The organism is Cypionkella sp. (assembly GCF_028290025.1).
Classification (GTDB): Bacteria; Pseudomonadota; Alphaproteobacteria; order Rhodobacterales; family Rhodobacteraceae; genus Cypionkella.
Window position 1 is genome coordinate 1 of record NZ_JAQGKQ010000045.1, and the last position, 55,240, is coordinate 55,240.

Annotated in this window: 56 protein-coding genes and 1 tRNA gene (1 of these 57 cut by a window edge); 30 read left to right on the forward strand and 27 right to left on the reverse strand. The window is 57.4% G+C overall.

The genetic code is table 11. The features are described 5' to 3' along the window. Positions 1–112 precede the first annotated feature (112 nt). Positions 113–451, forward strand: coding sequence for a hypothetical protein (locus tag JWS10_RS05690; protein WP_299505442.1), 339 nt, complete (start codon positions 113–115; stop codon positions 449–451). Positions 452–624: 173 nt separating this feature from the next. Here the strand turns inward: JWS10_RS05690 and JWS10_RS05695 are convergent. From JWS10_RS05695 to JWS10_RS05710, 4 genes are all read right to left on the reverse strand, one after another. Next, a tRNA-Thr gene (locus JWS10_RS05695) sits at positions 625–700 on the reverse strand. Positions 701–760: 60 nt separating this feature from the next. Beyond that, on the reverse strand, positions 761–2,230 hold the full coding sequence (locus tag JWS10_RS05700; protein ID WP_299505443.1) for a heme biosynthesis HemY N-terminal domain-containing protein: 1,470 nt from the start codon (positions 2,228–2,230) through the stop codon (positions 761–763). A 9-nt stretch (positions 2,231–2,239) separates the two neighbouring features. Next, positions 2,240–3,232 (reverse strand): hypothetical protein, encoded by a 993-nt coding sequence (locus JWS10_RS05705; RefSeq protein ID WP_299505445.1) that lies wholly within the window; start codon positions 3,230–3,232, stop codon positions 2,240–2,242. 86 nt (positions 3,233–3,318) lie between these two features. Further along, positions 3,319–4,026 carry a uroporphyrinogen-III synthase gene (locus JWS10_RS05710; RefSeq protein WP_299505446.1) on the reverse strand — a complete coding sequence of 236 codons (708 nt, stop codon included), beginning with the start codon at positions 4,024–4,026 and terminating at the stop codon, positions 3,319–3,321. A gap of 45 nt (positions 4,027–4,071) precedes the next feature. On the opposite strand from JWS10_RS05710, the gene tsaD reads away from it, so the two are divergent. From tsaD to JWS10_RS05730, 4 genes are read left to right on the forward strand one after another with little or no spacing between them, the layout of a single operon-like run. Beyond that, complete coding sequence (gene tsaD / locus JWS10_RS05715) at positions 4,072–5,187, forward strand: tRNA (adenosine(37)-N6)-threonylcarbamoyltransferase complex transferase subunit TsaD (protein WP_299505447.1); 1,116 nt, start codon at positions 4,072–4,074, stop codon at positions 5,185–5,187. Continuing rightward, positions 5,184–6,134 carry an NAD(P)H-dependent glycerol-3-phosphate dehydrogenase gene (locus JWS10_RS05720; RefSeq protein WP_299505448.1) on the forward strand — a complete coding sequence of 317 codons (951 nt, stop codon included), beginning with the start codon at positions 5,184–5,186 and terminating at the stop codon, positions 6,132–6,134. Before tsaD ends, JWS10_RS05720 begins: the two co-directional genes overlap by 4 nt. 3 nt (positions 6,135–6,137) lie before the next feature. Beyond that, a complete protein-coding gene (locus JWS10_RS05725; RefSeq protein ID WP_299480476.1) occupies positions 6,138–6,407 on the forward strand; it encodes a YciI family protein in 270 nt (89 codons plus the stop codon). A gap of 10 nt (positions 6,408–6,417) precedes the next feature. Continuing rightward, positions 6,418–6,834, forward strand: coding sequence for an EVE domain-containing protein (locus JWS10_RS05730; protein WP_299480479.1), 417 nt, complete (start codon positions 6,418–6,420; stop codon positions 6,832–6,834). Positions 6,835–7,066: 232 nt separating this feature from the next. Here JWS10_RS05730 and JWS10_RS05735 read toward each other — a convergent pair whose 3' ends face one another. Beyond that, a complete protein-coding gene (locus tag JWS10_RS05735; protein WP_299480482.1) occupies positions 7,067–7,408 on the reverse strand; it encodes a DUF2853 family protein in 342 nt (113 codons plus the stop codon). Between the two features lie 194 nt (positions 7,409–7,602). Continuing rightward, a complete protein-coding gene (ahcY, locus tag JWS10_RS05740) occupies positions 7,603–8,991 on the reverse strand; it encodes an adenosylhomocysteinase (protein ID WP_299480485.1) in 1,389 nt (462 codons plus the stop codon). A 102-nt stretch (positions 8,992–9,093) separates the two neighbouring features. Here ahcY and JWS10_RS05745 point away from each other — a divergent pair, with 102 nt between their 5' ends. Then, entirely contained in the window at positions 9,094–9,687 is a 594-nt protein-coding gene (locus JWS10_RS05745) for an HD family hydrolase (RefSeq protein WP_299505449.1), read from the forward strand. Positions 9,688–10,144: 457 nt separating this feature from the next. Here JWS10_RS05745 and JWS10_RS05750 read toward each other — a convergent pair whose 3' ends face one another. From JWS10_RS05750 to JWS10_RS05760, 3 genes are all read right to left on the reverse strand, one after another. Then, the gene (locus JWS10_RS05750) at positions 10,145–10,459 is read right to left on the reverse strand and encodes an H-NS histone family protein (protein WP_299480491.1); all 315 of its coding nucleotides are present in this window, start codon (positions 10,457–10,459) and stop codon (positions 10,145–10,147) included. A 67-nt stretch (positions 10,460–10,526) separates the two neighbouring features. After that, positions 10,527–11,093, reverse strand: coding sequence for an ActR/PrrA/RegA family redox response regulator transcription factor (locus JWS10_RS05755; RefSeq protein WP_299480494.1), 567 nt, complete (start codon positions 11,091–11,093; stop codon positions 10,527–10,529). Positions 11,094–11,149: 56 nt separating this feature from the next. Then, positions 11,150–11,770, reverse strand: coding sequence for an SCO family protein (locus JWS10_RS05760; RefSeq protein ID WP_299505450.1), 621 nt, complete (start codon positions 11,768–11,770; stop codon positions 11,150–11,152). Positions 11,771–11,864: 94 nt separating this feature from the next. Between JWS10_RS05760 and regB the strand changes: the two genes are divergently transcribed. The 8 genes from regB (at position 11,865) to trxA (ending at position 23,793) form a co-directional block, all read left to right on the forward strand. Beyond that, positions 11,865–13,253, forward strand: a complete 1,389-nt coding sequence (regB, locus tag JWS10_RS05765; protein ID WP_299505452.1) for a sensor histidine kinase RegB — start codon at positions 11,865–11,867, stop codon at positions 13,251–13,253. 266 nt (positions 13,254–13,519) lie between these two features. Continuing rightward, entirely contained in the window at positions 13,520–14,926 is a 1,407-nt protein-coding gene (locus tag JWS10_RS05770; protein ID WP_299505453.1) for a PAS-domain containing protein, read from the forward strand. A gap of 45 nt (positions 14,927–14,971) precedes the next feature. Continuing rightward, entirely contained in the window at positions 14,972–15,442 is a 471-nt protein-coding gene (gene tsaE, locus JWS10_RS05775) for a tRNA (adenosine(37)-N6)-threonylcarbamoyltransferase complex ATPase subunit type 1 TsaE (RefSeq protein WP_299505454.1), read from the forward strand. Beyond that, positions 15,439–16,449 carry a phosphotransferase gene (locus JWS10_RS05780; RefSeq protein WP_299505455.1) on the forward strand — a complete coding sequence of 337 codons (1,011 nt, stop codon included), beginning with the start codon at positions 15,439–15,441 and terminating at the stop codon, positions 16,447–16,449. The genes tsaE and JWS10_RS05780 overlap by 4 nt, the downstream gene beginning before the upstream one ends. Further along, positions 16,431–17,111 (forward strand): nucleotidyltransferase family protein, encoded by a 681-nt coding sequence (locus tag JWS10_RS05785; RefSeq protein ID WP_299505456.1) that lies wholly within the window; start codon positions 16,431–16,433, stop codon positions 17,109–17,111. The genes JWS10_RS05780 and JWS10_RS05785 overlap by 19 nt, the downstream gene beginning before the upstream one ends. After that, positions 17,104–20,079: a double-strand break repair protein AddB gene (gene addB, locus JWS10_RS05790; RefSeq protein WP_299505457.1), complete on the forward strand. Its 2,976-nt coding sequence runs from the start codon at positions 17,104–17,106 to the stop codon at positions 20,077–20,079. Before JWS10_RS05785 ends, addB begins: the two co-directional genes overlap by 8 nt. Next, positions 20,076–23,408: a double-strand break repair helicase AddA gene (gene addA, locus JWS10_RS05795; RefSeq protein WP_299505458.1), complete on the forward strand. Its 3,333-nt coding sequence runs from the start codon at positions 20,076–20,078 to the stop codon at positions 23,406–23,408. Before addB ends, addA begins: the two co-directional genes overlap by 4 nt. Before the next feature lie 58 nt (positions 23,409–23,466). Next, positions 23,467–23,793 (forward strand): thioredoxin, encoded by a 327-nt coding sequence (gene trxA / locus JWS10_RS05800; protein ID WP_299505459.1) that lies wholly within the window; start codon positions 23,467–23,469, stop codon positions 23,791–23,793. A 44-nt stretch (positions 23,794–23,837) separates the two neighbouring features. Here trxA and JWS10_RS05805 read toward each other — a convergent pair whose 3' ends face one another. Then, the gene (locus JWS10_RS05805) at positions 23,838–24,695 is read right to left on the reverse strand and encodes a hypothetical protein (RefSeq protein ID WP_299505460.1); all 858 of its coding nucleotides are present in this window, start codon (positions 24,693–24,695) and stop codon (positions 23,838–23,840) included. 96 nt (positions 24,696–24,791) lie between these two features. Between JWS10_RS05805 and hslV the strand changes: the two genes are divergently transcribed. Then, complete coding sequence (gene hslV, locus JWS10_RS05810; protein ID WP_299505462.1) at positions 24,792–25,349, forward strand: ATP-dependent protease subunit HslV; 558 nt, start codon at positions 24,792–24,794, stop codon at positions 25,347–25,349. A gap of 55 nt (positions 25,350–25,404) precedes the next feature. Here the strand turns inward: hslV and JWS10_RS05815 are convergent, their stop codons facing one another. Further along, a complete protein-coding gene (locus JWS10_RS05815) occupies positions 25,405–25,887 on the reverse strand; it encodes a pyridoxamine 5'-phosphate oxidase family protein (protein ID WP_299505463.1) in 483 nt (160 codons plus the stop codon). 104 nt (positions 25,888–25,991) lie between these two features. Between JWS10_RS05815 and hslU the strand changes: the two genes are divergently transcribed. Together hslU and JWS10_RS05825 are read left to right on the forward strand one after the other, a co-directional pair. After that, on the forward strand, positions 25,992–27,287 hold the full coding sequence (gene hslU / locus JWS10_RS05820) for an ATP-dependent protease ATPase subunit HslU (protein WP_299474867.1): 1,296 nt from the start codon (positions 25,992–25,994) through the stop codon (positions 27,285–27,287). Between the two features lie 298 nt (positions 27,288–27,585). After that, entirely contained in the window at positions 27,586–28,692 is a 1,107-nt protein-coding gene (locus JWS10_RS05825) for an alpha/beta fold hydrolase (protein WP_299505464.1), read from the forward strand. Between the two features lie 91 nt (positions 28,693–28,783). On the opposite strand, the gene JWS10_RS05830 is transcribed toward JWS10_RS05825, so the two are convergent. The 3 genes from JWS10_RS05830 to JWS10_RS05840 all read right to left on the reverse strand — a co-directional run bounded on the left by JWS10_RS05830 (position 28,784) and on the right by JWS10_RS05840 (position 31,176). Continuing rightward, positions 28,784–29,374 carry a Smr/MutS family protein gene (locus JWS10_RS05830; protein ID WP_299505465.1) on the reverse strand — a complete coding sequence of 197 codons (591 nt, stop codon included), beginning with the start codon at positions 29,372–29,374 and terminating at the stop codon, positions 28,784–28,786. Between the two features lie 2 nt (positions 29,375–29,376). Further along, positions 29,377–30,399 carry a murein transglycosylase A gene (locus tag JWS10_RS05835; RefSeq protein ID WP_299474858.1) on the reverse strand — a complete coding sequence of 341 codons (1,023 nt, stop codon included), beginning with the start codon at positions 30,397–30,399 and terminating at the stop codon, positions 29,377–29,379. 117 nt (positions 30,400–30,516) lie between these two features. Further along, entirely contained in the window at positions 30,517–31,176 is a 660-nt protein-coding gene (locus tag JWS10_RS05840; protein WP_299474855.1) for a Tim44/TimA family putative adaptor protein, read from the reverse strand. Between the two features lie 115 nt (positions 31,177–31,291). Between JWS10_RS05840 and JWS10_RS05845 the strand changes: the two genes are divergently transcribed. Together JWS10_RS05845 and secB are read left to right on the forward strand one after the other, a co-directional pair. Continuing rightward, positions 31,292–31,759 (forward strand): FxsA family protein, encoded by a 468-nt coding sequence (locus tag JWS10_RS05845; protein ID WP_299505466.1) that lies wholly within the window; start codon positions 31,292–31,294, stop codon positions 31,757–31,759. 53 nt (positions 31,760–31,812) lie between these two features. Continuing rightward, positions 31,813–32,289 (forward strand): protein-export chaperone SecB, encoded by a 477-nt coding sequence (gene secB / locus JWS10_RS05850; protein WP_299505467.1) that lies wholly within the window; start codon positions 31,813–31,815, stop codon positions 32,287–32,289. Positions 32,290–32,330: 41 nt separating this feature from the next. Here secB and JWS10_RS05855 read toward each other — a convergent pair whose 3' ends face one another. From JWS10_RS05855 to JWS10_RS05875, 5 genes are read right to left on the reverse strand one after another with little or no spacing between them, the layout of a single operon-like run. Further along, positions 32,331–33,344: an NAD-dependent epimerase/dehydratase family protein gene (locus JWS10_RS05855; RefSeq protein WP_299505468.1), complete on the reverse strand. Its 1,014-nt coding sequence runs from the start codon at positions 33,342–33,344 to the stop codon at positions 32,331–32,333. A gap of 37 nt (positions 33,345–33,381) precedes the next feature. Further along, on the reverse strand, positions 33,382–34,080 hold the full coding sequence (gene dnaQ, locus JWS10_RS05860) for a DNA polymerase III subunit epsilon (RefSeq protein WP_299505470.1): 699 nt from the start codon (positions 34,078–34,080) through the stop codon (positions 33,382–33,384). Then, positions 34,073–34,660 carry a dephospho-CoA kinase gene (gene coaE, locus JWS10_RS05865; RefSeq protein WP_299505471.1) on the reverse strand — a complete coding sequence of 196 codons (588 nt, stop codon included), beginning with the start codon at positions 34,658–34,660 and terminating at the stop codon, positions 34,073–34,075. Before coaE ends, dnaQ begins: the two co-directional genes overlap by 8 nt. Next, positions 34,657–35,496, reverse strand: a complete 840-nt coding sequence (locus JWS10_RS05870) for a shikimate dehydrogenase (protein WP_299474837.1) — start codon at positions 35,494–35,496, stop codon at positions 34,657–34,659. The genes coaE and JWS10_RS05870 overlap by 4 nt, the downstream gene beginning before the upstream one ends. Next, positions 35,493–36,092 (reverse strand): Maf family nucleotide pyrophosphatase, encoded by a 600-nt coding sequence (locus JWS10_RS05875; protein WP_299505473.1) that lies wholly within the window; start codon positions 36,090–36,092, stop codon positions 35,493–35,495. The genes JWS10_RS05870 and JWS10_RS05875 overlap by 4 nt, the downstream gene beginning before the upstream one ends. 398 nt (positions 36,093–36,490) lie before the next feature. Between JWS10_RS05875 and hemJ the strand changes: the two genes are divergently transcribed. The 7 genes from hemJ (at position 36,491) to JWS10_RS05910 (ending at position 43,872) form a co-directional block, all read left to right on the forward strand. Continuing rightward, entirely contained in the window at positions 36,491–36,940 is a 450-nt protein-coding gene (gene hemJ / locus JWS10_RS05880) for a protoporphyrinogen oxidase HemJ (protein WP_299505475.1), read from the forward strand. Positions 36,941–37,066: 126 nt separating this feature from the next. Then, a complete protein-coding gene (gene rho, locus JWS10_RS05885; protein ID WP_299505476.1) occupies positions 37,067–38,338 on the forward strand; it encodes a transcription termination factor Rho in 1,272 nt (423 codons plus the stop codon). Between the two features lie 26 nt (positions 38,339–38,364). Beyond that, positions 38,365–39,648: a tRNA uridine-5-carboxymethylaminomethyl(34) synthesis GTPase MnmE gene (mnmE, locus tag JWS10_RS05890; protein WP_299505477.1), complete on the forward strand. Its 1,284-nt coding sequence runs from the start codon at positions 38,365–38,367 to the stop codon at positions 39,646–39,648. Between the two features lie 11 nt (positions 39,649–39,659). Beyond that, on the forward strand, positions 39,660–41,531 hold the full coding sequence (mnmG, locus tag JWS10_RS05895; RefSeq protein ID WP_299505479.1) for a tRNA uridine-5-carboxymethylaminomethyl(34) synthesis enzyme MnmG: 1,872 nt from the start codon (positions 39,660–39,662) through the stop codon (positions 41,529–41,531). Continuing rightward, positions 41,521–42,147, forward strand: coding sequence for a 16S rRNA (guanine(527)-N(7))-methyltransferase RsmG (gene rsmG, locus JWS10_RS05900; RefSeq protein WP_299505480.1), 627 nt, complete (start codon positions 41,521–41,523; stop codon positions 42,145–42,147). Before mnmG ends, rsmG begins: the two co-directional genes overlap by 11 nt. Continuing rightward, the gene (locus tag JWS10_RS05905) at positions 42,140–42,967 is read left to right on the forward strand and encodes a ParA family protein (RefSeq protein ID WP_299505482.1); all 828 of its coding nucleotides are present in this window, start codon (positions 42,140–42,142) and stop codon (positions 42,965–42,967) included. Before rsmG ends, JWS10_RS05905 begins: the two co-directional genes overlap by 8 nt. After that, positions 42,967–43,872: a ParB/RepB/Spo0J family partition protein gene (locus tag JWS10_RS05910; RefSeq protein WP_299473984.1), complete on the forward strand. Its 906-nt coding sequence runs from the start codon at positions 42,967–42,969 to the stop codon at positions 43,870–43,872. The genes JWS10_RS05905 and JWS10_RS05910 overlap by 1 nt, the downstream gene beginning before the upstream one ends. A gap of 14 nt (positions 43,873–43,886) precedes the next feature. Here JWS10_RS05910 and hemW read toward each other — a convergent pair whose 3' ends face one another. The 4 genes from hemW to rph are packed head-to-tail and all read right to left on the reverse strand — an operon-like array spanning position 43,887 to position 46,744. After that, the gene (gene hemW / locus JWS10_RS05915; protein ID WP_299505484.1) at positions 43,887–45,044 is read right to left on the reverse strand and encodes a radical SAM family heme chaperone HemW; all 1,158 of its coding nucleotides are present in this window, start codon (positions 45,042–45,044) and stop codon (positions 43,887–43,889) included. Between the two features lies 1 nt (position 45,045). Continuing rightward, positions 45,046–45,420 carry a RidA family protein gene (locus tag JWS10_RS05920; protein ID WP_299505485.1) on the reverse strand — a complete coding sequence of 125 codons (375 nt, stop codon included), beginning with the start codon at positions 45,418–45,420 and terminating at the stop codon, positions 45,046–45,048. Next, entirely contained in the window at positions 45,417–46,025 is a 609-nt protein-coding gene (rdgB, locus tag JWS10_RS05925; RefSeq protein WP_299505486.1) for an RdgB/HAM1 family non-canonical purine NTP pyrophosphatase, read from the reverse strand. The genes JWS10_RS05920 and rdgB overlap by 4 nt, the downstream gene beginning before the upstream one ends. Continuing rightward, on the reverse strand, positions 46,025–46,744 hold the full coding sequence (gene rph, locus JWS10_RS05930) for a ribonuclease PH (protein ID WP_299505488.1): 720 nt from the start codon (positions 46,742–46,744) through the stop codon (positions 46,025–46,027). The genes rdgB and rph overlap by 1 nt, the downstream gene beginning before the upstream one ends. Positions 46,745–46,857: 113 nt before the next feature. Between rph and hrcA the strand changes: the two genes are divergently transcribed. Next, the gene (gene hrcA, locus JWS10_RS05935) at positions 46,858–47,931 is read left to right on the forward strand and encodes a heat-inducible transcriptional repressor HrcA (protein ID WP_299473974.1); all 1,074 of its coding nucleotides are present in this window, start codon (positions 46,858–46,860) and stop codon (positions 47,929–47,931) included. Between the two features lie 36 nt (positions 47,932–47,967). Beyond that, positions 47,968–48,501 (forward strand): nucleotide exchange factor GrpE, encoded by a 534-nt coding sequence (locus JWS10_RS05940; RefSeq protein WP_299505489.1) that lies wholly within the window; start codon positions 47,968–47,970, stop codon positions 48,499–48,501. Positions 48,502–48,608: 107 nt separating this feature from the next. On the opposite strand, the gene mutS is transcribed toward JWS10_RS05940, so the two are convergent. From mutS to JWS10_RS05960, 4 genes are all read right to left on the reverse strand, one after another. Continuing rightward, positions 48,609–51,263: a DNA mismatch repair protein MutS gene (gene mutS / locus JWS10_RS05945; RefSeq protein ID WP_299505490.1), complete on the reverse strand. Its 2,655-nt coding sequence runs from the start codon at positions 51,261–51,263 to the stop codon at positions 48,609–48,611. A gap of 82 nt (positions 51,264–51,345) precedes the next feature. Further along, positions 51,346–51,756: an NUDIX hydrolase gene (locus JWS10_RS05950; protein ID WP_299505491.1), complete on the reverse strand. Its 411-nt coding sequence runs from the start codon at positions 51,754–51,756 to the stop codon at positions 51,346–51,348. A 9-nt stretch (positions 51,757–51,765) separates the two neighbouring features. Continuing rightward, on the reverse strand, positions 51,766–52,032 hold the full coding sequence (locus JWS10_RS05955) for a hypothetical protein (protein ID WP_299505493.1): 267 nt from the start codon (positions 52,030–52,032) through the stop codon (positions 51,766–51,768). Next, positions 52,033–52,914, reverse strand: a complete 882-nt coding sequence (locus JWS10_RS05960; RefSeq protein WP_299505494.1) for an SPFH domain-containing protein — start codon at positions 52,912–52,914, stop codon at positions 52,033–52,035. Between the two features lie 196 nt (positions 52,915–53,110). On the opposite strand from JWS10_RS05960, the gene JWS10_RS05965 reads away from it, so the two are divergent. Then, positions 53,111–54,004 carry an SMP-30/gluconolactonase/LRE family protein gene (locus tag JWS10_RS05965; RefSeq protein WP_299505495.1) on the forward strand — a complete coding sequence of 298 codons (894 nt, stop codon included), beginning with the start codon at positions 53,111–53,113 and terminating at the stop codon, positions 54,002–54,004. Continuing rightward, positions 54,001–55,240 carry the 5' portion of an NADP-dependent phosphogluconate dehydrogenase gene (gndA, locus tag JWS10_RS05970; protein ID WP_299505496.1) on the forward strand. 170 nt of this gene lie beyond the right edge of the window, so 1,240 of the gene's 1,410 nt are visible here — the first part of the coding sequence; it begins with the start codon at positions 54,001–54,003; the stop codon falls past the right edge of the window. Before JWS10_RS05965 ends, gndA begins: the two co-directional genes overlap by 4 nt.

Consider the following 55,240-nt stretch of genomic DNA (forward strand, 5'->3'; position numbering starts at 1 on the left):
TCCCGTTGGCTCTGCGAAGCGTCACCCAGCTCTGCTGCGGACTCGACTCTGCATCATTGGTCTCTTACAAAGAACAAAAAGGGAACACTCGGCGCTTGGGTATTGGACTGGAATGGCACGTCGTCTGATTTCAATTTGGTTTCCGAAGCTCGCGAGCGACACCAGCCGGCGCAAGCGCCCGGTTGAGGGCGCGTTTGCTTTGGTGCTGCGCGCGGGCAATGCCGAACATCTGCATTGCCTGAACCACGCCGCGGAAGCCAAAGGTCTGCGCCAAGGCATGCCGCCGACGGATGCGCGCGCGATCTGCCCGGAGCTTGCGACCCGACCAGCTGATCTGCCGGGCCTCGCCGCCCGATGCGAGACGTATCACGTATCGCGCCGTGTTTGCCAAAGGCGTCGGAGGTCGATTCGGGCTTTGGCATTGATTGCTTGCGGCTCTCCGCCACCCTAGTAGAGCTGATGCCGCCCGAGCAGGTTGGCGGTACTCAGCGCACTCTCCTGTGGGCCGACTTGCAAACTTTTGCTTCCGACTGACAATCGTCTATTTTATGGCAACTGCCAGGTGGATGCACCACAGCATATAATCCATAACTATTTGTCTTAATTGACGAAACTTATAAGAATTGGTGCCGCTGAAGAGACTCGAACTCCCGACCCCATCATTACGAATGACGTGCTCTACCAGCTGAGCTACAGCGGCACTTTCTGGTGGCTTTCTCCTATGGTGCGCCTGAATCGAAGTCAACCCCCGCAGCGCCCTTCACGCACCACTACGGGCGACTGCGGCGAGGTCGATGATTTCGTCGTCCTCCTTCGTCGCTGGCGCAGCGTCGTCACGGTCGGACGGCGGCATCGGAGCGTTCACCAGCAGCGGCAGTAGCTCTGCGCCCGTTACGCTGGGGCCATTTACCTCTACCGGCTCGCGCCAGCTGAGCGTATCGAACCCGCCGCAATTCTCACAGATCGGTTGCCACAAGCTGTGGATCGCCTGACATTTATCGCAGCACCATTGCGGCCCGCGCGGGGCCGTCAACGCCTTAGAGAGCCACCCGCGGACCACCGCGTCATCGCTGCCCTCACCGCGCTCGATCGCCGCCATGATTGCCAAGGCGCGCTGGGTTGGATGCCGGGTGATCAGATCGCCCAGTGCGCGCCGAGCATCGGGAAACTCCTCGGCGGCGATGTTCAACTCGGCCAGCAGCAGCCGGGTCTCGTCGCTATCCGGGTGGCTTGACGTCAGCGCCTTGAAGCGTTTCAGACGAGCATGCGGCGCCTCCTCGGGTTCGATCTCGGCGAAGGCTGCGGCAATTTCAGGATGCGGGATCATTTCCCACGCCTTTTTCAAAACCCGCGTGGCGGATTTCTTATCGCCTTTCTCTGTCAGTGCACGCCCCGCCATCACCGCTGCCGGGATTAAATCCGGGGATTTTCGGTTGGCCTCAATCGCGGCCTCCCGCGCCTCGACCGAGGCTGTTTCATCCATCACCCCGCGTGCCTCTTGCAAAGCCAACACTGCATCGCGGCGGCGATAGACATCCTTCGGCAAAGCTCCACCTTTCAGTTTGGCCCCCAAAGTAGCCCGCGCGCCTTTCCAGTCGGCCTTCTCGGATTGCAGCTTCAGCAAGATATCCTGCGTCTCGGCATGTTTCGGTTTTAGCGCAAACGCCTTCTCAGCCAAGGCGAGCGCCGTGTCGGTATCCCCCTCGGCCAGCTTTTGCTTCAGCAGGCCGCGAATTCCGACAAAACGCGACGAATCGCTGGCCAAAAGCGCTTTATACGCTTCGGTCGCACGCTTGGTATCGCCTGCGGCCTCAGCTGCTTGCGCGACCAACAATGTAGTCAATTCTGGCCGCTCCAAAAATTTTGCCGCCCGCTGCGCCCGCATCAAGGCTAACCGACCCTCTCCGGACGCCAGCGCCATCAGGCCATCATTCAACGCCTGATAGCCCTTACGCTCGCGATTGCGGTCGAAGTACCGTGAGATCGCGGTCTCATCTCCATTGAGGAAACGCAAGGTCGCCACGATGAATCCGACCAACTTCATCAATGCCCACAGGGCTATGACAAACAAAAGCAGCAAAATCGCCGTCTGCAATGGACCAAGCGTTAACTCCCAGCCGCCCATCGAAATGCGAATGCCTTCATCACTGTGCAACAGCATGTCGGCGCCATAAGTAATTCCCGCAATCGCGGCGATAAAAAGCAAAACTTTGACCAATGACCAAATCATTGCACGCTCCTATTCAACGGCTGCGGCGAGGTCAGCTACGGCCGCCACCGCCGCCAGCCGTTTTTGCGCCAATGCCTGCCAACTCGCCAAAGCCGCTTGAGCTTCGGGTGGCAACGTTGCGATCTCACTGAGCGTTGTGGCAATATCGCCAGTCGCCAAAGCGGCTTCGGCTCGTGACAGGATCGCGTCAGGGTCATTGCCCTCACGCGGTGTCAAAGATCGCGCCCCGGTTTGGGTCCGCAGAAAATTGGTTACACGATCCGACCAGGTTTCTCCCATGTTCGCCCGCAATGCAGCCTCTAATGCCATCCGAGAAGCCGCAGGAAACTCACTTTGCAGCGCCGCCACAGTCGGCTGCCCGATTTCTGCGTTCTCAGTCAAAACAGCGGGAACGTCGCCTAGCGCGGGAAGTGCCGAGGCATAAGCCGCGCCGCTGTCCAAAGCCGCCTGTACGCGGCCTAGTGCCGCCCGAACTTCTGCAGCTTTCGCCATAGCCTCCGCCTCTGCATTGATGCGCGCCGCGGTGTCTTCGGCCTGCTTCAGAACCGCATCTGCCGCTTCTTTTTGCGCAGCCAGCGCTGCGGGCGAAGGCGCACTCCCATTGAGAGGAGTTGCTTCCACAGCAGCCAGTCGCTGCTCTAACCCAGCAATTTGCTGCTGCAACGGTGCAAGATCCGGCGCAGCGCGGTCGGTCAAAGCCGCCACCTGCGCTTGCAGATCGGCATCCTGAGCGGCAGGTTTTGCCGCCAAGGCTGCAATCTGCGCTTTCAGGCTTTCGGTCTCTGCCTGTTGTGCATTTAGCGCCGCCTGCAAAGCCTGTGTATCCTGCAACGGCCACCCGTTCGGTACATATTGCGCAAGGCCGAAGCCCAACCCGGCCGCAATCACTCCTCCGACCATTGGCGCAATCCAGCCACGGCGGCGCACAGGTTCTGACGCTTTCGGCGGCTCCGTCACTGCTACCGGCGGTGCCTCAAGCTCGCTCGTCTCTGTCTCTGCCATCGCAGCCCCCGCATTTGTACTCTGCAAGCCATTAGTCTGGCCGCCAATCTGTCAAAGTTAGGCCGAGCCTACGATGGTTCAAGAAGTCATGCAAACCCGCGCATAACTCCGATAAGGTCCCGCATAGAGACGCCGTCGGGTCGTACCGCGACGAGCTTGCGCTGCGTTGGAAACTCAAATGCCTCGGAGATCGCGCCGCTAAGCGCTGCCAGCCATATCGGTGCTTTTGCTTTGATACGCGACAGTTCCGCTGTCAATAACTTGGCGGACCGCGGTGAGAACACTGGCACAATCACCGGTTCTTCAGCGCGCAGTAGGTCAACCGCCTCAGTGCTAAGCGGCAGGCTTTGCTGCTTATAGGCCACCACCGAAACGGTCTCAATTCCAGCTGAAAATAGATCTTCCGCCAAATTCCCTGCGCTATCCTGTGCTCGCAAAATTAGCATCGTGCCTGACGATTCAGCCCGCTGGATATACGCTGACAAATCTTTGACACTGCCTGCAGCAGAGTTTGCGTCAAAACCCGCAGAGCGCGCTGCCGCAGCCGTCCGATCACCAACGCAGAACGCGCGCGTCGGCAGCGCCATTCCCGAGACGGAAATCCTCCGTGCCGCTTCGACGCCGGTCTCTGACGTAAATATCACCGCAGCGAAATCGCCAGCAGGCCAAGCTGGCGTCAGAAATTTCGGCTGCATCAATGGCGAGATCAGCGCGCCGCCAATGTCCCGCGCGAACCGCTGGCTTTGTGCCAAGGGTCGCGTCAGCAGCACGGTGGGTTGGGATTGTCTGGCCATGCCCTTGGTGTTACCTGCGATGGGACAAGCAATCAACGGCGGACCATGACTGAGGCTTTCAGCGATCCAGGCACCCTGACTTTTCTGGGCATCGAGTCCAGCTGCGACGACACCGCTGCAGCCGTGGTCCGTCATGTTCCTGGGCAGGTTCCGCAGATCTTATCATCGGTTGTGGAAGGCCAAACCGCACTTCATGCAGCTTTCGGTGGCGTCGTTCCCGAAATTGCCGCCCGCGCCCATGCCGAACGGCTAGATCACTGCATCGAACAGGCATTGGCCGAAAGCGGCGTTAACCTAGCCGGGCTGGATGGTATCGCAGTCACGGCGGGGCCGGGCCTGATCGGTGGCGTTTTGTCGGGTGTGATGTTGGCCAAGGGGCTGGCGACAGCAACTGGGCTGCCAATGGTAGGTGTCAATCACCTCGCAGGACATGCGCTCACGCCGCGTTTGACGGATCAACTGGCATTTCCGTATCTGATGCTGCTGGTATCTGGCGGGCATTGCCAGTTCTTGGTCGTGCATTCTGCAGAACGGTTTGAGCGGCTTGGCGGCACGATAGATGATGCTCCGGGGGAAGCGTTTGACAAAACAGCCAAACTTTTAGGTTTGGCGCAACCTGGTGGTCCCGCGGTGCAAGCCGAAGCGGCGCTAGGGGATATCAAGCGTTTTTCATTTCCGCGGCCACTGCTGGATCGCCCCGGCTGCGATATGTCATTCTCGGGTTTGAAAACGGCCCTGCTGCGCGCTCGCGACGCCCTGACTGCAGAGAAAGGTGGGCTGACGGTGCAAGATCGCCGCGACCTTTGCGCGTGTTTCCAGGTTGCTGTCGCCGAAGTGCTTGCCGAGAAAACCCGCCGAGCATTGGCGATTTATGCTGACCTATGCCCCGACGAGCCGGCGCTCGCCGTCGCTGGTGGCGTGGCCGCCAATACAGCTATTCGAGCAAGATTAGAGTCTCTTTGTGCTCAATCGAATACCCGCTTCCTAGCGCCTCCGCTTTGGTTATGCACCGATAACGCGGCAATGATAGGCTGGGCCGGGATCGAGCGATATCGCGCCGGCGCGGTGGATGGCATGGATCTCGTTGCGCGACCGCGCTGGCCATTGGACCCAACCGCCGCACCGATGATCGGTTCGGGCAAAAAGGGAGCCAAGGCATGATCGGGATTGTGGGTGCAGGGGCGTTTGGCACGGCTTTGGCGGTCGCTTTGGGCCGCGAGGGTCGCGAAGTCCGGCTGTGGGCGCGCGACCCAGATCATATTGCTGAAATCGCCAGAGCCGGCACAAACGCAGCGCGCCTACCAGGAGTAGTGCTGCCGAAAACAGTTTCCGTCACAGCCGAAATTTCTGACTTGGCGGGCGCTGATGCAGTGCTGCTTTCGCTGCCGATGCAGGCATTGCGCGCATTTCTTAGCGCCAACCCCAGCCTGAACGGCTTGCCATTGGTGGCCTGCTGCAAAGGTGTTGATCTGGTGACGCTGAAAGGTCCGACCGCGTTGATCAAGGCAACCTGCCCAGCCTCAACTTTCGCCATACTGACGGGACCAAGCTTTGCAGCCGACATTGCGCGCGGTCTGCCCACCGCCTTGACCTTAGCCTGCGCCGAAGGTGAAGTTCTGCAGCATCTGCTCGCTACGCCCAGCTTGCGGCTTTATCGAACCTCTGACGTGATCGGTGCGGAACTTGGCGGTGCATTGAAGAATGTGATTGCCATTGCGACCGGTATTGTGATGGGCGCCGGTCTTGGCGATTCCGCGCGCGCCGCGCTTATGACGCGTGGCTATGCCGAGATGACGAGATTGGCGATGGCGCTCGGAGGTCGTGCGGAAACACTGGCGGGTCTGTCGGGATTCGGCGATCTGGTGCTCACCTGCACCTCGACTCAATCACGAAACTTTCGCTTCGGCCATGCCTTGGGCGCTGGCAAATTGTTCGACCCCAAGGCGACCGTTGAGGGTGCGGCGACGGCAATTGCTGTTACTAACATGGCGAATACCCTACAGATTGAGATGCCCATCACCAGCATGATCTCGGCACTGATCTCAGAGCAAATCACTCTGCCACAAGCGATCTCCGCTTTGCTGTCCCGCCCATTAAAACAGGAATAATCCATGCGCGTTGCCCTCATCTGCCACGACAAACCCGGTCACTTGCAAACTCGCCTCGACAACCGAACCGCTCATCTCGCGCATATTGAAGCTTCTGGCGTTGTTGAGATGGCCGGACCATTCTTGTCGGACGGCGCGATGACGGGTAGCCTTGTGGTGCTGACTGTCGAGACATTGAAGGAAGCGCAGGATTGGGCAGCGGCGGACCCCTACGCATTGGCAGGGCTGTTCGAAAGCGTAACGATCAGCGAATGGAAAAAGGTTATCGGTTAAGTGGGCTGCAATGAACTTTTGGCTGTTCAAGTCCGAGCCTGACACTTGGGGTTGGCCCGACCAGCTGGCGCGCGGTGCAGCGGGTGAAGAATGGCACGGCGTACGCAACTATCAGGCCCGCAACAACATGCGGGCAATGAAGATCGGCGATCAGGGCTTCTTTTATCACTCCAACATTGGCAAAGAGATTGTTGGCATCGTTGAGGTCTGTCGCGAGTCGCAACCAGATAGCACCACCGACGATCCGCGTTGGGATTGCGTCTGCCTGCGCGCTGTACGACCACTACTGCGGCCCGTATCGTTGGAAACCTGCAAGGTACAGCCGGGGCTAGAGGAAATGGTCTTAATCCACAACTCTCGTCTGTCGGTGCAACCGGTTACCCCCGAACAATGGAAGATTATCTGTGATTTGGGCGGTTTGGGCTAAAGCCGCACGGGATAGAAACGGGGGGCCCATTACCCCTAAAGAACCCCCCATCCACCCCACGTGCTCCCTCAGCACCACACGTGTTCTGTAAAGGTCCTAGGCTACTGCCTGTTCGATCAAACTACTCAAGTTATTTCGAAGGCGCAAACGCCAAGCTTCGACAATTTGAGCCGAACTTAAATTGAAAGCCCGCCGGTTTCCCGACGGGCATGTTGCAGGTACGCCGATCCGGTTAGTTATAGACCGCTTCTTTGCCAAAGTGCTTGGCGAGCATATAGTAGACCACGGCACGATACTTGTTACGCTCCGCCCGGCCATAGGTATCAACAACCGCGTTGATCGCTTCCATCAGGGCGGGCGAGTCCGCTAGGCCCAGTTTCTTGACCAAGAAGTTGCTCTTAACGGTTTCAAGCTCAGACTTGTCCGAAGCTGAGACCGTCTCGCTGTCGGCGCTGTAAATGGCAGGGCCACAACCGATGGTCACCTTGGTCAGAAACGCCATGTCCGGGTTGATCTTGCACTTGGTCTTCAGATCGTCCGCATATTTGGCGATCAGATCGTCACGCTTGCTCATGTATAAACCCCTCGATATTTTCAAATTATAATGGGCTGCCCGGCTAGGCAGAATGGCCAGACCATAGGGGATGCAGGAAATCGCTCAAAGGGAAATTTGGCTAGAGGTTCCCCCCACTGCCCGAGCTGATTGACGTGACGTCAAATGCGAATGGCCCGAGGTTTCCCTCGGGCCATTCGCTTTATCGACAGAGATCAGTACCGATAATGCTCGGCCTTGAACGGGCCTTCCACTTTCACGCCGATGTAATCGGCCTGATCCCTGCTCAACTCCGTCAGCTTCACGCCGATTTTCTTCAGGTGCAGACGCGCCACCTTCTCGTCCAGCTCTTTCGGCAGAATGTAAACGCCTGGCGCATAATCCGCGCCCTTGGTCCACAATTCAATCTGCGCAAGAACTTGGTTGGTGAACGAAGCCGACATCACGAACGACGGATGCCCGGTCGCGTTGCCAAGGTTCAACAGACGGCCTTCCGACAGCAGGATGATGCGATTGCCCGAAGGCATCTCGATCATATCGACCTGTTCTTTGATGTTGGTCCATTTGTGGTTCTTCAACGCAGCAACTTGGATTTCGTTGTCGAAGTGGCCGATATTGCCAACGATCGCCATGTCCTTCATCGCGCGCAGATGCTCGATGCGGATCACGTCTTTGTTGCCAGTTGTGGTGATGAAGATGTCAGCGTTAGCGATCTCATCCTCCAGCAGCGTCACTTCGTAACCATCCATCGCAGCTTGCAGCGCGCAGATCGGATCAACTTCGGTGACCTTCACCCGAGCGCCAGCGCCACGCAACGAGGCAGCCGAGCCTTTGCCGACGTCGCCGTAACCACAAACCACAGCCACTTTGCCAGCCATCATGGTGTCAGTCGCCCGACGAATGCCGTCAACCAGCGATTCCTTGCAGCCGTATTTGTTATCGAACTTTGACTTGGTAACGCTGTCATTGACGTTGATCGCTGGGAAAGGCAGTTGGCCCTTCTTGTGCAGATCATAAAGGCGGTGAACGCCAGTGGTGGTTTCTTCCGAAACACCCTTGATCGCGGCTTTGGTCTTGGCAAACCAGCCCGGCGATTGCTTCATGCGCTTCTGGATTTGCAGCTTGATAACTTCTTCTTCTTCAGACTGCGGCACCGCCAGCACATCTTCGCCAGCTTCCATGCGCGCGCCAAGCAGAACGTAAAGCGTCGCGTCGCCGCCATCGTCGAGGATCATGTTCGCGCCTTCGGGGAACATGAAAGAGCGATCCAGATAATCCCAATGCTCGGTCAGGCTTTGACCTTTGATTGCAAAAACCGGAACGCCAGCCGCAGCGATCGCAGCCGCCGCGTGGTCTTGAGTCGAGAAGATATTGCACGACGCCCAGCGCACATCTGCACCCAGCGCAGTCAGCGTTTCAATCAACGCAGCTGTCTGGATTGTCATATGAAGCGAGCCGACAATCCGCGCGCCTTTCAATGGCTTAGTGGTGCCAAACTCTTCGCGGCAGGCCATCAGGCCCGGCATTTCAGTTTCAGCGATCACCAGTTCTTTGCGACCGTACTCGGCCAAGTTAATATCTTTGACAATGTAATCATTCACCATTTAGCGCACTCCTTGATCCTGCATTGCGGCCAGATAACATTTTCTCGCCCTCTCGACAACACGCGCTGCGAATGCCACGAAACAGCGTCAGGAGAAGTGTCAATGAAACAACCACGCGCATGGCAGCGGATGCTTTCGGGCCGCAGGCTAGACCTGCTTGACCCGACACCGATGGACATTGAAATTGCCGATATCGCGCATGGTCTGGCATTTGTTGCGCGCTGGAATGGCCAGACCCGGGGCGATTTTGCCTACTCAGTGGCCGAGCATTCTTTGCTGGTTGAAGAGATTTACGCGCGCCAAAACCCCGCTAATCCCAAGTGGCAGCTGGCGGCTTTGCTGCACGATGCACCAGAGTATGTAATCGGCGATATGATCAGCCCCGTAAAGTCGGCGATAGGGCCGAGCTACGGTGAAATGGATTTGCGGCTGACGGCGGCGGTGCATCTGCGCTTTGGATTGCCTGCGGTGCTGCCCGTTCTGGTGAAGAAAGCGATTAAGTCAGCCGACAAAGTCTCGGCTTGGCTTGAGGCGGTGCAGATCGCGGGGTTCTCAGAGCCCGAGGCTGATCGGTTGTTTGGCCGCCCAGACACAGCGTTTTTGCGCGGTCTCGAGATAAAACTACGTCAGCCCGCACAGGTGCGAGCAGATTTTGTCGCGCGTCATTTAGCCTTGCTGGCGAGCCTCAAGACCTAAAGCCGATTGCGGGGTCTTGATCCAACGGGGTTCCGTTGGGCAGTTGGGAAAGCGATCACGCGGGCGGCGATTGGGCTCGCTTTTGCAGGGCCGCGATAGATCTACCGCAGCGGAAATCTTCGCGATGCCGTGGTTGATCGAACCTGACTGACCCGAAGCGTTGATCTGGCTGCGTAGCGATGTGCTAAAGCCGGACGCGATGAGTATCCCTATATTCCGATCGAGGAATTGGCACTATCTGTGGCCCGCCGAGGCTAGAGATCCATGTCGAAGCTCATGGCCTGATAGAGAGAATTTGGCGAACGGCAATCGTATCGCTGCGTGCGAGACTAAAGACGAAAGTCATGCCTATTATTTAATCACAAGGCCGGGTCCAAAACCCACAAATTTGAAAGTTTTATTAAATGGCTTAAGGCCGCCATTTAAGGCGGCCCAATTCCGCTAAGCTTGCGAAAGTTCAGATCGCCATGTCGTCTGGTTGTTTGCCATCTGCCAATGCTGCAACAAACCAACGCGGCTTACGGCCGCGGCCAGACCAGGTATCTTGCTCATCAGCAGGGTTTGCATATTTGGCCACAGCCGGAGAGCGTTTACGGGTAGCCGTCACGCCAGTCAGCGCAGCGAGAGTGAAACCCTTAGTGCGTGCAAATTCTTCAATCTCCGCAAGAGCTTCTTTTTTCTTGCGGTCATCAAACGAGGAAATAGCTTTTGCCACCTGTGATTGCAGATCTTTCAAATCTTTAAGCGATAGTCCACTGATATCAATATTCACGACGCACTCCCTTTTGGATTAACGTGAGGTCTTTTAGGCTGAAAGCAAATTATCATCAAGATCGGATTTATTTTGGGCTTCGTTTGGCCAAAATACGTTGCAAAGTTCTTCGGTGCATCGACAATCGGCGCGCAGTTTCCGAGACATTACGCTCACACATTTCATAAACCCGCTGAATATGTTCCCACCGCACCCGATCCGCAGACATCGGATTTTCTGGCGGCCCAGGCATTGCCGCACCTTTTGCCAGAAGCGCATTCATTACGTCATTAGCGTCCGCGGGCTTCGAAAGATAATCCGTCGCGCCGATTTTAACCGCCGCCACTGCGGTCGCAATCGCCCCATATCCCGTCAGCACCACGATGCGGCAGTCCGGTCGGCGCTCTCGCAAGGTTTCCACAACGTCGAGGCCGTTGCCATCTTCCAGCCGCAAATCAATCACGGCATAAGCAGGCGGACGCGCCAGCGCGATTGCGCGCCCCGCCGCGACACTGCCAGCGGTTTCGGGCAAAAAGCCGCGCTTTTCCATCGCTTTAGCCAACCGCTTTACAAATACTTCGTCGTCATCCACCAACAACAAACTGCGATCCGGCCCAAGCTGCGATACAAGGTCAGCGCCAAGTTCATCCGTCATGAAGTTCCCCCAATTCCTATATCTGCCTTCCCGGGCAGCCGTCGCTCGATAGTTACTTAGCTCTTCTCAATAAAACATGCTGTGCGTTTGGCCATCTGCTCTGCCGTGTCGTCCCGCGTGAAGAAATCAGCAAAGCCGATGCCGGGCAACATAAGATAGGTGAACGTCGAATGATCCATCATGTAATACTGGTCGCCCGTCTCTTGCTTCCTGTAAAATGTCTTATAAGCGCGTGACGCCACCTGCACCTGTTCTGGCGTGCCGGTCAGTCCAACCATTTCGGGATGTAGATTTTCTGTAAAATCCTTCAATACCTCGGGAGTATCGCGTTCGGGGTCGATGGTTATGAAAACCGGGGTTACGTTCAAACCTTGCGCTTTCAGCAAATCCACCGCCTCGGCATTGCGCGCGCCGTCAAGCGGGCAAACATCCGGGCAAAAACTGTAGCCGAAATAGACCAGCGAGGGTTTGCTCAGCACCTCTTGATCTGTGACGGTCTTGTTGTTCTCATCGACCAGCGTGAACGGCCCGCCAATGTCGCCACCGCCTCCAGCAACAGCCGAGCTTCGGCAATCAGCGAAAGGGTCATTGCTGCGCTGCTGCCAAGCGACAAGAGCCGTCCCGCCCAAAAGCCCCGCAATGGCAACAACGGCCAGCCCGGCATAGAGTTTCAGCATCGCACGACTCTCCTTTTGCGCATTGCTCCGCGCTATAAGCGCCCTTATCAATCGCAAAGCCATCACAAAGACCAGCCCTCGCCAAGGCCGAACCATGTCAATCCAGCGTGACATAACCGCCCAATCTGCAAGTTTCCGGCCCGAGCGCGCCGATTGGCTGCGTCTGCGCACACTCATTTTTCAGCGTTGGATGGCAAGTTTTGGCCAATTGGCGGCGCTTGTCGTCGCCAGCCGTTACTACGAAATGGAGCTGCCGCTCGGTTTGTGCTTTTTCGCGGTCGGGCTGGCTATTATCGCCAATTTGCTGTCGATCTTCATTTTTCCGCAGAACAAACGTCTGACTGAAACAGAGGCGATGGCGACGCTGTTGTTCGATCTGGCACAGCTTTGCTTCCTGCTTTTTCTCACCGGCGGTTTAACCAACCCGTTCGCGCTTCTCGTGCTCGCCCCCGTCACGGTTTCGGCAAGCGCGCTCAAACTGCGAAGCACGCTTATTTTGGGCACGCTCGCTGCGATTTTCGTGACAGCAATCGGCCTATTCAATCTGCCGTTGCGACTTGCCGACGGTTCGATATTCCGCACCCCAGCGCTCTTCAGTTTTGGATTTTGGATTTCGCTGCTGATCGGCATTGCGTTTCTGGGCCTTTATTCCCGTCGTGTTGCCACTGAAATGCGTCTGATGTCCGATGCGCTATTGGCGACCCAGATGGCCTTGGCGCGGGAACAGAAGCTGACAGATCTTGGCGGTGTTGTGGCTGCCGCTGCGCATGAGTTGGGCACGCCGCTGGCCACGATAAAGCTGATCAGCTCCGAGATGATTGACGAATTGTCGGAACATCCCGATCTCGCGGAAGACGCGCGGCTGATCCGCGAACAGGCCGACCGCTGCCGCGACATTCTTCGATCCATGGGCAAGGCCGGCAAGGATGATCTGCTGATGCGGCAGGCTTCCTTGACAACGGTGCTGCACGAGGCCGCCGAACCGCACACGACCCGCGGCATTGAGGTGATTTTTACGGTGTCAGGCACAGGCGCTGTGCCGCAAGTATTGCGCCGCCCCGAGCTTATCCACGGGCTGCGCAACCTTGTGCAAAACGCCGTTGATTTCGCAAACAGCAAAGTTTGGATTGATGCGCAATACACTCCAGATCGCATCATGCTGCGCATCATCGACGATGGCGACGGCTTTCCGCCGCAAGTGCTCGCCCGTATTGGCGACCCCTTTGTGCGCTCGCGCCGGGATGAACAAGACCTGAGTCGTAGGCCGGGATACGAGGGCATGGGTCTGGGACTTTTTATCGCAAAAACCCTGTTGGAACGCACCGGAGCCGAGCTATCCTTCGCCAATGCCGCCGACCCATTTCTTTCATCCGCAGAGCGTCCAGAACGGTCCGGCGCAATTGTTGAGGTCGTCTGGCCATCGGCAGCCATTCTTGCTGAGAGCGTCCGCGGGTTGGGGGAAAATCAGCCGATAACCGGGTAACGTCATCAAACTCGGAATGCCGTGCAACATCCTTAACCTGCTGTTAACGATCTGCCCGCTAGGCTGATCTCAGCATGGGGTTTTCCCACGAACGGGGTTTTATGATGATTTGGCCGCTAATTCTTGCTGTGGTTGCCGCGTCCTTACTGGCATCCAGCATCGGAATATTGGCGTTGTGGGTTTTTCCATCGCGTGAATTTCCCCCTAAGAACAGCCTGTTCGCTGATACCGGTAGTGAGACCGTATTTCTTTTCGATGGAGAGTCGATGATCGACAGCACCTCGCATGCGCGGGCTTTGCTGGCGGCCAGCCCAATAACCGGCGCACCTTGGGTGCGCCTGATGGCGTTCCTCTCCTCGCGTTTCGAAAATCTTGAAGCGCAGTTGTCACGGTTGCCCGGCGACGGAGCGATAGATATATCCTCAAACGGCACTACAAAGCCTCTCATCCTAAGAGCGGAACATGCCGGTGGCATCACGCGGCTGACGTTGCTTGATGCGTTGAAGGACGATCCCTCCCGTGGCGGCGATATGCTGGCGCAGCGCGCTGTGCTTGATGAGCTCACTTTGCTGCGGGAAACTGTTTCCAGCGCCCCGATGCTGGTCTGGCGCGAAAATACTGCTGGCGATGTTGTCTGGGCGAATGGCCCCTACTTGTTGCAGGCTTGCGCTATTATTGAAGATGGCAAGGAACTTGGTTGGCCGCTGCCTCGTCTGTTCAATCGCGCGGCGACACGGTCTGGCAAAGATCAGCGACAAAGCCTGACGATATCTGGCAATCCAACGATCTGGTTTGATTTGTCGAGCCAAGCAGAGACTGACGGCCATCTGATGTTCGCCGTTCCAGCTGACGCAGTGGTTCAGGCTGAGGTTGCCTTACGTGATTTCATGCAAACCTTGACCAAAACCTTTGCGCAGTTGCCGATTGGACTGGCGATCTTTGATCGACAGCGGAAATTGCAGCTTTTTAACTCCGCGCTTATGGATCTGACTCAACTTCCAGCCGATTTCCTGTCATTGCGGCCATCACTGCTGGCGGTGCTGGACGCGATGCGTGATCGCAAAGTGCTGCCAGAACCGAAAGATTACCGCGACTGGCGTCGTCAGATTATCGAGATCGAAAAAGCCGCCGCAAGTGGGCTTTACGAAGAAACGTGGAGCCTGTCAGACGGCCAGACCTACAAGGTGATCGGGCGGCCACATCCGAATGGGGCTTTGGCGCTATTGATAGAAGATATCTCCACCGAGATGTTGCGCACCCGCAGTTACCGCGCGGACCTCGAACTCGGTCAGTCGGTGATTGATCAAATGGACGAAGCAATTGCGGTTTTCTCGCAGAACGGTCAACTTGTGATATCAAACAACAGCTATGCGACCCTTTGGGGCCATGACCCTGCAGAAACTTTGGGCGACACGACCGTGAAGACGCTTTCCGCGCATTGGCGGGCGCTATCGGCACCTAACGCAATATGGGCTGAGGTCGAAGATTACGTCGCCACCGTCGGTGATCGTGACTGCTGGCGCGGTGAGGTTCGCTTGCTGGATGGCCGCCTGGTCGCTTGTCGATTTTCACCCCTGATCGGTGGGTCAACCCTGGCCACATTCCGGGCGATGCAGCCGGTCGAAGCCGGACAAGCAAACCCAGCCGAAAGCGTCAGCCTCCGCCGCGCCTGAACTTCGACTTGCAGCGGCGGTTAGGCGCGATAGACTCGCGATATGATGCAGCTTGGTTCCGTCTTTGCCTATTTGCCCTCGGAAGAGCACACCGCCGAACTCGGCCGATGGCTTGCCCCGCGGTTGAAAGCTGGTGATTGCTTGCTGCTGGATGGCGCGATCGGCGCTGGAAAAAGCCACTTGGCCCGCGCCCTGATCCGCACCCGATTGGGTCGCATGGAAGACGTGCCCTCGCCGACATTCACTCTGGTGCAAACATACCAAGCCGATGTCGAGATATGGCACGCCGATCTTTACCGGCTATCCCACCCGGACGAGGTTGCCGAACTGGGCTTGGAAGACGCGTTCTCGCAGGCCATTTGCCTGATAGAATGGCCGGACCGTCTGGGTGCATCCCTGCCGCCAAACGCCATTCGGTTAAAACTGTCTACACAATCAGATGGCCGCCGCGTGGAATTAACCGCACCGGACCATCCCGAGTTGCTCGTAGAGTTTGCGCAAAGTTGGCCGGAATGAGCGACCGCATCGCCTTATCTCAACGCTTCATAGAAAGTGCCGGCTGGGGGGGCGCTGAACGTCGTTTCCTCGCCGGCGATGCCTCGGATCGCAGTTATGATCGGCTGATACGCGGCGCGCAAACCGCTGTTTTAATGGACGCTCCGCCGGGCCAAGGTGATGATCCAGCGACTTTTCTGACAATTGCGGCGCATCTTTCGACCATCGGCCTGTCCGCGCCAGCCTGCTACGCTAGCGATCTCGAAAACGGCTTTTTGCTGCTTGAAGACCTTAGTGACAAAATCTTCGCTCGCGTTATGGAAACAGCGCCTGCCCTTGAAATCCCGCTGTACACCGCCGCGACCGAAGTGCTCGCGCATCTGCAACGCCACCCTCCCGCGCCTGATTTGCCAAACCTCTCGGCTGCCGATTGGGCTGAGGCCGCCTGCTTTTCGCTCGATTGGTATCGCTTTGCCATCACCGGCACCCGCACTTACCCCACCGATTTTCGCCAAGCCGTGACAGATGCGATGACCCGCCACGCCGATGCCGCGCGCGTGATGATTTTGCGTGATTACCATGCCGAGAACCTGCTTTGGTTGCCAAATCGCGCCGGCATCGCGCGCGTGGGTCTGTTGGATTTTCAACTCGCCCAACTGGGTCAACCCGCCTACGATCTCGTCTCGTTGCTACAAGATGCACGCCGGGATGTTTCGCCCGACACTGAGACTGCGATGATCCGCACATTCTGTGAACTTACGGGCACCAACCATGCCGAGTTCGGTTTTGCCTACGCCGCAATCGGTGCCCAGCGCGCCCTGCGGATTTTGGGGATTTTCGCCCGACTTTGCCTTCACGGCGGCAAGCCTGGCTATCTTGCTCTGATGCCGCGCGTCTGGTACCAGCTTCAACGCAATCTCTCGGCACCGCAGCTTGGCCCCCTCGCCAAAATATGCACCAGGCTTCTGCCCGAACCTACCCCCGAAGCTCTTGCCAAAATAGGTGCCCAGTGCGGCCACTTCCGCTAATGCTGTTTGCTGCGGGTTTCGGCGCTCGCATGGGCGCCCTGACCGCTCATCATCCAAAACCGATGATCGAAGTGGCGGGCAAGGCTCTGATTGACCACGCCTTGGCGGTCGCCGATCAGGCTGGCATCGCCAAGATAGTGATCAATCTACACTATTTGGGCGATCAAATTGCAAGCCACGTACAGCATCGCGACATCGCCCTGTCGTGGGAGCCTGAAATTCTCGAAACCGGCGGCGGCTTGAAGGCCGCGCTGCCGTTGTTGGGCGATGGTCCAGTTTTAACTATGAACACCGACGCCGTGTGGAGTGGGCAGAACCCCCTGACTCAGCTGCTAAACGCTTGGGATCCTGAAGAAATGGACGCTCTGCTTTTGCTGCTTCCCGCCTCTAAAGCTTTAGGTCATATCGGCGCTGGAGACTTCCTACTCGACGCCGAAGGAAGACTTTCCCGCGCAAACCAGACGGATTCCCCGATCTATCTGGGCGCACAAATTCTTAAGACTGGTGGCTTACAGGCAATATCAGAGCGGGTCTTCAGCCTCAACCGGCTTTGGGATCGCCTCATCGCCGAGCGCCGCGCCTACGGCATAATTCATCAGGGGGGCTGGTGTGACGTCGGTCGGCCTGAGGGCATCGCACTGGCAGAATCTCTCCATGTTTAGCCCAGACGCGCCGCGCATATTCGCGCTGCCGCCGGGGGCGGATTTCCCGGCTCAGCTGGTATTGGGTTTAATCGAGCGCATGGCCGCGCAGCCACCCGAGGCTATGGCACGCGTCACTGTTTATTTGAATACCGCCCGAATGCGACGCCGCGTCGTACAACTTTTCACCGAACAGGGGGCTCGGTTTTTGCCCCGCCTGCCGCTCGTTACAGATCTTGCGCAAGACCCGACCCTTGCTTTGGCCGCCCCGGTTCCCCCGCTGCGCCGACGCCTTCAAATGGCTGAACTCATTGCCAAATTGCTTGATGCGCAACCTGATCTCGCTCCTCGTTCTGCCCTGTATGATCTGGCCGATAGTTTGGCCAATTTGATGGACGAGATGCAAGGTGAAGGCGTTTCCGTTGAGGCTATTTCCGGTCTGGATGTCTCGACCCACTCCAAACATTGGGAAAGAACTCAGACCTTCCTGCGCATCGTCGCCCCGCTCTTTACAGAACCCACTGACGCTGAGTCTCGCCAGCGCCTCGCGGTGCAGCACATCGCCCGACTCTGGCAGAGCAATCCGCCCCAAAACCCGGTTCTGATCGCAGGCTCTACCGGTTCGCGCGGCACCACCGCATTGTTCATGCAGGCCGTTGCAACGCTTCCACAGGGTGCGTTGGTACTGCCCGGTTTCGATTTCGACACCCCATCGAGCGTCTGGCAAGCGATGGACGACGCCCTGACCGCCGAAGATCATCCGCAATATCGCTTCCGTCATCTGGTGGATCTGCTTCAGATCACACCCGGTGGCATTAAGCCTTGGCGCAACACCCAGCCGCCCGACCCGGACCGTAACCGACTGATTTCGCTGTCGCTTCGTCCGGCTCCTGTCACCGATCAATGGTTGATCGAAGGCCCCCATCTGCCCGATCTGCCCGCCGCTACCGCGAATCTGACGCTGATCGAGGCCGCCTCACCACGCGCCGAAGCTCTGGCCATCGCTTTAATTCTGCGTGAGGCGGCGGAGGCGGGCACCAAGGCCGCACTCATCACACCTGATCGCAATCTGACCCGGCAAGTCACAGCTGCCTTGGATCGCTGGGCTTTACTGCCCGACGATTCCGCAGGCCGTCCGCTCGCACTTTCCGCTCCTGGCCGTTTTTTGCGTCACACTGCCGCTTTGCTTGGTCAGAGACTGACCGCCGATAGCCTCCTCACTGTGCTAAAACATCCGCTCACAGCCTCAGGCCCAGCGCGTGGCCCGCATCTGCGCTTCACCCGTGACCTTGAACTCAAGTTGCGTAAGAAAGGCCCGGCTTTTCCGACAACCGCAGACCTTCTGGCTTGGGCCGAGGCGCGTCGGGACGATGCTTTACCGTGGGCGCATTTCGTCGCGACCAGTTTCGAAGACCTCGATCAAGTTGCGCGCCGCCCATTGACCGAGCATGTCGCTCATCACCGCGCCCTATCTGAGGCTTTGGCGCGTGGCCTCGATCCCAGCGGCAGCGGTGATCTTTGGAATAAAGCCGCCGGCATTGAGGCTTTGGCGCTGGTGGATAATCTGTCCGCCGAGGCCCCATATGGCGGCACCTTCTCAGCCGCAGAATATCGCGATCTGTTTGAGTCGCTGGTGAACAAAGGCGAGGTTCGCGAACCGGTGCAGGCGCATCCCAACATAATGATCTGGGGCACGCTGGAAGCCCGCGTGCAGGGTGCAGAGCTTGTTATTCTTGGCGGTCTGAACGACGGCATCTGGCCGAAAACACCTCAGCCTGACCCGTGGCTGAACCGCTCGATGCGCAAAAAAGCGGCCCTGCTGTTGCCAGAACGCCAGATCGGCCTGTCGGCGCATGACTACCAACAAGCCATCGCCGCGCCTCGCGTCATCTTGTCTCGTGCCGTCCGCAATGCCGAGGCCGAGACCGTGCCAAGCCGCTGGCTCAACCGGTTGATGAACCTGATGGATGGTCTGCCGCAGCGCAATGGCGGCCTCGCTTTGGTAGAGATGCGCGCGCGCGGTGCCGAGTGGCTGGCCCTGGCTCGCGCCTTGGAACAACCGACTGTCGAGCAAACAGCCGATCCCCGCCTGCAGCCTGCCAACCGTCCAGCGCCGCAGCCCCCTATCGCCGCGCGCCCGGCGAAATTGTCGCTGACCAATATCGAGCGACTGATCCGCGACCCCTATGCCATTTATGCCCGCTATATTCTGCGGCTCCACCCGCTTGACCCGCTGCACCAAGCTCCAGACGCCCGAGATCGCGGTATTATCGTGCATGAAGTGCTGGAGCGATTTGTGAAAACACGCCCCGAAAACGAAAACCGTGCCGAGGCCCGCGCACGGCTGCTCACCCTCGCCCGCGAGGTGCTTGCCGAAGAATCCCCCTTTCCCTCCGCCCGCGCGCTTTGGCTGGCCAAGCTTGACCGCGCCGCTGATCATTTCCTGACCCAAGATGCCAAGCACGGCGGCACCGCGCTTGCGATCGAAACCAAAGGCGCGCTGAAGCTCGATGGTTTGGATTTCACGCTGTTTGGCACTCCCGACCGCATCGACCGCCTTCCCGACGGCACTTTGCAACTCATCGACTATAAAACCGGTGCCGCCCCCACTGCAGCGCAGCAGAAAACCTACGCCAAGCAACTGCTCCTTGCCGCAGTGATGGCGGATCGCGGCGGTTTCGCTGATCTGGGGGCCTCTCGCGTGGCCAAGATAACCTATATCGGACTCGGCAGCGGGGAAGATGTGGTTGAGACCGAAATTACCGAAGCCTTACTGACCGAGCATTGGGATAAACTGCTTGCCCTGATTGCCCGCTATTTCCGCCGGTCCACAGGCTATACGGCGCGCCGCGCTCTATTTGAAATTCGCCACCCCGGCGATTACGACCACCTTTCGCGCTTTGGCGAATGGGAAATGTCTGATCGCGCAGTTGCTGAAATGGTTGGGACAGAAGTTGTTGAACCCGCAACGCCGGAGGGCAATGAATGAGCCGCAACGACGCCTCTGAACGCCAGGTTCAAGCCTCTAACCCCGCCGATACCGTCTGGCTTTCCGCCAATGCGGGCTCGGGCAAGACCCGGGTGCTGACAGACCGCGTTGCCCGCCTGCTTTTGCGCGGCGTTGAGCCGCAACATATCCTCTGCCTGACTTACACCAAGGCCGCAGCGACCGAGATGCAAAACCGGCTGTTCCGCCGCTTGGGCGAATGGGCGATGAAGCCCGACACCGACCTGCACCGCGCCCTCGCCGATCTGGGTGACGATACCCGCCATGATCCGGGCGCTCTTGCCAAGGCCCGGCAATTGTTTGCCCGCGCCATTGAAACCCCCGGCGGCCTTCGCATCCAAACCATCCACAGCTTTTGCGCCACGCTGCTGCGCCGCTTCCCTCTGGAGGCTGGTGTTTCGCCACAATTCACCGAGTTGGATGACCGCGCCGCCCGCCTGCTTCGCGAAAACATCGTCGAGGAAATGGCCGAGTTCCGTGCGCCGCAAGTGATCGCCGAAGTGGCCCGCGCCTACACAGGAGAAGATTTCGCCACGTTGATGGAGCATGTTTCGTCCAAACGCGCCGGCTTTCTCAACCCGCTAAGCGAGGATCAGGCCCGCGAATTATTCAACGTTCCCAGTTGCGAAACAGCCGATACAATTCTGGCCGACGTCCTGCTTGGGTACGAGGCTGACCTCATCGCCAACATCTTGCCAGCGCTGAAAAACGGCGGCTCAACCGATAGCAAAACCGCCAATACGCTCGCAGCGCTGAATTTGGACAGCCCCAGCCTTTCCACTTTGGCCGCGCTGGAAAACGCTTTGCTGTTCGGCGCAAAAGCAGCGGCCCCGTTCTGTGCAAAAATCGGCAAGCTGCCGACCAAGCCGACGCAGGCATTACTTGGCAATCACCTGCCTCAACTCGACGCGCTGATGCTGCGCGTTGAAGCGGCCCGCCCGCGCCGCATCGCCCTGCAAGCCGCGCTAAAAACAGCGATCCTGCACCGATTCGCCTCGGCTTTCTTGCCGCTTTATGAGTCCGCGAAGTCTGCCCGGGGATTCCTTGATTTCGACGATCTGATCACCCGAGCCAAAGCTCTGCTAACCGATCCATCGGTCGCGGCATGGGTGCTGTTTCGGCTTGATGGCGGCATTGACCACATTCTTGTCGACGAAGCGCAAGACACCAGTCCCGACCAATGGCAAGTGATTGAACTGCTCGCCGCCGAGTTTACCGCAGGCCAAGGTACGCGCGATGAGACCCGCACCCTGTTCGTGGTCGGTGACAAAAAGCAGTCGATTTATTCCTTTCAGGGCGCTGACGTGGCGGCGTTTGATGAGAAGCAATCTGATTTTGGCACTAAGTTCCACTCTGCGCAGAAAAACTTCGTCCGGCTTGATCTCGAATATTCCTTCCGGTCTTCTGCTGCTATTCTGCGCGTGGTTGATGAGACTTTTGGTGACCGGTTTCCGAAAGCCATGGGCGCTTCCGTTCGGCATCTCGCTTTCAAATCAGATCTGCCGGGGCGGGTCGATCTATGGCCGTTGCTAGAGAAATCCGACGATCCCAAAGATGAAAACTGGGAAGATCCGATTGATCTAGTTTCGGAGACTCATCACACGGCGCGTTTGGCAGAGCAAATAGCCAACTATATCAACGCACTGATTGACGCAGGCACGCAAATCCCGGTTGATAAGGCAGAAAATCCTAATCAAAGTCGCCCACTTCATGCCGGTGACGTTTTGATCCTAGTGCAACGCCGCTCTGCTCTGTTTGCCGAAATCATTCGCGCCTGCAAGAAAGCCGATCTTCCGATTGCAGGCGCAGATCGCCTGAAATTGGGCGCTGAGCTTGCCGTCAAAGACCTTGCGGCGTTGCTGTCCTTCCTCGCTACTCCTGAGGATGATTTATCGCTCGCAGCCCTACTCCGCTCTCCGCTTTGCGGCTGGACTGAGGCAGAGCTTTACAGTCTTGCCCAGCCCCGCAAGGGATTTCTGTGGGAAGCACTGCGAGACACCAAGACCCACCTTAATACCCTTGCGATGCTGCAAGATCTCCGCGATCAAGCTGACTTTTTGCGTCCGTACGATCTTATCGAACGCGCGCTGACCCGTCACGACGGTCGCCGTCGTTTGCTGGCTAGGCTTGGGCCCGAGGCCGAGGATGGCGTTGACGAATTCCTCTCCCAGGCCCTGGCGTTTGAGCGCAGCGAAGTGCCAAGCCTGACAGGTTTCATAATTTGGCTGGAAACTGATGACATTGAGGTCAAGCGCCAGATGGATAGCGAAGGCCACCGCATCCGCGTAATGACCGTCCACGGCGCGAAGGGCTTGGAAGCCCCGTTGGTGATCCTGCCCGATACCGGTGATCGCAGCCCGCAAGATCGAGATGAGATTTACGCGTTGGATAACGGTATCCCGGTCTGGAAAACGCCGTCCGACCATAGCCCCGCACCGATTGTCACGGCCCGGGGGCTTCGCAAAGACAAAAGCGAGGAAGAAAGTTTGCGGCTGCTTTACGTCGCGCTTACCCGCGCCCGCACTTGGCTGATCGTTTGCGGTGCTGGCGAGGCAAAGAAGGAGGGCGCGTGGCATAAGCTGGTCGCGCAAGGCATGCAGGCCGCGGGGGCTCATCCCATTTCGGGCGGTGCGGTGCGTCACAGCTTCGGCGACTGGCCGGCTTCCATTCCAAAACAGTCTCTAATGTTGCCGAAATTGCCCGAGCTCCCCGCTTGGGCAACCCAATCTGCCACTGCCCCGACACGTCCCGCACAACTCTTATCACCCTCTGATCTCGGAGGCGCAAAGCTGTTGGCAGGGGAAACTGATGGCTCTGGCGAAGACACTGCTAAGGCGCGTGGCACTGCGCTGCATCTTCTGCTCGAGCATCTGCCCACCACTCCTCGCGCGGATTGGCCGACCGTTGCCGCGGCCCTTGTTCCCGATGCTTCCCAATGCAGCGCTCTTTTGCCCGAGGCCGAAGCCGTCCTGACCGCCCATCCGTATATTTTCGCGCCGGAATCTTTGGCCGAGGTCGCTTTCACCGCCAGCCTCAACGGCCAGCCAATGCTCGGGACGATCGACCGTCTGCTGATCGCGCCCGATCACATCCTCGCCGTCGATTTCAAATCCAACCATCGCGTGCCCACCAATCCCACCGAAACCCCCGAGGGCATACTGCGCCAGATGGCCGCCTATGCCGAGGCTCTCCGACAGATCTATCCCGCCCACCGCATCGACACCGCAATCTTGTGGACGCGCACCGCCACGCTGATGCCACTGCCCCCCGATATTGTGAGGGCCGCTATGCAACGCGCCACTATCCCTTGACGCGCGCACCAGCCGTGCCTAGGTTCAATGCCTGTCATTTCCCCTAGGAGATCCCATCATGGGTGCCAATACCGTCGCCGTCACCGACGCTACTTTCGACGCCGAAGTTCGTAAATCGGACATCCCGGTCGTCGTGGATTTCTGGGCCGAATGGTGCGGCCCTTGCCGTCAAATCGGCCCAGCTTTGGAAGAACTTGCCGCCGAATACGCTGGCAAAGTCAAGATCGTGAAGATCAATGTCGATGAAAACCCGGATAGCCCGGCCGCCCTTGGCGTCCGTGGCATTCCGGCGCTCTTTCTGTTCAAAAATGGCGAAGTTGTCTCCAACAAAACCGGCGCTGCTCCGAAAGCCGCGTTGGCCAATTGGATTGCCACAGCGCTCTGAATCTATACAAGCTCGATCAAAGGCTCCCCTCGGGGGGCCTTCGTTCAGAGCGGCCAGCCATGTTGGCGCAACCGCGTCAAGACCAGCGCATCACGATCCTTGCCCACCGCGCACAGCGCTTGTTGCTTGAAAAACCAGTGCAAATAATCCGCATGGGACTGGGTTTGATGCACCGCTTCAAATGCCCCCGCGACCCCCAGCCTGTGCACCGATGCTGCGATATGGTGAAAATCAATCCGCGCAAACAGCACCGCTGGCTTGTCTGCAAATAGCCCGGTCAGCGCCATCGACGAGTTCTCGGTCACTACATAATCGCACCCCGCCAACCACGGCAGCGAGCCTTTCACCAACTGAAACCGCGCAATCCCCCGCAACGCCTCTAGTTCTGGCGTCGTATAAACCTCGCGCGGATGCAAGGTCGCCACAATCTGCCGCACCGGGTCCGCAGCCAAAGTGGCCTGGATCATCTCAATCGGCGAGGCCGTCTGAAAATGCCTTCGCTGCAACAGCTTGCCCTGCAGCGGCATAAAAATATACCCACCGTTAGCGATACTTAGCCCGCGAAACAGCCGCTCTCGCCAATAACGCTGGAACCAAGCTTGGCCCGGCTTGCCGGGAAACCGCGACCCCGCAACCTGCCAGTCCCAACGATCATTCGTCGCTTCAATCCGGTAATATTGATCAAGATAACAGCGCCTTAAACTAAGGCAACAAGGCCCCTCAACCGCACGATTGTAGACCAAATGGTACCCGTCGCCGCCAACCTCCGTCTGGGCCTCGGCATAGCGAACCTGCCAGCCCGCAGCCCTCACCACACTCACCACAGCGCCAAAAATCCCGATACTGGCCTCGGCTTCGGCGCGCTTGCCCACATCCAAATAAAAAGTCAGTACTCGCTTCATTCTGCCAAACTAGGCGTATTCCTCCAAAGCCACCAGCCACGCGCTTGCGCCCGCTCCAGTGCCCTTCCATATAATGCTGAGCAAATGGAGATCGAGATGGCTGAAGACAAATTCCCCGGTTGGCATGGCACCACTATTCTCGCCGTTCGCCGTGGTGGCGAGGTTGTGGTCGCAGGCGACGGGCAAGTGTCGTTGGGAAATACAGTTATCAAAGGATCTGCCCGCAAGGTGCGCCGCCTGTCTCCCGGCGGGCACGATGTTGTTGCAGGCTTTGCAGGCTCGACAGCCGATGCCTTTACCTTGCTGGAGCGGCTGGAGAAAAAACTGGAAGCCGCTCCTGGTCAACTCGCTCGGGCTTGCGTGGATTTGGCGAAGGACTGGCGGATGGATAAGTATCTGCGCAATCTTGAAGCGATGCTGATCGTCACCGACGGTCGCGATCTTTACGTCATCACCGGGGCCGGAGACGTGTTGGAACCAGAGCACGACATCGCAGCGATTGGTTCGGGCGGTAATTTTGCGTTGGCCGCAGCGCGCGGTCTAATGACAACAGATCTTCCGGCAGAAGACATCGCTCGTCGGGCAATGGCAATTGCGGCCGAGATTTGCGTTTTCACAAATGGCAACCTGACGGTGGAACGCATTGCGCGGTAATCTATGCAAAAAGGCCAGCCCTAAGGCTGGCCATCTGGCGGCAACGCAACCAAGGCTAAGACAGCGAGACTTTCGCCACGTTGTCTTTATAATCGGTCTTCGGATCAATTCCGAACAGCATTTTGATGCCAGCAACAAGGCTCGATCCGTCTTTCCAGATTTCAGCTTGATCGGGCTCCATGCGCAGCAGAACAAGCTTCGGGTCGTCTTTGCCCTCGTACCAAGCGGCGACGAAGGGATTCCAAAGCCGATCAATGACCGCACGGTCATGGCTGGTGGAGAGTTTGCCATGCACGCTGGCGAAAATATCGTGGCCTTTAGATTGGAACGTCGCAATAGCGCGGTCGCTGGTACCAATTTTGCGAACCAACTCACTGTCCGTGCTGGCGAAGAACCAGATTGGGCCGCTTTTGCCTTCAATCTGCGCCGTCATCGGCCGCGTATGGCCTTCGTCAACGCCAACAAGGCCCAGCATCATGGTGCGGTCCGAGTCGAGGGCGCTCCAAAAATCCGCTTCAAGCTCTTGGGGGTCTTGCATGGTGTATCCTCCGAATTGTTTAAGCCAAACCAACGTGCGGCGCGTCAGATGGTTCCGGTGGTCCGGGCTCCGATGGCTCGCGCCCTGCCGCAGAGGAGATCAGCATGACTAACCTCACTCCACGTGAAATTGTTTCCGAACTAGATCGGCATATCATCGGCCAGCGTGACGCAAAGCGCGCCGTGGCGGTCGCTTTGCGTAACCGTTGGCGGTGTCGCAATCTGCCTGACGATATTCGCGATGAGGTCTATCCGAAGAATATCCTGATGATCGGGCCGACGGGCGTGGGTAAAACCGAGATCGCCCGCAGGCTGGCCAAACTCGCGAAGGCGCCGTTCTTGAAGGTTGAGGCCACCAAGTTCACCGAAGTTGGCTATGTGGGTCGCGACGTGGACAGCATCATCCGCGATTTGGTCGATGCTGCGATGATCGATACCCGCGCGCGGATGCGGGAGGATGTGGCGGCTAAAGCGAAGCAGGCGGCGGAGGAGCGGGTTGTTGAAGCTCTGGCTGGCAAAGATGCCCGCGAGCAGACGCGTGAAATGTTCCGCGGCAAGTTGCGGCGCGGCGAGTTGGATCAGACGGTGATCGAACTTGAGATCGCCGATGCAGCACCCGCGATGCCGATGATGGGCGGGCAGGGTATGGAAATGCAGATGCAAGGTCTGCAAGATCTGTTCAAGGCTTTCGGAGCGCGGACCACGCGCAAGAAAGTCACCGTCGCCGACAGCTATGATCTTCTGATCGGCCAAGAGGCTGACAAGCTGCTGGATGATGAGGCAGTCAAGTCGGCGGCTCTGGCTGCGGTTCAGGAAAACGGCATCGTGTTCTTGGATGAGATCGACAAGATCTGCGCGCGGGCGGATGCTCGGGGGGCGGATGTTTCACGTGAAGGGGTGCAGCGGGATTTGTTGCCACTGATTGAGGGCACCACGGTTTCCACCAAATACGGTCCGGTAAAGACCGATCATATCCTGTTCATCGCGAGCGGCGCCTTTCATGTCGCCAAGCCTTCGGATTTGCTGCCGGAACTTCAGGGCCGCTTACCGATCCGGGTCGAACTGGCTCCGCTGACGGAAGGTGATTTCGTGCGCATCCTGACGGAGACGGATAATGCGCTGACCCGGCAGTATGCGGCGCTGATGGGGACGGAAGATGTTACGGTTTCTTTCACGACGGATGGCATCGCGGCGCTGGCTCGGATTGCGGCGGAGGTCAACAAGTCCATCGAGAACATCGGGGCGCGCCGGCTTTACACGGTGATGGAGCGGGTGTTTGAGGAGTTGTCCTTTACCGCACCAGATCGGGCTGGCGATGAAGTAGTCGTCGATGCCGATTTTGTCGAGAAACATCTGGGCGCGCTGTCGCGGTCCGCTGATATTTCCCGATACGTTTTGTAAGGGTCCGCTTGTAAGGGTCCGCGATCCTGTCCACGCGTGAACAGGGTCGCGTCTCTTATCATTTCAATGGGTTAACGGGGTATCATTAACGGATTATTAATCTTTGGTCTCTGCTGCCCCTTTTTCGTATAGATTCAAACGGACTCGGTTAACAATTCCTGAAGAAAATACCCAACATATTGATAAATATAACAAAAATTCTTGCGCCACGCGTAGACACCTCGATTTCTGCACCTGCAACATAACGTCACTTGACCATACCTTTGAAACTCTCGATTTTGGCCCCAAAAGGCGCATAATGATCCGGTATTTTCTCACCCTCACACTGACTTTGATGCTGGCCTGCTCCCCTCGCGGCCATGTCACCCTCGACCCTCAAGCAGCCAGTGTCGGGCAGGTAGAGAGCATCTTTATCGGCACCACACGCAAGCAAAATCAAGATGGCTCTTTCGGAACCTATCGTTCAGAAGAAGTCAAATTCGCGCGCTATGATGTTTCAGTCCCGCCGGATCGCAAGCTGGGCCAGATCAACTGGCCGCCCCGTCACGGCAAGGCCGACCCGGCGAAGCATTTCCTGACCACTGATGAGATCGTCTATCAAAACGATCTGCCGTTCCGCAAAGATTTGAAAGCCGAATTGGCCGCGAATGGCGGCGAGGCAGTTATTTTCGTGCACGGCTACAACAACAATTTCTCCGAAGGGGTGTATCGGGTCGCCCAGTTTGCGCATGACTTGAAGCTGCCGGGCGCGGTGGTTCACTATGCTTGGCCCTCGGCCGCTGAACCGCTGGGCTATGCTTACGACCGCGATTCTGCGTTGTTTGCGCGGGATGGGTTGGAGTCTTTAATGCATGAAGTTGCAGTCGCGGGGGCGAAGCGGATTTTGATTGTGGCGCATTCGATGGGCGCGGGCCTGACGATGGAGGCATTGCGGCAGACGGCGATCCGGGGAGACAAGAAGACGTTGGATTTGATTGGCGGGGTGATCTTTATCTCGCCGGATATTGACGTCGATGTGTTCAAAATCAGCGCCCATGCGATGGGAAGGCTGCCGCAGCCGTTTGTGATTTTTGGTTCTGACCGCGATAAATATCTGCGTTTGTCGGCGCTGATGACTGGCCAGGATGAGCGGTTGGGGTCGCTGAAGGATGTATCGCGGGTGGCGGATTTGAAGGTGACGTTCATGGATGTCGGGGCGTTTTCGAAAGGCTCGGGGCATTTTGTGATGGGGGATTCGGCGGCTTTGATTGCTATTTTGGACCGCTTGGGCGACGTTTCTAGCGCGTTTGAAGCAGATCGGAGGGCGCGGATGGGGCTGCTGCCGGGGGTGGTTTTGTCGGTGCAGAATGCGACTCAGATTGTGTTGCGGCCTGTGGCAACGGTGGCTTCCGATTTGACGCGGTAAGGTGTGCCCACACGCGGACATGATTTTTTGTGATATTTATCAACTAGTTGCTTTTTGCGTTAAGCGTTTATTAACCGCCGCCCACTTGGGCTTAGCGCCGACGCAGATAGATGTAATAGGCACCAGAGCCGCCGTGTTTCAGGTGGGCTTCGGTGATTTGCAGCACGGCTGGGCCAAGCGGCGGCAAGCGCAGCCATTGCGGGACCTGGTGGCGCAGCGCGCCCATGCGCTGTGGGATCGGGCCAACGTCATGGCCGCGCTTGCCCTTTCCGGTGATCACCAGAACCAGCCGCATCCCGGCGCTTTGAGCGTTGAGGATGAAGCGGATCAGTTCTGGATGAGCCTCGGACAGTGTCATGCCATGCAGGTCAATCCGAGCCTCAGGCGAGAGTTTGCCACGGGTCATTTTGCCGTGGGTTTTAGCATCCATTTGCAGCGGTGCGGCTGCCAGACTGTCTGGCAGGCTCGGCAAAATATCGTGACCGGGTTTGGTCCGGGACTTTTCGCCTAAGCGGAACAAGGGCAGGCGCGGCGTGGCCGGGGCTGCGGTTTGGGTCGGCTGCGGCTTTGGCTCGACGGGTTTTACGAACACATGACCCATTGGATGCATCGGCTTGGCGGTGCGGGCGACGGCTTGCCAGATTTCCTGTTCGTCGGGGTGCAGGGTGCGACGGCGGACCATGATCAGCCTTCCGGCAGCATGGCATAGGCACGGTCTATCGGTAGCAGCAATATCATCCGGCCACCGTCTTTGATCGTGCCAGCGGCTTCGCCTGCGTTATCGCCGGTGCCGTAGAAGATGTCGGCGCGTTGCGCGCCTTTGATGGCACCGCCGGTATCTTGGGCGACCATCAGGCTGCGAATGGGATTGTCGCCGGATTTTTCGATCCAGACCGGGACGCCTAATGGTGTGAAAGCCGGGTCGATGGCGACGGAACGCAGCGGGGTTATGCTGCGGCCCATTGCGCCGATTGGGCCTTTGTCTGACGGCAGATCGGCGATTTTGCGAAAGAAAATGTAAGATGGGTTAATCGCCAGCAGGGCGTTGCCTTCGGTCGGGTTAGAGCGAACGTATTGTTTGATGTCTTGGGCGGAGACCTGATCTGGGGTGCGCATACCGCGCGCGATCATTTCCTTGCCAACCGAGCGATAGCCATGGCCATTGCGACCTGCATAGCCGACGCGGATAACATGGCCGTTGGTCATTTTAATCCGGCCAGAGCCTTGGATTTGAAGGAAGAAAACCTCTACCGGGTCTTCGAGCCAAGCGATTTCCAAACCTCGGCCCCGCAGCGCACCGCTTTCGATGGTGGCGCGGTCGTAGTAGACTTGGCCATCTTGAAGCTCTGGTGGGCGTGCGTAGATCGGGTAGGCAAAATGCGGGGTGCGAGTGTAAGAGCCGTTCAGTTCGGGCTCGTAGTAGCCGGTGAACAGGGCGGGGGGATTGCCGATCAGCACCGGCTTGAACATCAGCTCGAAGAAGGCTTTGGCAGAGGCATCCGTGGCCCCGGCGTCGGCGGCGAGGTGGCAAATCGGCTGCCAATCGGGGGTGTCGAGTTTGTCGCAGGTATTGAGGAAAGCGGTCAGGGCAGCGCGGTGGTCGTCGTCGCCCCAGCCTTCCAACGCCTCAAAATCAAGCATCTGTGCCGGGGCGGGCGTGGCTGTCATTTGAAAGGCCAGCAGGCAGGCGGCGAGCAGCGCACGCATCCCACAAGGGCGCGTTGTGTCAATTTGACCTTGCTTGCGAAGCCGAACGCGTTTGCAGAGCAATCGCTGCCTCGGCTTCGCAAGCAAGGATTTGATTGTAAGAGGACGCAACACGCTTCAATCGCTGGTGCCGACGAGTTGCCAGTTGGGATCTTGCACGCCCATGCGGCGCGCGAAGGTCCATGTGTCCCGCTGGCGTTTGACCTCGGTTGGCGAGCCTTCGATGATTTCGCCGGCCTTGTTGCGGATCAGCGAGGTGAGCTCGCCGGTATAACGCAGGGTGATTTCGGCGGTGCGAGTGGTCGGATCGTATTCGGCATCCGACAGCGTCATTTCACGCAGGCCGAGGAAATTGGCCTCAACCGTCTGACCATCGCGTTCGCGGGCGTTGATGGCTTGGGTGAAGGAAGCCTCAACTTCATCGGCGAGGAAGGGGCGCACCGAGTCGATATCGCCGCGTTCAAACGCCATCAGGATCATCTCATAAGCGCCGCGCGCGCCGTGGAGGAATTCCCCGACCGAAAAGCCGGGCTCTGCGACCTTCATTGCGGCGAGGGCTGCGGCGGCGGGGCTACCAGCAGGAGCATGGTCGGTAATGTCGAGATCGACGCCGTCCGCCGTGGGCGCAGGCACCAGTTTCGGCTGCGGCCTAGCGGTGTCTTGCGGAACAACAGGCTTCTCAAAGCCCTCGCGCGAGCCGAGAACGGAACGCAGTTTCAGGATCAGGAACACGGCAATTCCGGCCAGAACCAGCAGTTGAATCAAGGAGGAATTCATCGGGCGCCTCAAATCGGGCCCGGGGGGTTGGTGATCCGGGCGTTGGACCCTTATGTAGGGGCTGGGGGCGGCCAAGTCTATGGTTTGGGCGCTCGAATACAGAGAGGCGACCGAGATGTGGGTTTTTGCGCTGCTTTTGGCGTGGCCGATGCTGGAAATCGGGCTGTTTGTGGTCGTGGGCGGCTGGATTGGGCTGTGGGCGACGCTGGCGTGGGTGATATTGTCGGCGATGCTGGGAATTGCGTTGATCCGCGGGCTTGGCATGAGCGCGTTGCGAGAAGTGCGCGGCGGCGGCGGTATCGCGGCACTGCAGCCGATGGCGCATAGCGCGTTGATCATGCTGAGCGGTATATTGTTGGTGCTGCCCGGATTTTTTACCGATTTTCTGGGGCTTTTATTGTTGGTGCCGTTTGTGCGGACCGGACTGATTGCGCTGCTGGCTTCGCGGGTGCAGGTGCACGGTTTTGCCGCGCGGCGGGGTCAGCCAAGGGCCGATTGGGTTGAGGCAGAATATGAAGAAGTGGTGCCGGAGCGCGATAAAATTGGCGGCACGACGCAGCCTTCGAAGTGGCGCGAGGATTGAGGCCCCCTAAATGACCTGCTAGGGATATGCAGGATTTTTCAGGGAGTGGGCTTATGGCCGAGGAAAATAACGGCGCGCCGCAGATCAAAATGTCTGTTCTGGCGCAATTCGTGCGGGATATGTCGTTTGAAAACATGGTGGCGCAAAAGGGGCTTTCGGCTTCGGAAGTGCAGCCGGACATTCAAGTGCAGGTGAGCTTGGATGCGCGGAAACGTTCGCAAGACCATCAGTTTGATATTGTGACGAAGTTCAAGGTGACCTCGAAGAACAAGGTAAACGGCGATATGCTGTTCTTGTTGGAGGTCGATTACGGCGGCATTTTCCATGTTGAAGGCGTGCCGGAAGAACAGTTGCATCCGTTCCTGATGATCGAATGTCCACGGCTGCTGTTCCCGTTCGTGCGGCGGATTATCTCGGATGTGACGCGCGACGGGGGGTTCCCGCCGCTGAACATCGACACGGTGGATTTTCTGGCGCTGTATCGGCAGGAAATTGCGCGGAGGGCGCAGCCTGCTCCGGTCGCAAACTGATTGAGACAAGGGCCGACCTTGCGGGGTCGGCCTTTGCATTGTCAGACTTGGTAGTAGTCGCGATACCAGCTGACGAAAGCCGTCATGCCGTCACGGACATTGGTTTGCGGTTGATAGTTGGTGAGGGATTTCAACAGGTTGGCGTCGGCCCAAGTGGCTACGACATCTCCGGTTTGCATCGGCATGTAATTGCGAATGGCTTTGCGACCAGTGGCGTCTTCGATGGCCTCGATGAAATCCAACAGCTTAACCTTGTCGGAATTACCGATGTTAACCACTCGGTAGGGGGCGGCCGGGGAGAGGCTGTCGCCGGGGGTGATGTCTTCGGGCGTGGCGGGGCGTTGCGGGACGGCGTCGATCAGCAGGCGAATGCCGCGCACGAGGTCATCGACATAGGTGAAGTCGCGCCACATATCGCCGTTGTTGTAGATGTCGATCGGGGTGCCGTCGAGGATGCCCTTGGTGAACTTATAGGGTGCCATATCGGGGCGGCCCCACGGGCCATATACGGTGAAAAACCGGAACATCGTGACAGGCAGGCCGTAGATATGGGCATAGGAATGTGCCATCGCCTCATTGGCTTTTTTGGTGGCGGCGTAGAAGGTGAGCGGGGTTTCGGTCTTGTGGGTCTCAAGGAACGGCATCTCGGTGTTGGCACCGTAGACCGATGAGGTGGAGGCCATCAGCAGATGCTGGACGTTGAGCTCCCGGGCGAGGTCTAGCACATTGAAGCCGCCGACGAGGTTGGCATTCAGATAAGCGCGGGGGTTTTCAAGGCTATAGCGGACACCAGCCTGGGCGGCGAGATGCACGATCACCTGGGGATTGGCTGCGCGCATCGCGGTTTCTAGGATAGACTGGTCTTCGAGCAGGGCTTCGGTGTTGGTGAAGTTTGGATTTTGTTGCAGCATCGCGAGGCGGCGCTGTTTAAGCGTGACATCGTAGTAATCGGTCATCCCGTCGTAGCCCGCGACATGAAAACCTTCTGCCAGCAGAAGTTTACACAGATGATAGCCAATGAAGCCCGCAGAGCCGGTGACGAAGATGCTTTTCATAATATCTTTCAAATAGTTAAGGAACGGTTTCGCCGTATCAAACGCGCTTTTTCCAGATGGCGGCATCACCGATTTTTTCGACAAATGCGATATGAGCGGCGATTTCAATTTCAGTCAAGCGCGACGGCAGGGGATTTGGCCTTGGGCGCGGACGCCAATCCACTTCCACGTGCGACCCGGCTGAATTGTTGCTTTGCGCGACGGGGCTGAGGCCGAAATCGGGTTGCCGGCCGCCGACGAGTTCGAGATAAACCTCTGCCAAGAGCTCGGAATCTAACAAAGCCCCGTGTTTTTCACGGCCCGAATTATCGACCCCGAAGCGACGGCAAAGCGCATCGAGTGTCGCGGGCGAGCCGGGGAATTTGCGGCGCGCAATCATCAAGGTATCGGTGGCGCGGCTGAAAGGAAGCGCGGGCAAATTGATCGCCGTTAACTCGGCGTTCAGAAATTTCATGTCAAAACTGGCGTTATGGATGATCAGTTGAGCATCACCAATGAAATCAAGGAAGGCTTGGCCAATGGCACGGAAAATCGGTTTGTCGCGCAGGAAATCATCGCCAAGACCATGCACATCGAACGCCTCTTTCGGCATTGAACGCTGCGGGTTGATGTATTGGTGATAGGTTTTGCCGGTGGGCAAGTGATTGAACAGTTCTACCGCACCAATTTCTACGATGCGATCGCCCTCGGACGGCTCGAAGCCAGTGGTTTCGGTGTCGAGAACGATCTCACGCATGGCGGGCTCGGATATGGGCAATCAGGGAGATGACATAGGCGTTGGTGGCCGCGAGGTCCAGCGTTTCAACGATGTGGGTTGCCAGGCTTCGCTTCTGGGCGTCGGGCATCTGGCGGGCAAGAAGCGTTTGGAAATCTGCCTCGGTCATGCCGGGACGTTGCATGACACGTTGTCGTTGCAGATCTGCGGGCGAGGTCACGAGGAGCGTGGCGTCAAACTCGGCTTGGTTGGATTTTTCGAACAGGAGCGGAATGTCGAGAACGGCAATGTCAGCGCTGGTGTGGGCAAGAAACGCGCTGCGATCAGCGGCGACAAGGGGGTGTACGATGGCTTCAAGTTTGGCGAGCAGAGTTGGGTCACTTGCGATATGGCGTTTCAACACCTCACGTGAAACGCTGCCCCCTGCGGTGGCTTCCGAGCAAATCGCGGTGATCGGAGCAACGGCGCCGCCGCCTTGCCGGTATAAACCGTGGACGGCGGTGTCGGCATCCCAGACCGGCAGACCGGCGGCTGCGAACATCGCGGCGGTGGTAGATTTGCCCATGCCAATCGAGCCGGTAAGGCCGAGGCGAAACGTCATGCTGCCAGCACAGCTTGGCGGGTGGCTTCGTCGACCTCGGGGCGTTGGCCAAACCAACGCTCAAAGCCGGGGGCGGCTTGGTGAAGCAACATTCCGAGGCCATCTACGATGGTGCAGCCTCTGGCCTCGGCTTCCAGAAGAAACCCAGTCTTCAGCGGGTTATAGACCAGATCGGTGACAAGTGAGTGAGATTCCAGTCCATCAAGCGGCACGCGAAACTCTGATTTACCCGACATGCCCAAAGACGTGGAGTTGATGACAGTCGCCGCGCCTTCCAGCATATTGGGTGCATGAACCCAATCATAGATGTGCAGCTTCGAGCCGAAATCGGCGCGCAAAGCTTGGGCGCGGGGCTTGGTGCGGTTCGCGATGCGAATCTCGGCTACGCCGACCTCAATCAGCGCCGCTACGATAGCGCGCGCGGCACCTCCAGCACCAAAAACCGCTGCTGGCCCCGCGGTGGGATTCCAGTTCGGAGCGTTTTGGCGCAAATTGGCGATGAAGCCCGCACCATCGGTATTGTCGGCATGAATGCGGCCGTCTTTGCGGAAGATCAGCGTATTGGCAGCGCCGATCAGAGCAGCGCGATCCGTCACCACATCGGCAATCTGCAACACCGCCTCTTTGTGCGGGATAGTGACGTTCACGCCGACGAAGCCAAGTTTTGGAAGAATTTCAAGCGCTTGTCGCAAATCTTGCGGGGCCACATCCATCGGGATGTAATGGCCTTTGATGCCATACCGCTTCAGCCAAAAGCCATGCAGCGCCGGCGAGCGGCTGTGCGCAATCGGGTGGCCAATGACACCAGCGAGCGGGATGCGGGGCAGCTCGGTCATGTTGTGATGAACCCTCTCATACCAAGATAGCCGATAAGCGGTAAAAGTGGCAGGCCAAGAATGGTGAAATAGTCGCCCTCAATTGCGGAGAACAGCCGGACGCCCTCTTCTTCGAGCTTATAGCCGCCGACAGAGGAGCGCAAACTATGCCAATTTCGCGCGAGATAGCCATCGAGATAGCTGTCGGACAGGTCACGCATCGTCAGGGAGGCTTGCGAGATATGCCGCCAAATCGGTTGACCCGCATCATAAAGCACCAGCGCGGAGATCAGTTGGTGGGTTTGGTTGCGAAACGTGGTCAGCTGCGCTCGAGCTTCGTCTGGCGTTTCGGGTTTGCCATAGGTCCGCCCCTTAAAGGCGAGCACCTGATCGCAGCCCAACACCAGAGCATCAGGGTTTTTTTCGGCAAGCTTGCGGGCTTTCATTTCGGCCAAAGCATCGGCGATGTCACGCGGACTGGCGGCGCCAGCCTCTAGCGATTGGCGGATGGCTTCTTCGTCAATCCGCGCAGGCTGTGCGCTAACCTCAAGCCCCGCATTGCGCAAAAGCTGCAGGCGGATGCTGGAGGCAGAGGCTAAAATAAGCGGGCGCGGCATCGAGGCGGCCTTGTGGATAAGCTCGGTTTGTTCCGGCGGCTGGTTTTGGGGGTAAGCCGGGTTTGGAGTGGAAAAGGCGGGATCAACGACATTTTGTCAAGCGCACAGCTGACGCTCGGCAGAATTGCCCACAATGGGATGAAGCGAAAACAAAGCTGTGTGCAGGAAAGTTATCCAGAGGCTGTGGATGCAGTCGGGTCGGTGGTAAGCAGTTTAACTGTTTGTTAATACATGACATTTATGAAGTTTCAGACCCGGTTGGATAATTGAACACATCCTAACGACTGGGGACAGAGTCTGGGAAAAGTGCTGGAATTCTGTTATCCACGGCCCCTACAACAACATCTTTCTTTCTAGAATCTATTCTTTAAGAAGAGGCTGAGAACCGAGGTGAGCCTGTGACCGATTTTCTGGCGACGTATTATCCATGGATAAAAGCGCTGCATGTGATCTCGGTGATCGCGTGGATGGCGGGGTTGTTCTATCTGCCGCGGCTGTTTGTGTATCATGTTGAGCAGGTCGAAAAGGGCTCGCCGACCGATGCCATGTTCCAAGTGATGGAGCGTCGCTTGCTGAAGGGGATTATCAACCCAGCGAGCGTGGCAAGTTGGGGGTTCGGTCTGGCTTTGGTTTTTACGCCGGGGATTGTCGATTGGAATGCGGTTTGGCCGTGGACGAAGGCCGCCTCGGTCGTCGCAATGACAGTGTTTCATGTGTGGCTGGCGCGGCGGCGGAAGGATTTTGTGGCAGACAGCAACACGGTAACCGGACGTCAGTATCGGCTGATGAACGAAGTGCCGACGCTTTTGATGGTAGTAATTGTGGCTTCGGTGATTGTTAAATTCTGAAAACCTTGACTCGGGATCATGTTGGCCTTAGTTGGGCCTCAGCGCGGCCATTCGGCCATCACGCTTTCCATTGACATTGCTGCTGTTGGCCTAAGTTTCGGGTCACGCGCCGAAGGTGAATTCCCGATGACTATTGAGCATTTGAATCTTGCGGACCTGAAAGCCAAGACGCCAGCCGAGCTGCTGGCGATGGCCGAAGAGTGGGAGATCGAAAACGCGCCGAGCATGCGCAAGGGCGAGATGATGTTCTCGATCCTGAAAGAGCATGCCGAAGAAGGCTGGGAAATCGGCGGCGACGGCGTGCTGGAAGTGCTGCAGGACGGTTTTGGTTTTCTGCGCTCGCCCTCTGCGAACTATCTGCCGGGGCCTGACGATATCTACGTCTCTCCCGATATCCTACGGCAATTCAGCTTGCGCACGGGAGATACGATTGAGGGCACCATGGCGGCCCCAAAAGAAAATGAGAAATATTTCTGTCTGATCAAGGTCACCCGGATTAACTTTGATGACCCTGAGAAGGCGCGTCACAAAGTTCACTTCGACAATTTGACGCCACTTTATCCAGATGAGCGGCTGAAAATGGAGGTCGAAGACCCCACGATCAAGGATCGTTCGGCGCGGATAATTGATTTGGTGTGTCCGATCGGCAAAGGGCAACGTGCATTGATTGTTGCACCGCCACGGACAGGTAAGACCGTGTTATTGCAGAACATTGCGCATTCGATTGCGACGAACCACCCAGAATGCTATCTCATCGTGCTTTTGATTGACGAACGGCCTGAAGAGGTCACCGATATGCAGCGTAGCGTTAAGGGCGAGGTGGTGTCTTCGACTTTTGACGAGCCTGCGACGCGGCATGTGGCTGTGGCAGAAATGGTGATCGAAAAGGCGAAGCGTTTGGTTGAACACAAGCGCGACGTGGTTATTTTGCTTGATAGCATCACTCGGCTTGGTCGCGCATTCAACACGGTTGTGCCGTCGTCTGGCAAGGTTTTGACCGGCGGCGTTGACGCCAACGCGTTACAGCGGCCAAAGCGCTTCTTTGGTGCGGCGCGGAATATTGAAGAGGGCGGTTCGCTGACCATCATCGCAACCGCCTTGATTGATACTGGCAGCCGGATGGACGAAGTGATTTTTGAAGAATTCAAAGGCACCGGCAACAGTGAGATCGTTCTGGATCGAAAAGTTGCGGATAAACGGGTGTTCCCGGCGATCGATATCCTGAAATCCGGCACACGTAAGGAAGAATTGCTGGTTGAGAAGATTGATCTGCAGAAAACCTATGTACTACGGCGGATTCTGAACCCAATGGGTACCACGGATGCGATCGAGTTCTTGATCTCGAAGTTGAAGCAGACCAAGAGTAACGGCGAGTTTTTCGAATCGATGAACGCCTAAAAGATCATTAATTCAAAGGCTTGGCTATGGACACGATTTTTGCTTTGGCCTCGGCGCGGGGTAAGGCGGGCGTTGCCGTTGTTCGGCTTTCTGGGCCTTCGGCGCATGCCGCGGTCGCAGAGTTATGTGCATTGCCCTCAGTGCGTCATGCAGCCCTACGTCAGCTAATCTGGCAAGGTGAGGTGCTGGATGAGGCTTTGGTGCTGTTATTCGAGGCAGGTGCTAGTTTTACGGGAGAGTGCAGCGCCGAACTACAACTGCACGGCAGTTTGGCGGTGGTTGCTCGGGTATTGCGTGTCCTGAGCGGGATCTCAGGACTACGGCTGGCTGAGGCCGGCGAGTTTACCCGGCGCGCCCTAGAAAATGGCCGACTTGATCTTGCGCAGGTCGAAGGGCTGGCAGATCTGATTAATGCCGAAACGGAAGCCCAACGGAAACAAGCGATGCGCGTGTTCTCGGGAGCTTTGGGGCGGCGTGTCGAGGCTTGGCGCTTGCATCTCGTGCGCGCGGCGGCGTTGATAGAGGCCACAATTGACTTTGCCGACGAAGACGTGCCTTTCGATGTCACTCCCGAAGTGCGGGACTTGATTGAGAAGCTGCTGCGTCAATTGCGCGCCGAATTAGCCGGATCGCGCGCTGCGGAGCAAATCCGGCACGGCTTTGAGGTTGCGATAGTAGGGGCGCCGAACGCTGGAAAGTCTACCCTCCTCAACGCCTTAGCCGGCAGGGAGGCGGCGATTACTTCGGAGATCGCGGGTACGACACGTGACGTGATCGAAGTCAGGATGGATATTGCTGGCTTGGCCGTGACTCTGCTTGATACCGCCGGTTTACGTGATTCGGTGGATATAGTTGAGAAGCTGGGGGTGGAGCGTGCCGTAGATCGGGCCCGGAGCGCAGATTTGCGAGTTTTCTTGATGCAGAATACCGCCGAGGCATTAATGTTGCAGCCAGAAGTCGGCGATATCGTGATTTTAGGTAAAGCAGACATTCGCACTGGAAGCGACAATGCTGTATCCGGCAAGACGGGGGTAGGTATCGACTGGCTCATCGGCGAAATTGCGCTCCGATTAAGCGACCGTGCTGCCTCTGCGGGGTTGCTGATTCGGGAACGTCAGCGTATCGCAATGGAAGCGGCCGTCGTATACTTGGAATCGGCCATAGGCGGGATGGCAAGCGCGGTCGCATTACCTGAACTAATCGCACTGGATTTGCATCGCTCGATGAGAGTCTTAGAAACTATGACGGGACGAATCGATATTGAGAATTTGCTCGACGAGATATTCTCAAGTTTTTGTATCGGAAAATGAGGTTGTTTCACGTGAAACATTTTGATGTGATCGTTATCGGGGGCGGACACGCGGGAGCCGAGGCAGCAGCGGCGTCGGCACGGATGGGCGCGCAAACTGCGTTGATTTCACTCCGGAAAAACGGCATCGGCGTTATGTCCTGCAACCCAGCTATCGGGGGCTTAGGTAAAGGCCATCTCGTCCGTGAGATAGACGCGCTTGATGGGATTATGGCTGTGGCGGCAGATCGTGCTGCGATACAATACCGACTGCTTAACCGGCGTAAGGGTCCGGCGGTGCAAGGCCCGCGGGCGCAGGCGGATCGAAAGCTGTATCGCGCGGCGATAATTGATTTTCTAATGGCAGAGGAAAATCTGACGATCATAGAAGGCGAGGTCACTGAGGTGATGCAATCCAGAGGTCGAGTGACTGGTGTAAAGCTTGCAGAATCAATTGAGCTGACGTCAACGGCCGTGGTATTGACAACTGGCACGTTTCTGAATGGAATTATGCATGTCGGTGCTGAAAAGCAGCCCGGCGGGCGGGTCGGCGACAGACCCTCGGTCCGATTGGCTGCGCAACTCGACGGCTTCGGACTGGTTCGAGGACGCTTGAAGACCGGGACGCCTCCACGATTGGATGGGGACACAATCGCGTGGGACCAGTTGGAAATGCAGCCGGGCGACGACGATCCAGTCGTGTTTTCTTTTATGAACAAATCGCCGCAAGTGCGACAAATCGCATGTGCGATAACTCATACGAATGAACAAACACATGATATTGTACGGAGCAATCTAAATCTTTCGGCTATGTACGGCGGGCACATAGACGGGGTGGGACCACGGTATTGTCCCTCGATAGAAGATAAAATTGTGCGGTTCGCCGAAAAGGCATCGCACCAGGTTTTCTTGGAGCCTGAGGGTCTTGACGATAGCACTGTTTATCCAAACGGAATTTCAACTTCGTTGCCGTTTAATGTGCAAGAAGCTTATGTCCGGTCAATCAAGGGCCTTGAAAATGTCCGAATAACTCAGCCCGGATATGCGATCGAATACGACTATTTTGATCCCCGTGACCTAGACTTGTCACTTCAAGTTAAATCTGCGCCTGGGCTATTCCTCGCTGGGCAGATAAACGGGACCACAGGATACGAAGAAGCAGCGGCTCAAGGACTGCTCGCGGGGCTGAACGCCGCGGCGCTGGCTATTTCTAAGGACGCCATTCAGTTTAGTCGGACTGACAGCTATATTGGTGTCATGGTTGACGATCTTACCTCACGCGGTGTTACTGAGCCATATCGCATGTTTACTTCGCGAGCAGAATATCGATTGACGCTACGGGCTGACAACGCCGACCAACGGCTCACTCCGAAAGGAATTGAGCTTGGATGCGTTAGGGCCGCGCGTGAGCAGCGCTATGCACAAAAACACGAACGGCTTATGGCCGCTGCCGATCTGTTAGAGAGTAAAAGCTTTTCACCGTCAGAATTGACGAAGGTGGGCGTTGGGGTAAGCTTAGACGGAACTCGTCGCACAGCCAAAGCGATAATGGCGTTTCCTGACGTCTTAGAAGGCCAAATCGACCGGCTGGTGCCAGAATTTTCTGCTTTCTCCGCTGAAATCCGAAAGCAAACCGCGACGGACGCGCTATACTTACAATATAGCCAACGCCAAAATGCGGATATCACCATGCTCAGGCGCGAGGAGGCTGCGGAAATCCCCCCTAATTTCGCATTCACGGGGTTGCCTGGGTTATCAGCGGAGCTTGCGGCAAAGCTGTCGCGCCTTCGACCTGCAAATTTAGCGCAGGCTGGCCGAATAGAGGGAATGACGCCGGCAGCGCTGACACTCATTTTGGCGCATCTCCGCAAGCGCAGGCGAGAGGCGTTGAAAAGTGAGGTTTGAAAACGAAGTGCTGCCGGGTTGGCTGAATGTTTCACGTGAAACGTTCAGCAAACTGGTTGAGTTTAGCAATCTCGTAGAAAAGTGGAATCCGGCTATTAATTTGGTTTCCAAAGGCGGTGTCGCCGATCTCTGGCAGCGACACGTCATCGACTCGGCGCAACTCGTTTTTCATATACCTGAGGATGCGGCACTTTACTGCGATCTAGGCAGTGGTGGCGGCTTCCCTGGGATAATTATGGCTGTTCTGGCAGAAGAATTTGTCCCCGAAATGCATGTCGTACTGGTCGAATCTGACCGGCGCAAATCTGTATTTCTTGCCGAGGCGGCTCGGCATCTTGGCATAAGCCCAGTGATTAAAACCGAACGCATTCAAGATCTTGCGCCGCAAAATGCCGACGTTTTGACGGCGCGAGCATTGGCGCCCTTTTCAGAACTGTGTGGCCTTGCGAGTCGCCACCTGCGATCGTCTGGCTTGGCGTTATTTCCGAAAGGTGCCAACGCACAGCAAGAGCTTCAAGTAGCTCAGGTAGGCTGGTTGTTCGACCACACCGAAATTCCAAGCCGTACGAATCCTGATGCGGTTATATTTTCAGTGCGAAATATTCGCCATGCGTAGGTCCGTGAATGACGCTGGCCCGAGGATATTCTCGATCGCCAACCAGAAGGGCGGTGTCGGAAAAACCACCACCGCGATTAATCTTGCTGCAGCATTGGTGGAGCTTGGTGCGCGCGTACTGCTGGTGGACTTAGACCCACAAGGCAATGCCTCAACGGGCCTCGGCTTTGCTCCGACGGATCGCATCAAGACGACGTATGATCTGCTCGTGGACGAGCAACCGCTTGTTGACACTGTGGTCCCTACGGAATTTCCCGGTCTGTTGCTATGTCCTTCCAGCGCCGATTTGTCTTCGGCCGATATTCAGCTCATTTCTAACGAAAAGCGCAGTTTTCTGCTTCATGATGCGTTGAGAGAGCCGCAGGTAGCGACACTCAGCCTTGATTTTATCCTTATTGACTGCCCTCCGTCGCTCAGCGTGCTGACGGTGAATGCCATGGTTGCCAGCCACGCAGTGTTGGTGCCGCTGCAAGCCGAGTTTTTTGCGCTGGAGGGGCTTTCTCAGCTGATGTTGACGATCCGAGACGTTAGGCGCAGTGCCAATCCGGATTTGCGGATTGAGGGCGTGGTGCTCACGATGGTAGACAGCCGCAACCGCCTTTCGCAGCAGGTTGAACAGGATGCGCGCGGCACGCTGGGAGACTTGGTGTTCAAAACCATGATTCCGCGAAATGTTCGCTTGAGCGAGGCTCCGTCTTACGCGCAACCGGTTCTCAGTTATGATGGCGCGTCGAAGGGCGCTGAAGCTTACCGGGCGCTCGCCGCTGAGGTTCTTCAGCGCAATCCGATCAGGCATCGATTCAAAGAAGAGGCAGTCTAATGGACAAAAAATTTGATCGGCGCGGTCTTAATCGCGGGCTGTCGGCTTTGATGGCGGACGTCAACCTTGATGTCGCATCTGCGCTGCCTGACGCTCGTCGCTCAGAGTTAAGCCTGCCGATTGAAAAAATCGTTCCAAATCCCGACCAGCCACGGCGGGACTTTCCGGCTCAGGCTTTAAGAGAGCTCGCGGACTCCCTCCTGCAGAAGGGTGTTATCCAGCCGCTTATTGTGCGGAAAAAGTCGAATGAGGATCTCTACGAGATTGTCGCAGGAGAGCGCCGTTGGCGTGCGGCTCAGATGGCCCAACTCCATGAATTGCCAGTGATTATCAGAGAATTTAGCGACTCTGAGGTTTTGGAAATTGCCATTATTGAGAACATACAGCGCGCCGAATTGAACTCTATTGATGAAGCGTTCGCGTACCGGCAGTTGATGGATAAGTTTGGTCATACTCAGGAAAAAATTGCCGAAGCGCTGTCGCGAAGCCGTAGTCACATTGCCAATCTGCTTCGGTTGTTAACGCTGCCTCACGATGTTCAAGAAATGGTCAAGTCGGGTACTCTGTCCGCGGGGCACGCGCGGGCTTTGATCACGACGGCAAACGCTACCGAGCTCGCCCTTCAGGTGGTTGGTCGTGGCCTTTCCGTGCGCGACACAGAAGAGCTGGTGCGTAAATCTGCGATTGATCCCGCCAAGCGACGCGCACTTAGACAGCGCGGGGAGAAAGACGCTGACACCAAAGCGCTTGAGTTGGATCTTTCTGCAAATCTTCACATGGGGGTGCAGATTGACCATCTCCAAGGCGGCGATGGTGGCAAGGTTACGATCAGTTATCGCTCACTTGAGCAGCTTGATCTGCTATGCCGGGTGTTATCCGCCATTCCCCGAGACGCAGAGTTTTAGGCGCGCGCGTCGCGCTATTCGGTTGCGAGTTCGCGCAAAACCGCGTTCAGAACCAGCCGTCCGCCGGGCGTGGCTTGCAGTCGATCATTGTCGGAATTGATCATGCCCAAATCCATCAAGCCTTTGATTCTATGAGGGTTTAGCGAAGTTCCCGAGATCTGGCGGTGACGCTGCAAATCGAGACCTTCGTTTAGGCGGAGCGACATCAGCAAATACTCCAAGCCGTGTTCTTCAGCCGAAAGCGCACTGCGCGGCAGCTCGGGCATCATGCCGCGCTCCACCATATTCAGCCATAGCGCAGGTGACTTCGGTGCCTCAGTCGCCCACCTGGTGCCAAGCAAAGTAAGCCTCCCGTGTGCGCCCGGGCCGATACCAACGTAGTCGCCGCCGCGCCAATAAATTAGATTGTGCCGCGATTCGCTTCCGGGTCTAGCGTGATTTGAAATTTCGTACGGCGGCAGACCAGCCTTTTCGCATAGTTCCTGCGTAAGTTCGAACATCTCGGCGGAAAGATCTTCACTCGGCAGGCCCTTCAGCCCGCCCTTGGCAAATCTATCTGCAAAAGCGGTGCCGTCCTCAATGGTCAGCTGGTACAGCGACAGGTGATCAATCGCCAATTCCAGTGCGCGACCCAGTTCTTCGCGCCAAGCGGTCAAGGTTTGGTCCTGCCGTGCATAGATGAGATCAAAGCTAACTCTGTCAAAGCAAGACCGAGCGATTTCAAATGCTTGGCGGGCTTCCTCGGCAGTGTGTCTGCGGCCAAGGCGACGCAGATCCGCGTCGTTCATCGCCTGCATGCCCATCGATATTCGCGTTACACCTGCTTGTTGGAAACCCCGGAAGCGACCCGCCTCCACCGATCCCGGATTGGCCTCCAACGTGATTTCGGGGTCATTAGACATCGGCCAAGTCGCGCGAATGCGTTCGATAATAGCCACAACAAGTTCTGGAGCCATCAGGGATGGGGTGCCGCCACCAAAGAACACTGAGTTCAAAATGCGGCCTTGGGTTTCGCGCCCCAAGCGATCAATTTCGGACAGATAAGCCCGCTGCCACTGGGTTTGGTCGATATGACTCGCTACGTGGCTGTTGAAATCGCAATAGGGGCATTTCGATTCGCAGTACGGCCAATGCAGGTACAGGCCGAAACCACCGTGTTGCCAATCTTCCATCTCAGCCCTTAAACGCGGTAATTTCAATTTCGATTTTCATCTCGGGGCGGATCAGACCAGCAATAATCATCGTCGCTGCAGGTCTGATGTGACCTAAGTTATCCGCAAGCATCGGCGCAATGGCTTCAACCATATCGGCAGCAATGACAGTGTATTGCACCCGAACGATATCAGCCATTTCGAAGCCGGCTTCGGTTAAAACGGTGCCGATTGTTGCAAAACAGTTGCTGGTTTGCGCTGCCACATCATCCGGTATCTGCATGTTTGCGTAATCGTAGCCCGTCACGCCAGACATAAAGCACCAGCCGCCTTTTATCACGGCACGGCTGTAACCCATGGTTTTCTCAAAGGGTGATCCGGTCGAAATACGTTTCATTTGAAGCATCCGTCCACAAGCTTGCGAAACGCATCGGCGCGATGGCTGATCTGGTTCTTTTCCCAGCGATCCATCTCTCCAAACGTTTGCGCACTTCCCAAGGGCTGAAAAATTGGATCGTAGCCGTGGCCCTGATTTCCGCGCATTGGCCAAACGATCTGACCCGGCATGACGCCTTCAAACACTTCGTCATGGCCATCCGGCCAGGCCAAAACAAGCGTACACCGAAACTGAGCAAGTCTGGGTTCCGGTGCGGCAATGGCCTCAAGCTTGCTCCACGTATTTGTCATCGCCAGGGCAAAATCTCGGCCGGTGGGGGTTTCTGCCCAGTCAGCCGTATAGACGCCGGGCGCGCCACCTAAAGCGTCAATGGTAATGCCCGAGTCATCTGACAAAGCAGGCAACCCTGTCGCACGCGCCGCTGCATGGCCTTTGATGCGGGCGTTTCCAACGAAACTGTCTTCGGTCTCTGCGGGTTCCGGTAAGCCGAAATCAGCCGCCGATACGACAGAAATACCCAGCGGTTCCAGCAGCTTGGCAATTTCCTCAAGCTTTCCGCGATTGTGCGTCGCCACCAAAAGCCGATCACCTGAGAATTTACGCATCACACGATACCCAAAGCTGCTTTCTGTGCGGCGATCAAACCGGCGGCACCAGCCTCGGCCAAATCGAGCAACTCGCCCATCTCGTCTCGCGAAAAAGTTGCGCCCTCGGCTGACATCTGCACTTCGATGATCCGGCCGCGCCCGGTCAGAACGAAATTGCCATCGGTCCCCGCCGCAGAATCCTCGGGATAATCCAAGTCCAACACGGGCTGCCCAGCATATATGCCGCAAGATACCGCCGCAACATGATCAATCATCGGATCACTGAAAATAATACCGGCTTTCAGCAACTTGTTCATCGCCAAACGCAACGCAACCCAGCCGCCCGTGATCGAGGCACAGCGGGTGCCGCCATCGGCTTGCAGCACGTCGCAGTCAATCACGATCTGGCGCTCGCCCAAAGCCGAGCGATCAACCCCAGCCCGCAAAGCCCGTCCAATAAGTCTTTGAATCTCTTGGGTTCTGCCTGACTGCTTGCCCGCCGCAGCCTCGCGGCGAACCCGTGTATTGGTAGCCCTTGGCAACATGCCATATTCGGCCGTCACCCAACCTAGCCCGGTATTTTTCAGAAACGGCGGTGCTTTGTCTTCGATAGTCGCCGAGCACAGCACATGAGTTTCGCCCATCTTGATCAGGCAAGAGCCTTCAGCGTGCTTCATCACGCCGATTTCAATGTAAACCGGGCGCATTTCGTTCAATTTCCGACCAGAAGGGCGCATCATATTATCCTTTTCGCTTTGTTCCAAATAGTCCTTGGGCCGCATCTGATGCAACCCTCCATTGACGTTCGCGCCGCAGCCTCCTTAATGAAGCCAACAGCAGGGACTTTTCGATGACCACCAATGGCACTAAGATCCTGTCCGAGATGAATGATCGCTCTCGCGAAGTGTTTCGCCGCGTCGTCGAAGGCTATTTGGCATCGGGTGATCCCGTGGGCTCGCGAACTTTGACGCGCAGCATGTCCGAACGGCTGTCGGCGGCCACGATCCGTAACGTGATGCAAGACCTGGAGCTTTTGGGCCTGCTGGACAGCCCGCATATTTCGGCGGGTCGAATACCAACTCAAAAGGGTCTGCGGATGTTCGTAGATGGTTTGCTTGAGGTTGGCGCGGTTGCCGCTGAAGACCGGCAATTGATCGACACCGCCTCTGCGAGCAATGATCAGGACATCACAAGCCTGCTGGACCATATCGGCGGCACGCTCTCTGGCATCACCAAAGGCGCCACGGTGGTGCTTGCGCCCAAGGCCGAGGCACCGATTCGCCACATTGAATTTGTCAGCCTCGCCGCCGATCGGGCTTTGGTGGTACTGGTGTTCGCCAACGGCCATGTGGAAAACCGCGTTTTCACCCCGCCGCCCGGTCAAACGCCGTCTTCGATGCGCGAAGCCGCGAATTTTCTCAATGCGCTTGCTGAAGGCAAAACCCTCTCCGAGTTGCGGCGCAGTATAGGCCAAGAAATTGCCACCCGGCGTCAGGAAATTGATTCGCTTGCGCGGGCGCTGGTCGAAAGTGGCATTGCCCTGTGGGATAATTCCGACGAACATTCCGAGCGGTTGATCGTGCGTGGCCGTTCTAATCTGATCGAAAACTCTGCCGAAGCTCAAGACATTGACCGCATTCGTATCCTGTTCGACGACCTTGAACGCAAGCGCGACATCGCTGATTTCCTTGAACTGGCCGAAACTGGCGAAGGTGTGCGCATATTTATCGGTTCTGAGAACAAACTCTTTTCACTTTCGGGTTCCTCTCTGGTGGTCTCTCCCTATATGAACGCTGATCGAAAGATCATTGGCGCGGTGGGCGTGATCGGACCGACCCGGCTGAACTATGGCCGGATTGTTCCGATTGTCGATTACACCGCACAACTGGTCGGCAGGCTTTTGTCCGAACGCGGTTCGGGCTAAAGCAGCCCAAAGCGGAACGGAATGTAAGGAAAGACGATGGCGCAGGAAAATACCGCCCCAGAGAACGGCGATCTCGAAGGGCTCGAAGATTTTGTCGCAGCTGACGAAATGGAAACGCTGCGCGCCGAGCGGGATGAAATGCGCGACCGTTTCATGCGCGCGTTGGCTGATGCCGAAAACGCCCGCAAGCGCGGTGAGCGTGATCGGCGCGAGGCGGAGCAATACGGCGGCTCAAAACTCGCGCGTGACATGCTGCCGGTTTACGACAACTTGAAGCGCGCGCTTGATGCGGCGTCCGACGATACACGCGCGCAGGCTCCGGCCCTGATTGAGGGGTTAGAGTTGACCATGCGCGAACTGACCAACGTGCTCAAAAAACACGGCGTGGATGAGATCAATCCTGAAGTTGGCGCGGTTTTCGATCCGCAGCTGCATCAAGCGATGTTTGAAGCGCCGCTGCCCGACACCAAAGCTGGCCAGATCATTCAAGTTCTGGGCGTGGGCTTCATGCTGCATGACCGCCTGCTGCGTCCAGCGCAGGTCGGCGTATCTTCGAACAACCAAGGCTGATTTGCTGTTGGCATCGGAGGGTCTAACACCCTCCAAGTCACATTGGCCTCGAGCCAATGTGACAGACCTTCCGTGAGCTATCCGAGCCCAGGCGGAAGCGAATTAGTTTAAGTTTTCAGCATTTCTTTTAGTTCATAGACCAGCCGCAGCGCCTGTATTGGCGTCAGGTCATCCGGCAGCACGTCTTTCAGCGCCGCTTCCACCTTTGAAGCTTTCACAATGGTTTTTGGTGCAGGCGGGGGCATGGCACGGAACAGTGGCAGATCGTCAATCAGCGCCTTTTGCCGCAAGCCACCTTCGCGCTCGCCTGATTCCAAAGCCTCCAACACCACTTTTGCCCGCTCAATCACCGATGCAGGCAATCCCGCCAGCCGGGCTACTTGCACGCCATAGCTGCGATCTGCGGCTCCCTTTTTGACTTCATGCAGGAAGATAACCTCTCCGTCCCATTCTTTGACGGTCACGGTGGCGTTTTCCACCCCGTCGAGCTTGGCGGAAAGCGCCGTCATTTCGTGGTAATGCGTGGCGAACAATGCGCGACAGCGGTTGGTTTCGTGCAGATGCTCCATGGTTGCCCAAGCAATCGACAGCCCGTCATAGGTTGCCGTGCCGCGGCCGATTTCATCGAGAATGACCAAAGCGCGGTCATCGGCTTGGTTGAGAATTGCCGCAGTTTCGACCATTTCCACCATGAAGGTAGAGCGTCCACGCGCCAGATCATCCGAAGCGCCAACCCGGCTGAACAACTGGCTGACCAGACCGATATGCGCCGCAGATGCTGGCACAAAGCTGCCCGCCTGCGCCAACAGGGCAATCAGCGCGTTTTGACGGAGGAAGGTCGATTTACCCGCCATATTCGGCCCGGTCAGCAGCCAGATTGCCGGAGTTTTATCCTCGGTCAGCGCGCAGTCATTTGCCACAAACGCAGCCCCACTTTGCCTGCGCAGAGCCCGCTCCACCACCGGGTGCCGCCCGCCTGTCACGTTAAAGGCGTGGCTGTTATCGACGCGGGGTTGCGTCCAGTTTTCCGCGGCCGCAAGATCAGCAAGCGCGCCGCTGAGGTCGATCTCAGCCAAGCCACGCGCGGCCGCTCCGATTGGGCCGGATTGGTCCAAAATGGCCGCCTTCAGTGCTTCGTAGTGGCGCTTTTCGATTTCCAGCGCGTGATTGCCTGCGTTGAGGATCTTGGTTTCGATCTCGTTCAGCGGCAGCGTGGTGAAGCGCACCTGATTGGCGGTGGTTTGGCGATGAATGAACGTCTCGGCCAACTCCGGCGTGAACATCCGTTCAGCGTGAGTTGTGGTGGTTTCGATGAAGTAGCCAAGCACGTTGTTATGCTTGATTTTAAGGCTTTGGACGCCTGACAGCGTGATATATTCGGCCTGCATCTGCGCGATAACGCCTCGGCCTTCGTCACGCAGGCGGCGGGTTTCGTCGAGTTCGGCATCATAACCCGCCGCGATATAGCCGCCATCGCGCGCCATCAGCGGTGGCTCTGCGATTAGGGCTTCGTCCAGCAAGTCAATTAGCGGGCCGTGGCCGACCAACGATTTCGCAGCATCGCCGAGCAGAGACGGCACCTCTGACAACCGCGAGGCGATGCTTTGAGCTTGGGTCAGTCCGGCGCGAATTGCGGTCAGATCGCGAGGGCCGCCGCGATCTAGGGCGAGGCGCGACAAGGCGCGATCAATATCCGGCACACGGCGCAAATCGGCGCGCAGATCTTCGCGCAGTCGGCTTTGCTCCAGCAAAAATCGCACCGCCTCAAGGCGCTGGTGGATCACCGACAGATCGCGTGAGGGGCTGGACAGCCGACGTTCCAGCAGACGCGCGCCCGCAGCGGTGACCGTGCGATCTACTGCGGCGAGCAGTGAGCCTTCGCGACCGCCGGACAGGGCTTGGGTGATCTCCAAGTTGCGCCGGGTTGAGGCATCAATCTGCATCGCGCTGTTGGGGGTTTCGCGCAGAGGCGGTCGCAAGAGTGGAAGTTTGCCGCGTTGGGTGAGGTCAAGATAATCAACCAGCGCGCCCATCGCCGAGATTTCTGCCCGCCCGAACGTGCCAAAAGCGTCGAGCGAACCGACGTTCCATAGACTGCGCAGTCGTTTCTCCGAGCTGGTCGAATCGAAGCTACCGCGTGACAGGGCGGTAAGCGCCGCGCCCGATTCAGTCACCAATAAGGCCAGATCGCCCTCCCGCGCTTCCGAAACCAGTACTTCACGCGGGGACAGCCGCGCAAGTTCCGGGGCCAGCCGCACTTCCGGGCAAGGCATCACGCGCATCTCACCGGTTGAGATATCCACCCAAGCCAAAGCGCCGTCCTCGCGGACATCTGCGAACGCGACGAGGTAATTGTGCCGCCGCGCCTCTAGCAAGGAATCTTCGGTTAGCGTGCCTGGCGTCACCAACCGCACCACGGCGCGACGGACAACTGACTTATAGCCGCGTTTTTTCGCCTCGGCGGGGTCTTCCATCTGCTCGGCAATCGCGACGCGAAAGCCTTTTCGGATCAGCGTCAGAAGATAGCCCTCCGAGGCATGATAAGGCACGCCGCACATCGAAATCGGCTCGCCTTGGTGAAAGCCGCGTTTGGTCAGCGCAATGTCCAAAGCCTCGGCTGCGGCCACGGCATCGTCGAAGAACATCTCATAGAAATCGCCCATCCGGTAAAACAGCAACGCGCCGGGGTCTTGCGCTTTGATCTCTAGATATTGCGCCATCATCGGCGTTACGGTGTCGTCGCTCACATTCATCCCCCTCATCGCGCCTTACCCTACAAAACGGTGACAGCGACGGAAAGGCTTGATGCGTTTGCGGCGCAGGGCGGCGGTGCAATCGTGCGGGTCACAGATGTGGCAGTGCAGCCGAAATGCGTCGTTGGAGTTCCGGGATGGCGTTCGGGTGGGCTAGGTATTCGGCGAGCGGCATCATTTGCCAATACTGTCCCTCATCGCCAAAGCGAATGGCGGTGATTTCTGCCGAAGAGATATGACCTGCGAAAAACACCGACAGACGGGTGGCGTCGATCATGCTGGGCCAGACTTGCCGCCAAATCAGCCGATCCGGCGGAAAATGAAGTCCGAACTCCTCATGCAATTCGCGCAGCACGCAGGTTTCGGGTGTTTCATCACCTTCGCGACCGCCGCCCGGAAGATCCCACTTCGCGCGCCACGGCAAACCGGGCTTGTCATCGCGCAGATAGGTCAGCAAGGCATCGCCACACAGCAGCGCCACCTTGCAACCCATGAAATCCATCAGCGCGGCTCAGTTGTCATTGATGTCTTTGTCCCACAGTTTGACCTGGCCCTTTTGCGCGCCGAGCGTGGCGCGCAGGCCGATCCAAGACGCCAGCGACAGCAGGGCAAAGATTAACAGCAGCAGAGGCAAGCTGACCGATAGGCCGATGCCAAGCAGAATCCCCGTCAGCACCGCGCCGAGTGCGAAGCCCAAGAAGATAAAGCCGGGTAGCAGCACCTCTGCCACGCCCAAGGCAAAGCCGCCCGCAATCCAAACCCACCAGACATTCCACATTTAAGTCCGCCCTTTCAGCATTTTGAACGCATCACCAAACGCCTCCAAAGCCTGCGCTGGTACGATGATCATTTGTTTTCCGGCACCCTGGCCAACGGTCGTCAGCGCCTCAACCTGTTTCAGCGCAACCTGATACTGCGCGGCCTCAATGCCGTTTTCCTTGATCGCGCCTGCAATGACTTCGGTTGCATAGGCCTCGGCATCGGCCAGAACGCGACGGGCTTTCGCACCTTGTTCAGCTGCGTAAAGTTCGGCGTCGGCATTCAGTTCAACCGCACGCTTTTTACCCTCGGCCTCGGTGACTTGTGCGCGGCGGGCGCGTTCGGCGTTCAACTGCTGCATCATGGCGTGGCGAGTGGCTTCATCCAGCGACACGTCCAGAATCTCGGCGCGAGTCACTTCGATGCCCCAATCTTCGACCATTGCGCGCACATGCTGGTGAATATTGGCGGTCAGTTCGTTGCGGTTGGATTGCACTTGGTCAAGTTCCATCTTGCCGATTTCCGAGCGCACGATACCAGCAACGGTGGTGGCAATCGCAGAGTCCACATCTTTGATCCGGTAAACCGTCTTTTCAGGCGAGATCACCCGGTAGAACACCGATGTTTCAACTTTGACCAGCACGTTATCAGTGGTGATTGCGTCTTGATGCGCGGTGGGCAACTGGCGTTCCAGAATGGATATTTTATGCGCGACACGATCAAGAAACGGCACAGTAAAGTTTATGCCCGGCCCGAGAACTGAGCGCAGGCGGCCGAGCCGTTCAACTACAAACTTTTCACTTTGCGGCACGATGCGGATAGCTTTGAATAAAGCGACGATGATAAAAAGCGCAATCGCCAGAAAAACGGCGCCGCTGCCAAGGAATTGGTCGAAATTCATAAATGACTCCTGTTTCAATCGAAATGAGGCAAGACCCCCGCTGCAACTTGCCCGGTATTGCGGATTTTCGCAACCAACGCCTATTCGGCTAGATTGGCGGGCATCCACCGCGCACGGGTCCGGTATGCAACAGGATACCTTTCGGTTTGACCTTGCGCTATGATATCGCTCACATTGTGTGAGGGGAGGCCGTGCCGTGTCATTTTTTGAAATCCATGACCCCGCATTTGGCCGCTTCGTGCTGGGCAACGCGCCAGTTAAACAGTTGGCGAGCGGGTTTGATTGGGTGGAAGGTCCGGTGTGGTTTGGCGATGCCGGATGCCTGCTGTTTTCTGATATCCCCAACAATAGGATCCTGCGCTACACGCCCGGAGCGGGGATTTCGACCTACCGTGCGCCGTCGAATTACGCCAACGGCCATACCCGAGATCGGCAGGGGCGCTTGGTCTCGTGCGAGCACGGAACGCGGCGTGTGACCCGAACGGAATTGGACGGCGCGATCACGGTTATCGCTGACAGTTATCAGGGGAAGCTTTTGAATTCGCCGAATGATGTGGTGGTAAAGTCGGATGGCTCAATCTGGTTTACCGATCCGCACTATGGCATCGGCTCAAATTACGAAGGCTTTGCCGCAGAGCAAGAGCTGCCGTGTTACGTTTACCGTGTTGATCCCGATGGCACGATTGAGGCAGTGCTGATCGACTTCAATTGCCCGAACGGCTTGGCCTTTAGCCCGGATGAGTCGGTGCTATACGTTGCTGACACTGGACGCATGTATCATGACGACCCGCACCATATCCGCAGTTTTTCCATGGCTTCGGGCAGACCGCAACAGAGCCGGATGTTCCACAGCATCAGCACGGGCAAAGCTGACGGAATTCGCTGTGACACCGAGGGCAATCTGTGGTCGTCAGCTGGCGACGGCGTGCATTGCATTGCACCTGACGGTCATCTGATGGGCAAAATCCTCGTGCCCGAAAGAGTCTCCAACATCTGCTTTGGTGGGCGGGCCAAGCACCAGCTTTTCATCACCGCCACAACCAGCCTATACGCTATCACCTTGAACCGCGTCGGAGTGCAGACACCATGACCCAATCGCAAATTGGCCTGATCGGCCTTGGCACAATGGGGGCAATGCTTGCCCTGAACATCGCAGAAAAGGGCTTTCCGATTGCGGTGTGGAACCGCACAGCTTCGGTAACGCATGTTTTTAAGGCTGAAGCGGGGGTGTTGGCCGATAAGATAACCCCGTGTGAGACTTTGGCCGATCTGGTCGCTGCGATTGCCAAACCGCGCGCGATCATTTTGTTGGTGCCGGCGGGCGCTCCGGTGGACGAGATGATCGCCGATCTGACGCCGCTGTTGGACCGTGATGATCTGATCATCGATGCAGGCAATGCGTTGTTCCACGATACCGATCGGCGCTCTGCCGCGGCGGCTCTCAGTGGGCCGCATTTCCTTGGCATTGGCGTGTCGGGCGGGGCAGAGGGTGCGCGGCATGGCCCGGCGATCATGGGCGGCGGTTTGCGCAGTGACTGGGATCGGGTCGCACCCGTGCTGAACGCGATTGCGGCAAAATATAAGGGCGAGCCTTGCGCCGACTACATGGGGCCAGCCGGGGCGGGGCATTTCGTTAAAGCCGTGCATAACGGCATCGAATACGCCGACATGCAGATGATCGCCGAGGTTTACGGCGTGATGCGGGATGGTTTGGGCATGGATGCGGCGGCGATTGCCGAGACGTTTAAGGCATGGAACCAAGGCCCGCTGCAATCTTATCTGATTGAGATTTCGGGCGAAGTTGCGTCGGCGACCGATACTTATTCCGGCAAACCGATGCTGGATATGATCTTGGACCGCGCCGGTCAAAAAGGCACGGGCCGCTGGACGGTGATTGAGGCGCAGCATTTGGCCGCGACCATTCCGGCGATTGAGGCGGCAGTGATGGCGCGTAACCTGTCGTCGCGGCTAGAGGAGCGTCTGGCGGGTGAGGCGGTGTTTGGTGCCGCTCCGAAAGCGACTGCCGATGTGACGTTGGCGCAGTTGGAACAAGCGATGATTGCGGGTAAAATCCTGTGCTATGCGCAGGGCTTTGCCTTGATTTCGGCCGCTTCTAAGCAGTTTAGCTGGCCAATGCCGCTGCCGGATATCGCGCGGGTTTGGCGCGAGGGCTGTATCATTAGGTCGTCGATGCTGAACGATATGGCGACGGCTTTAACCGATGATCCTAGCCGCAATCTGATGCTGGCACCGTTCTTTGCCGACCATCTGAAAGCGACCCACGGCGCTTTAAGGCAAGTGATTGCGGCAGGGGCGTTGAGTGGTT

Excerpts from the sequence above, each read along its gene's own strand:
- regB (WP_299505452.1), top strand. The coding sequence starts at position 11,865 with ATGTCAATCCAGCGTGACATAACCGCCCAATCTGCAAGTTTCCGGCCC.
- JWS10_RS05835 (WP_299474858.1), bottom strand. The coding sequence starts at position 30,399 with ATGCGTGCGCTGCTCGCCGCCTGCCTGCTGGCCTTTCAAATGACAGCC.
- JWS10_RS05905 (WP_299505482.1), top strand. The coding sequence starts at position 42,140 with ATGCGTAGGTCCGTGAATGACGCTGGCCCGAGGATATTCTCGATCGCC.
- JWS10_RS05745 (WP_299505449.1), top strand. The coding sequence starts at position 9,094 with ATGAAACAACCACGCGCATGGCAGCGGATGCTTTCGGGCCGCAGGCTA.
- rph (WP_299505488.1), bottom strand. The coding sequence starts at position 46,744 with ATGCGCCCTTCTGGTCGGAAATTGAACGAAATGCGCCCGGTTTACATT.
- hrcA (WP_299473974.1), top strand. The coding sequence starts at position 46,858 with ATGACCACCAATGGCACTAAGATCCTGTCCGAGATGAATGATCGCTCT.
- JWS10_RS05705 (WP_299505445.1), bottom strand. The coding sequence starts at position 3,232 with ATGGCAGAGACAGAGACGAGCGAGCTTGAGGCACCGCCGGTAGCAGTG.
- mutS (WP_299505490.1), bottom strand. The coding sequence starts at position 51,263 with ATGAGGGGGATGAATGTGAGCGACGACACCGTAACGCCGATGATGGCG.
- hemW (WP_299505484.1), bottom strand. The coding sequence starts at position 45,044 with ATGGAAGATTGGCAACACGGTGGTTTCGGCCTGTACCTGCATTGGCCG.
- ahcY (WP_299480485.1), bottom strand. The coding sequence starts at position 8,991 with ATGGTGAATGATTACATTGTCAAAGATATTAACTTGGCCGAGTACGGT.
- JWS10_RS05875 (WP_299505473.1), bottom strand. The coding sequence starts at position 36,092 with ATGCCGCGCCCGCTTATTTTAGCCTCTGCCTCCAGCATCCGCCTGCAG.
- JWS10_RS05725 (WP_299480476.1), top strand. The coding sequence starts at position 6,138 with ATGCGCGTTGCCCTCATCTGCCACGACAAACCCGGTCACTTGCAAACT.
- tsaE (WP_299505454.1), top strand. The coding sequence starts at position 14,972 with ATGCAGCTTGGTTCCGTCTTTGCCTATTTGCCCTCGGAAGAGCACACC.
- JWS10_RS05870 (WP_299474837.1), bottom strand. The coding sequence starts at position 35,496 with ATGACCGAGCTGCCCCGCATCCCGCTCGCTGGTGTCATTGGCCACCCG.
- JWS10_RS05690 (WP_299505442.1), top strand. The coding sequence starts at position 113 with ATGGCACGTCGTCTGATTTCAATTTGGTTTCCGAAGCTCGCGAGCGAC.
- rdgB (WP_299505486.1), bottom strand. The coding sequence starts at position 46,025 with ATGCGTAAATTCTCAGGTGATCGGCTTTTGGTGGCGACGCACAATCGC.
- JWS10_RS05920 (WP_299505485.1), bottom strand. The coding sequence starts at position 45,420 with ATGAAACGTATTTCGACCGGATCACCCTTTGAGAAAACCATGGGTTAC.
- JWS10_RS05770 (WP_299505453.1), top strand. The coding sequence starts at position 13,520 with ATGATCGACAGCACCTCGCATGCGCGGGCTTTGCTGGCGGCCAGCCCA.
- trxA (WP_299505459.1), top strand. The coding sequence starts at position 23,467 with ATGGGTGCCAATACCGTCGCCGTCACCGACGCTACTTTCGACGCCGAA.
- tsaD (WP_299505447.1), top strand. The coding sequence starts at position 4,072 with ATGACTGAGGCTTTCAGCGATCCAGGCACCCTGACTTTTCTGGGCATC.
- JWS10_RS05950 (WP_299505491.1), bottom strand. The coding sequence starts at position 51,756 with ATGGATTTCATGGGTTGCAAGGTGGCGCTGCTGTGTGGCGATGCCTTG.
- addA (WP_299505458.1), top strand. The coding sequence starts at position 20,076 with ATGAGCCGCAACGACGCCTCTGAACGCCAGGTTCAAGCCTCTAACCCC.
- JWS10_RS05825 (WP_299505464.1), top strand. The coding sequence starts at position 27,586 with ATGATCCGGTATTTTCTCACCCTCACACTGACTTTGATGCTGGCCTGC.
- JWS10_RS05815 (WP_299505463.1), bottom strand. The coding sequence starts at position 25,887 with ATGCAAGACCCCCAAGAGCTTGAAGCGGATTTTTGGAGCGCCCTCGAC.
- JWS10_RS05730 (WP_299480479.1), top strand. The coding sequence starts at position 6,418 with ATGAACTTTTGGCTGTTCAAGTCCGAGCCTGACACTTGGGGTTGGCCC.
- JWS10_RS05700 (WP_299505443.1), bottom strand. The coding sequence starts at position 2,230 with ATGATTTGGTCATTGGTCAAAGTTTTGCTTTTTATCGCCGCGATTGCG.
- hslU (WP_299474867.1), top strand. The coding sequence starts at position 25,992 with ATGACTAACCTCACTCCACGTGAAATTGTTTCCGAACTAGATCGGCAT.
- JWS10_RS05855 (WP_299505468.1), bottom strand. The coding sequence starts at position 33,344 with ATGAAAAGCATCTTCGTCACCGGCTCTGCGGGCTTCATTGGCTATCAT.
- JWS10_RS05805 (WP_299505460.1), bottom strand. The coding sequence starts at position 24,695 with ATGAAGCGAGTACTGACTTTTTATTTGGATGTGGGCAAGCGCGCCGAA.
- JWS10_RS05755 (WP_299480494.1), bottom strand. The coding sequence starts at position 11,093 with ATGACGGATGAACTTGGCGCTGACCTTGTATCGCAGCTTGGGCCGGAT.
- JWS10_RS05830 (WP_299505465.1), bottom strand. The coding sequence starts at position 29,374 with ATGGTCCGCCGTCGCACCCTGCACCCCGACGAACAGGAAATCTGGCAA.
- JWS10_RS05845 (WP_299505466.1), top strand. The coding sequence starts at position 31,292 with ATGTGGGTTTTTGCGCTGCTTTTGGCGTGGCCGATGCTGGAAATCGGG.
- JWS10_RS05720 (WP_299505448.1), top strand. The coding sequence starts at position 5,184 with ATGATCGGGATTGTGGGTGCAGGGGCGTTTGGCACGGCTTTGGCGGTC.
- coaE (WP_299505471.1), bottom strand. The coding sequence starts at position 34,660 with ATGACGTTTCGCCTCGGCCTTACCGGCTCGATTGGCATGGGCAAATCT.
- secB (WP_299505467.1), top strand. The coding sequence starts at position 31,813 with ATGGCCGAGGAAAATAACGGCGCGCCGCAGATCAAAATGTCTGTTCTG.
- JWS10_RS05760 (WP_299505450.1), bottom strand. The coding sequence starts at position 11,770 with ATGCTGAAACTCTATGCCGGGCTGGCCGTTGTTGCCATTGCGGGGCTT.
- dnaQ (WP_299505470.1), bottom strand. The coding sequence starts at position 34,080 with ATGCGTGAGATCGTTCTCGACACCGAAACCACTGGCTTCGAGCCGTCC.
- JWS10_RS05910 (WP_299473984.1), top strand. The coding sequence starts at position 42,967 with ATGGACAAAAAATTTGATCGGCGCGGTCTTAATCGCGGGCTGTCGGCT.
- JWS10_RS05710 (WP_299505446.1), bottom strand. The coding sequence starts at position 4,026 with ATGGCCAGACAATCCCAACCCACCGTGCTGCTGACGCGACCCTTGGCA.
- JWS10_RS05955 (WP_299505493.1), bottom strand. The coding sequence starts at position 52,032 with ATGTGGAATGTCTGGTGGGTTTGGATTGCGGGCGGCTTTGCCTTGGGC.
- rho (WP_299505476.1), top strand. The coding sequence starts at position 37,067 with ATGACTATTGAGCATTTGAATCTTGCGGACCTGAAAGCCAAGACGCCA.
- hslV (WP_299505462.1), top strand. The coding sequence starts at position 24,792 with ATGGCTGAAGACAAATTCCCCGGTTGGCATGGCACCACTATTCTCGCC.
- JWS10_RS05940 (WP_299505489.1), top strand. The coding sequence starts at position 47,968 with ATGGCGCAGGAAAATACCGCCCCAGAGAACGGCGATCTCGAAGGGCTC.
- mnmE (WP_299505477.1), top strand. The coding sequence starts at position 38,365 with ATGGACACGATTTTTGCTTTGGCCTCGGCGCGGGGTAAGGCGGGCGTT.
- JWS10_RS05735 (WP_299480482.1), bottom strand. The coding sequence starts at position 7,408 with ATGAGCAAGCGTGACGATCTGATCGCCAAATATGCGGACGATCTGAAG.
- JWS10_RS05960 (WP_299505494.1), bottom strand. The coding sequence starts at position 52,914 with ATGAATTTCGACCAATTCCTTGGCAGCGGCGCCGTTTTTCTGGCGATT.
- addB (WP_299505457.1), top strand. The coding sequence starts at position 17,104 with ATGTTTAGCCCAGACGCGCCGCGCATATTCGCGCTGCCGCCGGGGGCG.
- JWS10_RS05780 (WP_299505455.1), top strand. The coding sequence starts at position 15,439 with ATGAGCGACCGCATCGCCTTATCTCAACGCTTCATAGAAAGTGCCGGC.
- JWS10_RS05840 (WP_299474855.1), bottom strand. The coding sequence starts at position 31,176 with ATGAATTCCTCCTTGATTCAACTGCTGGTTCTGGCCGGAATTGCCGTG.